53 protein-coding genes, 2 tRNA genes and 1 riboswitch (1 of these 56 cut by a window edge) are annotated in these 44,500 nt (G+C 71.6%); of the genes, 28 read left to right on the top strand and 27 right to left on the bottom strand.

Annotated features, from left to right (window positions below):
* Positions 1-119: 119 nt before the first annotated feature.
* From J5Y10_RS04765 to radC, 4 genes are all read right to left on the bottom strand, one after another.
* Complete coding sequence (locus J5Y10_RS04765) at positions 120-719, bottom strand: hypothetical protein (RefSeq protein WP_209371202.1); 600 nt, start codon at positions 717-719, stop codon at positions 120-122.
* Positions 720-1,017: 298 nt separating this feature from the next.
* Positions 1,018-2,025, bottom strand: a complete 1,008-nt coding sequence (locus tag J5Y10_RS04760) for a lipid A deacylase LpxR family protein (protein WP_209371200.1) — start codon at positions 2,023-2,025, stop codon at positions 1,018-1,020.
* Between the two features lie 734 nt (positions 2,026-2,759).
* Positions 2,760-2,834: transfer RNA gene (locus tag J5Y10_RS04755), tRNA-Gly, on the bottom strand.
* A gap of 70 nt (positions 2,835-2,904) precedes the next feature.
* Positions 2,905-3,819: a RadC family protein gene (gene radC, locus J5Y10_RS04750; RefSeq protein WP_342452844.1), complete on the bottom strand. Its 915-nt coding sequence runs from the start codon at positions 3,817-3,819 to the stop codon at positions 2,905-2,907.
* Positions 3,820-3,972: 153 nt separating this feature from the next.
* A riboswitch (SAM riboswitch) is annotated at positions 3,973-4,050 on the top strand.
* 45 nt (positions 4,051-4,095) lie between these two features.
* On the opposite strand from radC, the gene metZ reads away from it, so the two are divergent.
* The 4 genes from metZ (at position 4,096) to folE (ending at position 6,775) form a co-directional block, all read left to right on the top strand.
* Positions 4,096-5,346, top strand: coding sequence for an O-succinylhomoserine sulfhydrylase (metZ, locus tag J5Y10_RS04745; RefSeq protein WP_209371198.1), 1,251 nt, complete (start codon positions 4,096-4,098; stop codon positions 5,344-5,346).
* Between the two features lie 89 nt (positions 5,347-5,435).
* Positions 5,436-5,582 (top strand): hypothetical protein, encoded by a 147-nt coding sequence (locus J5Y10_RS04740; protein ID WP_209371196.1) that lies wholly within the window; start codon positions 5,436-5,438, stop codon positions 5,580-5,582.
* Positions 5,579-5,989, top strand: a complete 411-nt coding sequence (gene apaG / locus J5Y10_RS04735; protein WP_209371194.1) for a Co2+/Mg2+ efflux protein ApaG — start codon at positions 5,579-5,581, stop codon at positions 5,987-5,989. Before J5Y10_RS04740 ends, apaG begins: the two co-directional genes overlap by 4 nt.
* A gap of 168 nt (positions 5,990-6,157) precedes the next feature.
* Positions 6,158-6,775, top strand: a complete 618-nt coding sequence (gene folE / locus J5Y10_RS04730; RefSeq protein WP_209371287.1) for a GTP cyclohydrolase I FolE — start codon at positions 6,158-6,160, stop codon at positions 6,773-6,775.
* Positions 6,776-6,778: 3 nt separating this feature from the next.
* On the opposite strand, the gene J5Y10_RS04725 is transcribed toward folE, so the two are convergent.
* The 10 genes from J5Y10_RS04725 to J5Y10_RS04680 all read right to left on the bottom strand — a co-directional run bounded on the left by J5Y10_RS04725 (position 6,779) and on the right by J5Y10_RS04680 (position 15,075).
* The gene (locus tag J5Y10_RS04725) at positions 6,779-7,066 is read right to left on the bottom strand and encodes a hypothetical protein (RefSeq protein WP_209371188.1); all 288 of its coding nucleotides are present in this window, start codon (positions 7,064-7,066) and stop codon (positions 6,779-6,781) included.
* A 2-nt stretch (positions 7,067-7,068) separates the two neighbouring features.
* Entirely contained in the window at positions 7,069-8,010 is a 942-nt protein-coding gene (gene dapA / locus J5Y10_RS04720) for a 4-hydroxy-tetrahydrodipicolinate synthase (protein WP_209371187.1), read from the bottom strand.
* Between the two features lie 2 nt (positions 8,011-8,012).
* A complete protein-coding gene (locus tag J5Y10_RS04715) occupies positions 8,013-8,558 on the bottom strand; it encodes a hypothetical protein (protein ID WP_209371186.1) in 546 nt (181 codons plus the stop codon).
* A gap of 167 nt (positions 8,559-8,725) precedes the next feature.
* Entirely contained in the window at positions 8,726-9,070 is a 345-nt protein-coding gene (locus J5Y10_RS04710; protein ID WP_209371185.1) for a hypothetical protein, read from the bottom strand.
* A gap of 62 nt (positions 9,071-9,132) precedes the next feature.
* Positions 9,133-9,738: a hypothetical protein gene (locus J5Y10_RS04705; protein ID WP_209371182.1), complete on the bottom strand. Its 606-nt coding sequence runs from the start codon at positions 9,736-9,738 to the stop codon at positions 9,133-9,135.
* A gap of 68 nt (positions 9,739-9,806) precedes the next feature.
* Entirely contained in the window at positions 9,807-10,754 is a 948-nt protein-coding gene (gene hslO / locus J5Y10_RS04700; RefSeq protein WP_342452843.1) for an Hsp33 family molecular chaperone HslO, read from the bottom strand.
* A gap of 89 nt (positions 10,755-10,843) precedes the next feature.
* Positions 10,844-11,803 carry an ornithine carbamoyltransferase gene (gene argF, locus J5Y10_RS04695; protein WP_342452842.1) on the bottom strand — a complete coding sequence of 320 codons (960 nt, stop codon included), beginning with the start codon at positions 11,801-11,803 and terminating at the stop codon, positions 10,844-10,846.
* Positions 11,800-13,005: an aspartate aminotransferase family protein gene (locus J5Y10_RS04690; RefSeq protein WP_209371181.1), complete on the bottom strand. Its 1,206-nt coding sequence runs from the start codon at positions 13,003-13,005 to the stop codon at positions 11,800-11,802. The genes argF and J5Y10_RS04690 overlap by 4 nt, the downstream gene beginning before the upstream one ends.
* A gap of 255 nt (positions 13,006-13,260) precedes the next feature.
* Positions 13,261-13,833 (bottom strand): hypothetical protein, encoded by a 573-nt coding sequence (locus J5Y10_RS04685; protein ID WP_209371179.1) that lies wholly within the window; start codon positions 13,831-13,833, stop codon positions 13,261-13,263.
* A gap of 201 nt (positions 13,834-14,034) precedes the next feature.
* Positions 14,035-15,075, bottom strand: coding sequence for a PRC-barrel domain-containing protein (locus J5Y10_RS04680; protein ID WP_209371177.1), 1,041 nt, complete (start codon positions 15,073-15,075; stop codon positions 14,035-14,037).
* Between the two features lie 109 nt (positions 15,076-15,184).
* On the opposite strand from J5Y10_RS04680, the gene J5Y10_RS04675 reads away from it, so the two are divergent.
* From J5Y10_RS04675 to J5Y10_RS04665, 3 genes are read left to right on the top strand one after another with little or no spacing between them, the layout of a single operon-like run.
* The gene (locus tag J5Y10_RS04675) at positions 15,185-15,838 is read left to right on the top strand and encodes a RecX family transcriptional regulator (protein WP_209371176.1); all 654 of its coding nucleotides are present in this window, start codon (positions 15,185-15,187) and stop codon (positions 15,836-15,838) included.
* Between the two features lie 49 nt (positions 15,839-15,887).
* Positions 15,888-16,604, top strand: a complete 717-nt coding sequence (locus J5Y10_RS04670) for an AzlC family ABC transporter permease (RefSeq protein ID WP_209371175.1) — start codon at positions 15,888-15,890, stop codon at positions 16,602-16,604.
* Positions 16,601-16,906 (top strand): AzlD family protein, encoded by a 306-nt coding sequence (locus J5Y10_RS04665; protein WP_245214293.1) that lies wholly within the window; start codon positions 16,601-16,603, stop codon positions 16,904-16,906. Before J5Y10_RS04670 ends, J5Y10_RS04665 begins: the two co-directional genes overlap by 4 nt.
* 3 nt (positions 16,907-16,909) lie before the next feature.
* Here J5Y10_RS04665 and J5Y10_RS04660 read toward each other — a convergent pair whose 3' ends face one another.
* Positions 16,910-17,113 carry a hypothetical protein gene (locus J5Y10_RS04660; protein WP_209371174.1) on the bottom strand — a complete coding sequence of 68 codons (204 nt, stop codon included), beginning with the start codon at positions 17,111-17,113 and terminating at the stop codon, positions 16,910-16,912.
* Positions 17,114-17,258: 145 nt separating this feature from the next.
* Complete coding sequence (gene cysK, locus J5Y10_RS04655) at positions 17,259-18,227, bottom strand: cysteine synthase A (RefSeq protein WP_209371173.1); 969 nt, start codon at positions 18,225-18,227, stop codon at positions 17,259-17,261.
* 273 nt (positions 18,228-18,500) lie between these two features.
* On the opposite strand from cysK, the gene J5Y10_RS04650 reads away from it, so the two are divergent.
* From J5Y10_RS04650 to J5Y10_RS04640, 3 genes are all read left to right on the top strand, one after another.
* The gene (locus tag J5Y10_RS04650; protein ID WP_209371172.1) at positions 18,501-18,638 is read left to right on the top strand and encodes a hypothetical protein; all 138 of its coding nucleotides are present in this window, start codon (positions 18,501-18,503) and stop codon (positions 18,636-18,638) included.
* A gap of 2 nt (positions 18,639-18,640) precedes the next feature.
* Positions 18,641-18,838 carry a hypothetical protein gene (locus J5Y10_RS04645; RefSeq protein ID WP_209371171.1) on the top strand — a complete coding sequence of 66 codons (198 nt, stop codon included), beginning with the start codon at positions 18,641-18,643 and terminating at the stop codon, positions 18,836-18,838.
* Positions 18,839-19,060: 222 nt separating this feature from the next.
* A complete protein-coding gene (locus J5Y10_RS04640) occupies positions 19,061-19,360 on the top strand; it encodes a hypothetical protein (protein ID WP_209371169.1) in 300 nt (99 codons plus the stop codon).
* A gap of 79 nt (positions 19,361-19,439) precedes the next feature.
* Here the strand turns inward: J5Y10_RS04640 and J5Y10_RS04635 are convergent, their stop codons facing one another.
* The 3 genes from J5Y10_RS04635 to J5Y10_RS04625 form a co-directional block, all read right to left on the bottom strand.
* Complete coding sequence (locus tag J5Y10_RS04635) at positions 19,440-20,237, bottom strand: Bax inhibitor-1/YccA family protein (protein ID WP_209371167.1); 798 nt, start codon at positions 20,235-20,237, stop codon at positions 19,440-19,442.
* A gap of 161 nt (positions 20,238-20,398) precedes the next feature.
* Entirely contained in the window at positions 20,399-22,912 is a 2,514-nt protein-coding gene (locus tag J5Y10_RS04630) for an ABC transporter permease (protein ID WP_342452841.1), read from the bottom strand.
* Complete coding sequence (locus tag J5Y10_RS04625) at positions 22,909-23,643, bottom strand: ABC transporter ATP-binding protein (protein WP_209371165.1); 735 nt, start codon at positions 23,641-23,643, stop codon at positions 22,909-22,911. The genes J5Y10_RS04630 and J5Y10_RS04625 overlap by 4 nt, the downstream gene beginning before the upstream one ends.
* A 124-nt stretch (positions 23,644-23,767) precedes the next feature.
* Between J5Y10_RS04625 and J5Y10_RS04620 the strand changes: the two genes are divergently transcribed.
* The 6 genes from J5Y10_RS04620 to J5Y10_RS04595 all read left to right on the top strand — a co-directional run bounded on the left by J5Y10_RS04620 (position 23,768) and on the right by J5Y10_RS04595 (position 27,614).
* Positions 23,768-24,316, top strand: a complete 549-nt coding sequence (locus tag J5Y10_RS04620) for an arylesterase (RefSeq protein ID WP_245214292.1) — start codon at positions 23,768-23,770, stop codon at positions 24,314-24,316.
* 6 nt (positions 24,317-24,322) lie between these two features.
* The gene (gene thpR, locus J5Y10_RS04615) at positions 24,323-24,859 is read left to right on the top strand and encodes an RNA 2',3'-cyclic phosphodiesterase (protein WP_209371161.1); all 537 of its coding nucleotides are present in this window, start codon (positions 24,323-24,325) and stop codon (positions 24,857-24,859) included.
* On the top strand, positions 24,852-25,565 hold the full coding sequence (gene cobB / locus J5Y10_RS04610; protein ID WP_209371159.1) for a Sir2 family NAD+-dependent deacetylase: 714 nt from the start codon (positions 24,852-24,854) through the stop codon (positions 25,563-25,565). Before thpR ends, cobB begins: the two co-directional genes overlap by 8 nt.
* 78 nt (positions 25,566-25,643) lie before the next feature.
* Positions 25,644-26,216, top strand: a complete 573-nt coding sequence (locus tag J5Y10_RS04605; protein ID WP_209371157.1) for a uracil-DNA glycosylase family protein — start codon at positions 25,644-25,646, stop codon at positions 26,214-26,216.
* Positions 26,153-27,187 (top strand): hypothetical protein, encoded by a 1,035-nt coding sequence (locus J5Y10_RS04600; protein ID WP_209371154.1) that lies wholly within the window; start codon positions 26,153-26,155, stop codon positions 27,185-27,187. The genes J5Y10_RS04605 and J5Y10_RS04600 overlap by 64 nt, the downstream gene beginning before the upstream one ends.
* A 163-nt stretch (positions 27,188-27,350) precedes the next feature.
* A complete protein-coding gene (locus J5Y10_RS04595) occupies positions 27,351-27,614 on the top strand; it encodes a DUF6894 family protein (RefSeq protein WP_209371152.1) in 264 nt (87 codons plus the stop codon).
* Between the two features lie 50 nt (positions 27,615-27,664).
* On the opposite strand, the gene J5Y10_RS04590 is transcribed toward J5Y10_RS04595, so the two are convergent.
* Genes J5Y10_RS04590 through J5Y10_RS04580 form a run of 3 tightly spaced genes read right to left on the bottom strand, consistent with a single transcriptional unit; the run spans position 27,665 to position 29,781 of the window.
* A complete protein-coding gene (locus J5Y10_RS04590) occupies positions 27,665-28,540 on the bottom strand; it encodes an NAD(P)H-hydrate dehydratase (RefSeq protein ID WP_209371151.1) in 876 nt (291 codons plus the stop codon).
* On the bottom strand, positions 28,537-29,307 hold the full coding sequence (locus tag J5Y10_RS04585) for a histidine phosphatase family protein (RefSeq protein WP_209371150.1): 771 nt from the start codon (positions 29,305-29,307) through the stop codon (positions 28,537-28,539). The genes J5Y10_RS04590 and J5Y10_RS04585 overlap by 4 nt, the downstream gene beginning before the upstream one ends.
* A 54-nt stretch (positions 29,308-29,361) precedes the next feature.
* Positions 29,362-29,781, bottom strand: a complete 420-nt coding sequence (locus J5Y10_RS04580) for a metallopeptidase family protein (protein WP_245214291.1) — start codon at positions 29,779-29,781, stop codon at positions 29,362-29,364.
* A 46-nt stretch (positions 29,782-29,827) separates the two neighbouring features.
* On the opposite strand from J5Y10_RS04580, the gene J5Y10_RS04575 reads away from it, so the two are divergent.
* The 5 genes from J5Y10_RS04575 (at position 29,828) to J5Y10_RS04555 (ending at position 33,446) form a co-directional block, all read left to right on the top strand.
* Positions 29,828-30,124, top strand: coding sequence for a 4a-hydroxytetrahydrobiopterin dehydratase (locus J5Y10_RS04575; protein WP_342452840.1), 297 nt, complete (start codon positions 29,828-29,830; stop codon positions 30,122-30,124).
* Between the two features lie 69 nt (positions 30,125-30,193).
* Positions 30,194-30,619, top strand: a complete 426-nt coding sequence (locus J5Y10_RS04570) for a cupin domain-containing protein (protein WP_209371148.1) — start codon at positions 30,194-30,196, stop codon at positions 30,617-30,619.
* A gap of 92 nt (positions 30,620-30,711) precedes the next feature.
* Positions 30,712-31,710: a tripartite tricarboxylate transporter substrate-binding protein gene (locus J5Y10_RS04565; protein WP_209371147.1), complete on the top strand. Its 999-nt coding sequence runs from the start codon at positions 30,712-30,714 to the stop codon at positions 31,708-31,710.
* Between the two features lie 21 nt (positions 31,711-31,731).
* The gene (locus tag J5Y10_RS04560) at positions 31,732-32,526 is read left to right on the top strand and encodes an ABC transporter substrate-binding protein (protein WP_209371146.1); all 795 of its coding nucleotides are present in this window, start codon (positions 31,732-31,734) and stop codon (positions 32,524-32,526) included.
* Between the two features lie 35 nt (positions 32,527-32,561).
* Complete coding sequence (locus J5Y10_RS04555) at positions 32,562-33,446, top strand: PhzF family phenazine biosynthesis protein (RefSeq protein ID WP_209371145.1); 885 nt, start codon at positions 32,562-32,564, stop codon at positions 33,444-33,446.
* Between the two features lie 13 nt (positions 33,447-33,459).
* On the opposite strand, the gene J5Y10_RS04550 is transcribed toward J5Y10_RS04555, so the two are convergent.
* The 3 genes from J5Y10_RS04550 to gluQRS form a co-directional block, all read right to left on the bottom strand.
* Positions 33,460-33,852 carry a response regulator gene (locus tag J5Y10_RS04550; RefSeq protein WP_209371143.1) on the bottom strand — a complete coding sequence of 131 codons (393 nt, stop codon included), beginning with the start codon at positions 33,850-33,852 and terminating at the stop codon, positions 33,460-33,462.
* A 124-nt stretch (positions 33,853-33,976) separates the two neighbouring features.
* Positions 33,977-35,848, bottom strand: a complete 1,872-nt coding sequence (locus J5Y10_RS04545; RefSeq protein WP_209371141.1) for a PAS domain S-box protein — start codon at positions 35,846-35,848, stop codon at positions 33,977-33,979.
* A 169-nt stretch (positions 35,849-36,017) separates the two neighbouring features.
* Complete coding sequence (gene gluQRS / locus J5Y10_RS04540) at positions 36,018-36,863, bottom strand: tRNA glutamyl-Q(34) synthetase GluQRS (RefSeq protein ID WP_209371139.1); 846 nt, start codon at positions 36,861-36,863, stop codon at positions 36,018-36,020.
* Positions 36,864-36,907: 44 nt separating this feature from the next.
* On the opposite strand from gluQRS, the gene J5Y10_RS04535 reads away from it, so the two are divergent.
* From J5Y10_RS04535 to J5Y10_RS04520, 4 genes are all read left to right on the top strand, one after another.
* The gene (locus J5Y10_RS04535; protein ID WP_209371131.1) at positions 36,908-37,573 is read left to right on the top strand and encodes an alpha/beta hydrolase; all 666 of its coding nucleotides are present in this window, start codon (positions 36,908-36,910) and stop codon (positions 37,571-37,573) included.
* Positions 37,574-37,852: 279 nt separating this feature from the next.
* Complete coding sequence (locus J5Y10_RS04530; RefSeq protein WP_245214349.1) at positions 37,853-38,383, top strand: HNH endonuclease; 531 nt, start codon at positions 37,853-37,855, stop codon at positions 38,381-38,383.
* 9 nt (positions 38,384-38,392) lie between these two features.
* A complete protein-coding gene (locus J5Y10_RS04525; protein ID WP_209371127.1) occupies positions 38,393-38,575 on the top strand; it encodes a hypothetical protein in 183 nt (60 codons plus the stop codon).
* Between the two features lie 61 nt (positions 38,576-38,636).
* A complete protein-coding gene (locus J5Y10_RS04520; RefSeq protein WP_209371125.1) occupies positions 38,637-39,338 on the top strand; it encodes a hypothetical protein in 702 nt (233 codons plus the stop codon).
* 265 nt (positions 39,339-39,603) lie between these two features.
* Here the strand turns inward: J5Y10_RS04520 and J5Y10_RS04515 are convergent, their stop codons facing one another.
* Entirely contained in the window at positions 39,604-40,167 is a 564-nt protein-coding gene (locus J5Y10_RS04515) for a demethoxyubiquinone hydroxylase family protein (protein WP_209371123.1), read from the bottom strand.
* Complete coding sequence (locus J5Y10_RS04510; protein WP_209371121.1) at positions 40,164-40,655, bottom strand: disulfide bond formation protein B; 492 nt, start codon at positions 40,653-40,655, stop codon at positions 40,164-40,166. The genes J5Y10_RS04515 and J5Y10_RS04510 overlap by 4 nt, the downstream gene beginning before the upstream one ends.
* A gap of 95 nt (positions 40,656-40,750) precedes the next feature.
* Here J5Y10_RS04510 and J5Y10_RS04505 point away from each other — a divergent pair, with 95 nt between their 5' ends.
* From J5Y10_RS04505 to J5Y10_RS04495, 3 genes are all read left to right on the top strand, one after another.
* Complete coding sequence (locus tag J5Y10_RS04505) at positions 40,751-41,137, top strand: cupin domain-containing protein (RefSeq protein ID WP_209371119.1); 387 nt, start codon at positions 40,751-40,753, stop codon at positions 41,135-41,137.
* A gap of 55 nt (positions 41,138-41,192) precedes the next feature.
* A tRNA-Leu gene (locus tag J5Y10_RS04500) sits at positions 41,193-41,278 on the top strand.
* Between the two features lie 612 nt (positions 41,279-41,890).
* A protein-coding gene (locus J5Y10_RS04495) for a choice-of-anchor I family protein (RefSeq protein ID WP_209371117.1) crosses the window boundary here: on the top strand, positions 41,891-44,500 show its 5' portion. 1,698 nt of this gene lie beyond the right edge of the window; only the first 2,610 of its 4,308 coding nucleotides appear in the window; it begins with the start codon at positions 41,891-41,893; the stop codon falls past the right edge of the window.

Genomic DNA, 44,500 nt, shown 5'->3' with positions numbered 1-44,500 from the left:
GGCCGCCCAGGCCTCATCAGACAGCCAGAACAAACGCGCCATGTCCACCTCCTGATCAGCCAAACCCGATCAGGAGACAAAAACGCCAACGAACGTAGAGAGTTGTTTGGGTTCCCTACCTAGTGCCGGCCGCCGCGTCCCCCAAAGCCCCGCGAACCGCCGAAGCCGCCATGATGAAACCCACCGAAGCGGCCGGGGCCGCCGCGCCAGTAGCCGGGACCACGGCCGTACCCGTAATAGCCCGGGCCGCGCCATCCCGCCCGGTAGGCACCGCCCCAGCCCCAGCCGAGACCCAGCCCGAGGCCCCCGCCCCAGGCGTAGAAGGGCGCGCCGTAATACCCGTACCACAGGGGATCGCCCCACCAGCCCGGTCCGTATTCGGCATAGGCGGGGGGCGCGTAGTAGGCCGGATAGCGGGCCGGCGCCGCTGCAACGGTGTTCCCGCGCGCGGCCATGCACTCGAAGTAGGAGGCTTCCGGCGAGGCCGTCGCCGGTGCTGGGCTTGGCGTTGCTGCCGGGACCGTGGTGGCGGGCGCTGTCGTGGATGCGGGAGCCGGGGTGGCCGCCTGCTGGCGGCAGGCGGCGTCATCCTGCTGCATCGCCTCGGCGGTCTTGTTCGGGCCGGGATAGGCGACGAGCGGTTCCGGCACCACCGCGCAACCGGAGAGCGCGCCCGCGCAGAGCAGGGCGGAGAGGATGGGAAGCCTGGACCGACTCATGGGAGTTTGCCGTGCTGGATTGGGAGAACACGGCAAGAACGCCCGAGGCGTGTTCTTCGTCCATCGACGAAAGGTAACACCTCGAGGATCGGCGGAATCATGGCAGGCGATGGGGATCGTAACCATGAAATTCAGCTTGGGGCGCAGACGCCTGCGGACCTGCCGTCCTCAGTTGGAACCTGGCCATCGCAGCACCCTGGGATGCGCCAGTCCCCTTATGCCAATCCACACGCCTTGTTCCTGCTGCGATGATCCGGGCGCAGGGGGTATTATCCCCTGTCATCCCGTCGGTGCAGCCTCAGAAGGGCACGGTCAGGCTGATCGAGCCGAAGGCTTGTCCACCTCGCTGCCCGTCGAACTCGGAACTCTGCCAGACATGGGTGTAGGCGAGCCGCGTTCCCCGCCAGAGGATGGCGGCGCCCACCTGCGCCTCCCCCACGAACCATTTCCGGTCCACGCTGGCGCTCTCGCGATAGGTGCTGCCGTCGAGGAACAGGTTTCGCGCCACGGCCCGTCCGCCAGCGCCGCCGAAGATGTACCACCCGAAATCATGCTGCGGACGCTGGAGAGGGGAGCTGGAGATCGCCGGCCGGATCCGCGCCGGCCCCCAATCCGCCCCCAGCGCCGTGCCGATGCGCACCAGCCCGCCCGCCCCGGCGTAGGTATAGGCTGTGCCGAGGGCGAGGTTCGCCACCGGCAGCACCTCGGTGTCCAGGCCCGCGATCCGGCCCGTCGGCATCCGCCACTGCCGCTCCGCGACCACCCCGAAGGTGACCTCATCCCGCAGCTGATAATCCCAGCCCTCGGCGTGGTACTTGTTGATCACGTCGTGCCAGCGGTTCTGCGTGAACTCCCCGCCCGAGGCCGCGCCCACCACGCCGAGTTGGAAGGAGAGCGAGGTCCGCGTCGCCGCCGTCTCCCTTTCCAGGTTCAGCGACCCGAACAGGTGCCCGGCATAGGGCCGGTCCGTCGGGTCCGGCACATGCCGGCGGATCTCCTCCGGCGTGAAGATGGATTGCTCCAGGGAGAGCCCCCAGCGGAACTCGCCCGGTCCCAGAAGCCAGGAAAAGCTCCGATCCAGCCACGCAACCGGCCCGGCGGGCGTGGTGGCCGGGGAGGTCCAATGCAGCATGAGGCCGTTCGTGTAGTAGCGGTCCGTGCCGCCGAACATGTCGTTCTCGTCCCCCAGCGTCAGCGTACCCCCCGCATAGGGCGAAACACGCGACGCCTCTTGCGCCGAAGCAGCCTCCACCAGGAGCAGTGAGAGCAGAAGGGGGGAGGTGAGGCGCAAGGCAGTACGGAACATGCTGTCATCCCGGCAGTGAAGGCCGCTCGGTAAACCTCGGAGGTGGATAGAGAAAGGCCTGTTCGCCGCCATCCTGCTGAGGTGATCGCGCCTTCAAGCCCGACAGCTGTTCCGGCAGTGCTGGTGCACGGACGCTGTTGAAGTGATCAATGAACCGGAGCGGTGCCTCAGATCGATCCGCTCGTCTCGCCCGCCCCGCCCCGACCGGCAGGGCTTTCGCCTTCGGGCATTCTGCACCGTGCCAGCAGCTTTCCATGGGCCGGCCACTTCCTGCTGGCACTGTGCCTCACACGGCATCCGATTCCCGTCCAGCAGCGACAGACTGCAGCGGCTGAGATGGAACCGCGCTCGGCGCAGATCCTCCCCTCCGGCATCGATGCGGGGCCCGGCCGGCGAAGCCGGCGGGTTCGAGGGTAGCGCGAGAAGCGCCGGCTTCCCTCATGGCCAGTCTGGCCTGTCACGCATGGCGCAGTTCCTGCCGTCGCCCCCCGCCGGGCTTGTCCCCATCGCGTCGAGAGGGGTGGTCGCCAGGAGTCTGGCGGGACCGAGATGGCCGACGAGGACGGGCCGGCGCATGGGGTCTTTCCCCTGGGCGCATCACCCACGGGATCCGGGATGCGGGCCTGACCGAGGCGGGGTAACGGGAGCTGGAGCATCGGGCAAAGGCAAAGGCCAGAGCCAGCGGCAGAAAAGATGCAGCCGGTGCCCCCGGAAGACCCGCGATGTCAGGAAGTTGGAGCGGGCGATGGGAATCGAACCCACGACATTCAGCTTGGGAAGCTGACGTTCTACCTCTGAACTACGCCCGCGCTCCGAGGTGCCACAACACCTAGCGCAGCACCGCCCCCCGCGCAATCCGCTGCCCAGGGGCTGTGGGCCTCACAGCAGCCCTTCCCGCTTGAAGGACAGGTGGCGCCCGTTCCCGATGATGAGATGGTCATGCACCACGACGGAGAAGATTTCCCCCGCCCGCCGGATCTCCATCGTCATTTCCACGTCCGAACGGCTCGGCGTGGGGTCGCCGCTGGGGTGGTTGTGAACGAGGATCAGCGCCGTGGCGTGCAGGTCCAGCGCGCGCCGGATCACCTCCCGCGGGTAGACCGGGGTATGGTTCACCGTTCCCTTCGCCTGGGCCTCGTCCGCGATCAGGCGGTTCTTGCTGTCCAGGAACAGGATGCGGAACTGCTCCACCTTCTCGCGCGAGATGGCGGCGTTCAGATAGGCGAGCAGCCGGTCCCAGTTGTTCAGCAGCGGCATCTCCGCCGCCTCGGCCTTGGCCAGGCGCAGCGCGGCGGCCTGGACGAGCTTGAGGGCGGCGACGCTGTGCTCCCCCAACCCGCGGGTGGCCATCAGCTCCGCCTGCGGGGCGGCCAGCACGGCGGCGAAGCTGCCGAAGCGGTTGATGAGCGACTTCGCGAGGGGCTTGGTGTCGCCCTTTTTGAAGGCGAAGAAGAGGAGCATCTCCAGCAGCTCGTAGTCGGCCAGGGCGTCCGGCCCGCGTTCCAGCAGCTTCTCGCGCAACCGGCCTCGATGCCCCTGCGGGCCGGTGCTGGCGAAGGGGCGGTCCGGGATTCCTTCCGCCCCGCGCCCGCGCGGCGCGGCGCGCCAGTTGCCCCCGCTTCCACCACCGAAGCCGGGCCGGGTGGAGCGGGCCCCCTCCTCCACCAGATCGTGCACGCCGCCGAAGGCGCCGAGATCTTCGGCGAAGCCGGGTGGGCGTGCAGCAGGCCGGAGCGGCGCCGGCGACCGCCGGCGGAACAACTTCTCCAGCCACATGCCCCGTGGAGTCCCCATCCCGAGTCGCCGGCCGCCATCCTGGCCGCCCCGTGATCATGATTCCGTGAGCGACAGCCCGACTCAAGGTGGCGGCCGTCGTTTCGGTGCGGCCACGCGGGTCTTGTTGCCGGAGGCAGCGGGGACTAGCTTGCCTTCACCAGTCCCCTCCGGGTGGCCGGTGCTCGCGATTTGTCGGCCAGCTTGCGGCGAGCTTAAAGAAACGCGCTAAACGGCCGTGGCGGGGATCCTCTCCCTGCCCGACCGGGCCATCCGTGACTTGATGGAACGCCCGCGATGCCCAGGACCCTTCCGGACCAGCCCCTCCGCCCCGCCACCCTCCTCGTGCGCGGCGGCCAGAATCGCTCCTCCTTTGACGAGATGTCGGAGGCGCTGCACCTGACCTCGGGCTTCATGTACGAGAGCGCGCAGCAGGCCGAGGACACCTTTCTCGGCAACGTGCAGCACTACCAGTACTCCCGCTTCGGCAACCCGACGATCGAGGCTCTGCAGAACAAGCTGGCGGCGCTGGAAGGCGCGGAGGCCTGCCGCGTCACCGCCTCCGGCATGGCGGCCGTCCATTCGACGATGCTGTCGCATCTGAAGGCCGGGGACCGCGTGGTCGCCTCCCGAGCCCTTTTCGGCTCCTGCCACTGGATCGTGTCCTCCCTGCTGCCGCGCTACGGGATCGAGACGGTCTTCGTGGACGGCACGGACCTCGACCAATGGCGCGACGCCTTCAGGACGCCCGCCGCGCTGGTCCTGCTGGAGACGCCCTCCAACCCCATGCTGGAGCTGGTGGACCTGCCGGCGGTAGCCGAGATGGCGCATGCCGCCGGCGCCATCGTGGTGGTGGACAACGTCTTCGCCACGCCGCTGCTGCAGAAGCCGCTGGAGCTGGGTGCCGACGTGGTCGTCTATTCCGCCACGAAGCATTTCGACGGCCAGGGCCGCGTCCTCGGCGGCGCCGTGCTCGGCACGAAGAAGTGGGTGGACGAGGTGCTGCAGCCCTTCATCCGCAACACAGGCCCGTCCATCTCGCCCTTCAACGCCTGGGTGATCCTGAAGGGGCTGGAGACGCTGCACCTGCGGATCCCCGCCATGTGCGCGAATGCGGAGAAGCTGGCGGCCTTCCTCGCCTCCCGGCCGGAGGTGTCCCGCACCCTCTACCCCTTCATGGACAGCCATCCGCAGCAGGCGCTGGCGAAGAAGCAGATGTCCGCCGGCGGCAGCCTCGTCACCTTCGACATCGAGGGAGGCAAGGAGGCCTGCTTCCGCGTGTTGAACGGGCTGAAGCTGATCGACATCTCCAACAACCTCGGCGATGCGCGGAGCATGGTGACCCACCCCGCCACCACCACCCACATGAAGGTGGGCGCGGAGGAGCGAGGGCGGCTCGGCATCACGGACGGCACGGTGCGCTTCTCCGTCGGGCTGGAAGATCCGCAGGACCTGATCGACGACCTGTCCCAGGCGCTCGACGGGCTGCGGGCCACCAGCGGCGGCAGGGCGGGCGGCGTCGCCCGCGCGGCCTCGCCGGAGCGCTGACCCGCCATGCCGCCCGCGCCGCCGCGATGGACGCGGCGGCGCGGGCGATGGCAGGCTGCGCGGCCGGACAGGCGTGGAGGGAGATGCCGATGACCATCGAGACCTGGCTCGCCGTCGTCCCGGCCGCGGCGCTGGCGATCCACGCCCTTGGCTTTGCGCTGCGACCGGCGGCTCGGCGCGCACGCAAACCCGCGGGGGCGGGGCGGGCCACCGCGCTGCCGGAGCGGAGGGGATGAGCGAGCCCGGCGCCTTCACCGCCGTCACGCGCGGCCTGCGCGTGACGGTTCGCACCTTCTACCTCGCCGACAAATCGGAACCGGACGAGGGCCGCCATATCTGGGCCTACCGCGTCCGGATCACCAATGAGGGCCGCGAGGCGGTGCAGCTTCTCAAGCGCACCTGGCACATCACGGATGCCATGGGCCGCACCCAGCACGTGCACGGCGACGGCGTGGTGGGGGAGCAGCCCGTGCTCGAGCCCGGCGAGGCCTTCGAGTACACCTCCGGCACGCCGCTCGCGACGCCCTCCGGCTTCATGCGTGGCCAGTACCACATGGTGGTGCCCGCGACGGGCGAGGCCTTCGACGCCGAGATCCCGGCCTTCAGCCTGGACAGCCCGCACGGGCAGGTCACGCTGAACTGAGGGGTTGCGGCGGGCGCGGAACCGCCCCGCGCCCGGCCATCCTTCCGCTCGCCACCGACCCAACCCATGTTGATGGAAGGGTGCTGCCGCCGTGCCGAGTAGCCGCCTCCTGGGAGCCGAGCCTTGACCGAGCCGAAGACCGATCACGAAGCCCTTGCGGAGGCCCGGATCGCCACCCCCGCCGAAGCGGCCGGCCACGCCCGCCCGAGCCAGGCGGAGGCCGAGGCGGCGGTTCGCACCCTTCTCCTCTGGGCCGGAGACAACCCGGACCGCGAGGGCCTGCTGGATACGCCCAAGCGCGTCGCGAAATCCTACCTCGAACTGTTCGGCGGGTACGCCACCGACCCCGTGCAGCTCCTCCAGCGCTCCTTCGAGGAGGTGGCGGGCTACGACGAGATGGTGGTGCTGCGGGACATCCGGCTGGAGAGCCACTGCGAGCACCACATGGTCCCCATCATCGGGCGCGCCCATGTCGGCTACCTGCCGCGCGGCCGCGTGGTGGGCATCTCCAAGCTCGCCCGCGTGGTGGACGCCTTCTCCAAGCGCCTGCAGATCCAGGAGAAGCTGACGGCGCAGATCGCCAACGCCATCAATGACGTGCTGGACCCGATCGGTGTCGCGGTGGTCGTGGAGGCCGCGCACCAGTGCATGACCACGCGCGGCGTCCACAAGCACGGCGTGACGATGGTCACCAGCACCATGCTCGGCGCCTTCCGCGACGATCACGCGACGCGGCGGGAGTTCCTCTCCATCATCAACGGCCGTTCTGGCACCTTCGAGGGTTGATCCTCAGCCCGATGCCCTGACAAGGGCGTTCGCCAGCCCGGCGAGGCCGATGAAGGCGACCGTCTCGTCCCAGCGGTTCAGGCTTTCCGCCCCCGGCCGCTCCCGGTTGGCGGCGGCAAATCCGGCGGCCATGCCCGCCGCCGTCACCAGCATCGGCACGGGCGTCACCGGGCGCGCGGTGATCAGGTGGATCACCGCGCACCACAGCCCCGCGAAGCCAAGGAAAAGGAAGAACCGCGCGAGGGTCCGGACCGATGCCGGGTCCAGCCGGGCGGCGGGGTTCCCCTCCATCCCTAGGCCACCTGCCGGATGAGCGGCACCCGCTGCGCCGCCATCGCCTCCTCCCGCTCCATCACCCCGGCCAGGGCGCGGGCGAGGCGCGCGGCCGTGGCCGGCTCCGCCCGAGTCAGGGGCAGGCGCGGATGCGGCGCGCAGAGGCCGAGCAGCCTCAGCGCCGCCTTCACCGGCACCGGGTTGGTCTCCGCGAAGAGGGCGGCGTCCAGCGGCGCCAGCAGGTCCCGGATCTCCGCCGCCATGCCCATGTCCCGCGCCAGGAAAGCCGTCTGCAGCGCCGCGCAGAGGGCCGGCGCGACATTGGCCGTGACGGAGACGCAGCCCTGCCCGCCCATCGCCAGATGCGCCAGCGCCGTCGCGTCGTCGCCCGAGAGTTGCACCAGCCCCGGCCCGCAGAGCCGCGCTAGCCGCGGCGGGCGGGCCAGGTCGCCGGTGGCGTCCTTCAGCGCCGCGATCAGCCCGTCCTCGTAGAGTCGAGCGACGGTCTCATCCGCGAAGGCCACGCCCGCGCGGGAGGGGACGTCGTAGAGCAGGATCGGCAGCCCCGTCGCCGCTGCCACGGCCCGGACATGCGCGCGCAGCCCCTCCTGCCCCGGCTTCACGTAAGGCGGGGCGGAGACGAGCAGCGCGGAGGCGCCGACATGCTCCGCCGCGACGGCCAGCGCCACGGCTGTTTCCGTGCATGGCGCACCCGTTCCGGCCACCACCGGAAGCCCGTGCGCGGCCTGCACCACGCAGGCGATCACCTGGGCATGCTCCACGGCGGAGAGCGCGGGCGCCTCACCCGTGCTCCCGCAAGCCACCAGCGCGCCCGCCCCGCGCGCGGCGGCCCGGGCCGCGAGGCGCGAGAGGGCGGCGCGGTCGATCGTGCCGGCATCCCCGGCGAGGAAGGGGGTGACCAGGGCGGGAATGCTGCCCCGCAGGCCCGGAGGAGGGCGCATCCTCAGCCTCCCTTCCGGGCGGAGGCGAGGCGATAGACCATCAGCGCCCCTTCCGCCTGCCCGCGCAGCCGAACCCGCTCGAAGCCATAGGCGCGCAGGCGGGAGGCGATGGAACGACCTAGCGCCGCCGTGCCTTCGCCGATCAGTCGCAGCGCCAGGCGCCCGCCCGAGGGCAGCGCGCGCCGCGCACAGTCCGCCACAGCCCGCCCAGCCTCCTCCGACCGGATAGCGGGCGCGACGACGATTTCCACCGGATCGGGATGGGCCGGGGGCTCGCGAAAGGCGGAAGCACCGCGGCACCCCCGGTGCAGCGCGTCGCAGAGCGTCTCGGCGCCGGATTCACCGAGGCAGAGGACGCGGTCCTCCTGCCCCGCCCCCGCGGCTTCCAGCAGTTCGGCGCCGGCGCGGTGCGGCGTGGCACCCAGCGCCCGCAGGCTCGGCGGCCAGGGCAGCCCGGACCGGATCGGCCCCTTGGCCCTGGCCTTGGCAGCCTGGGACGGGGCCGGAATGCCTGGCAGTTCGAGCGGCGAGATGGCGAGATAGGCCATGTGATCCTCCACGCCACCAAGCTGCGGAGGAGACCGTAAAACCGCGATGTGGAAGAGGACCGGTCGGGATAAAGGCCGCGTAAAGGAGCGGCCGGAACGCGAAGGGCCGCCGGCCCTCTCGGATCGGCGGCCCCGGCTGGCTCAGACCCTTCCGGGCCCTGCAGTCCTCAGCGGCAGTCGCGCCGGTAGAAGTCCGCGGAGCGCTGCGCGCGCGCGGCGTCGGCATAGGTGCCAGTCATCGAGGCCTGCTGCTGCGTGCCCGCTGCATTGGCGAAGGCCTCACGGCAATAGGGATCGACCGCCGCTGCATAGGGAACGCCGGGGGCGGCGACAGGCGCCTGGCCGACATAGGCCGGCATCTGCGTGGCGTAGTCGTTCCGGTAGGTCGGCGGCACGGCGGCGACGCTCGGCGGCGGCACGGTGTAGTAGCCCTCCGCCGGGTAGGGGGCGCAGGCGGCCAGGCCGCCGGCCAGGGCCAGGGCGGGCAGGATCGCGAGGCGAAGGCTCTTCATCGACATGGCTCCTTCCAAACATGGGTTGGAAGGAGAAGCGCCAGTCACCGCGACAGGTTGCGCTAACCCCTGGGCAGGTCCTGGCGCTCGATCCCGCCCGGGCTGTCCACCGGGGCCAGAGGGGCGGTCGGCGTGGTCTCCAGCAGCCAGTCCCGCAGGTTGCGGCGGACCTGGAGCTCGAACTCCACGTTCAGGTCATCCATGGCGCCCACCATCACCGTCTCGGCGGCGCGGGAACGGGCGGCGGCGCTGCTGCCGAAGCCGCTGAGGCTGCGCCGCGACTCCGCCTGGGCGAAGGCTACGCGCCGCCCGGCATCCAGCACCTCCACCCCGGCGCGCAGCAGCACGGAGACGGAATCGCCGGAGCGCACGAGGCTCGCCGCCTCCACCACGAAGCGCGCCCTGTTGGTGGTGCCGGAGGGCACGATGCGGTCCCGCCCCATCCGCGCCACCTCGGCGGCCGGATTGATCGGCGCGGGGGGATCCACCCGCCCCTCCGGGGGCGTGTCCACCACCTCGAGATCCGCGACATTCAGCCGCAACGGCGTCAGCCAGGCATAGCCGGCCGGGCGGGCCGGCGGCGGCGGCAATTCCCGCCCGCCACAGGCCAGCAGCAGGAGCGGCGCGCCGAGCGCGAGGCGCCGCCCGATCACGGGTTGTCCGATCATCCTTCCGTCCAGTCCCCGAAACAGGCTACCGCGTTAGCCGATCGGCGCCGGTTCCAGAAGAGGCCCGCTCAGGCCCGACCCGCGGCGCCCTTCACCTCGGCCCGGTCGAAGCGGAAGGCGAGGTTGCAGAACTCGCAGGTCATGGTGATCTGCCCGTGCTCGGCCATCTCATCCAGATCGCTCTCCGGGAAGCCCTGCAGCACCCCGGCCAGCCGCGCGCGGGAGCAGCGGCAGCCATAGGAAAGGGCGCGCGGGCGGTCCACCAGCAGCCCTTCCAGGTGGAACAAGCGGTGCAGAAGCTGTTCCGGCGCCAGGGCGTCGTCCAGCATCTCCGCCTCCGTCACCGTGGCGGCGAGGGTGGTGGCGGTATGCCAGGCATCGTCCGCCTCCTCGTTCCCCAGCCCGTCGATGCCGCCCTCGGCCGCCACGCGCTCCAGGATCAGGGCCGTGGCGCGCCAGCCTTCCGGCGTGCGGCGGCAGGCCAGGCGCACGAAGGCCTGCAGCTGCTCGGAGGTGCGGAAATAGGCGTCCGTCATCTCCGCCAGCGTCTCGCCCTCGATCCCGACGATGCCCTGATAGCGGTCCATCTCCGGCCCCTGGTCGCAGGTGAAGGCAAGATAGCCCTTGCCCAGCAGCGCCCCGGCACTTCCCATCGGCGTGCCCTCGGACCGCGCGTAGCCGCGGATCTCCCCGGCATCCGTGCAATCCGTCAGCAGCATCGGCACCGGCCCGTCCCCCTTCGCCTGGAGCGAGAAGGAGCCGCGGAACTTCAGCGCTGCGGCAAGGCCGGCGGTCAGCGCGAGGGATTCGCCGAGCAGGCGGGAAACGTCCTCCGACAGCTCGTGGCGGGCGATGAGCGAATCGGCCAGCCCGCCCAGCCGAACGAGACGCCCGCGCACCGGCCGCCCCTCCAGGTGGAAGGGCAGGATGGCGCGCGGCACCACCATGTCCGGCACGGGCGGGCGGTCATGGTTCAGGAAATCGGGGGTGTCGGAGGGGCGGGTAACGTTCTGCACCCGCCCTAGATAGGGGCGTCCGGCCCCGCCTCACAGGGTGCGGAAGGCGCGGCGGGCGCATGGCCCGCCTGCGCCATCCAGGGCTGCCGTCAGTTCCCGCCCAGGGCCCAGAGCAGCACGCCCTTCTGCGCGTGCAGCCGGTTCTCCGCCTCGTCGAAGACCACGCTCTGCGGGCCGTCGATCACCTCGTCCGTGATCTCCTCGCCGCGATGCGCGGGCAGGCAGTGCATCACCACCGCATCCGGCGCGGCGTGGCGCAGCAGGGCGGTATTCAGCTGGTAGGGCGCCAGCATGTTGTGCCGGTTCCGCATCTCCCGCTTCTCGTCGCTCATGGAGATCCAGGTGTCCGTCACCACGCAGCGCGCGCCCTGAACTGCCTCGGCCGGGTCGTTGAACAGCTCCACTTTCGCGCCCTGGGCGCGCGCCCAGGCCAACAGCTCGGCCGGCGGGGCCAGCTGCGCGGGGGTGGCGAGGCGCAGGGTGAAGTTGAAGCGCGCCGCGGCCTGGATGAAGGACTGGGCGACGTTGTTGCCATCCCCCGTCCAGGCCACCGTCTGCCCGGCGATGGGCCCGCGATGCTCCTCGAAGGTCATCACGTCGGCCATCAGCTGGCAGGGATGGGAGACGTCGGTCAGCCCATTGATGACGGGGACGGTGGCGTATTCCGCCAGCTCCCGCATCTTCTGCACGTTGTCGGTCCGCAAAACGATCGCGTCCACGTAGCGGGACAGCACGCGCGCCGTGTCCGCAGGCGTCTCACCGCGCCCGAGCTGCGTGTCCTTGCTCGTCAGCGTGGTCACGAAGCCGCCGAGCTGGCGGATCCCCACCTCGAAGGAGACGCGGGTGCGCGTGCTCGGCTTCTCGAAGATCAGCGCGACGGTCTTGCCGGCCAGCGGCTTGTCCGCCACGTCGCCCCGCTTGGCGCGGTTGCCGAGGTCCAACATCCGGCGCAGCGTCGCCGTGTCGAAATCCATCAGCTCCAGGAAGTGGCGGGGGGCCGGGCGGCCCCCCTCCCCTTTCTCCGAGATCGTCTTCAGCGCGGCGCTCACTTCGCGGCGGTCCGCACGTTGCCCGGCGTCATGCGCAGGCAGGCACGGTCAAGAAGCCGCAGCGCCTCGTCCGCCTCCGCCTTGGTGATGATCAGCGGCGGCGCCACGCGCAGCACGTTCATCCCCGCCGCGACCGTCAGCAGGCCCTCCGCCACCGCGGCGCCCTGCATCTCGGTATTGGAAACGGATTCCTGCAGGCGCAGGCCCAGCAGCAGCCCCGCGCCCTGCACGCCCACCACCACCGACGGGTGGCGCGCGGCGAGGTCCTGCATGCCGCGCCAGAGATGGCGCGCCACGCGATCCACGCCGTCCAGGAAGCCGGGCGCCAGGATCACGTCCAGCACCGCATTCCCCGCCGCGCAGGCCAGCGGGTTGCCGCCATAGGTGCTGCCATGGGTGCCGGGCTTCAGGTACTGCGCCACCTTCTCACGCGCCAGCGTGGCGCCGAGCGGGAAGCCGCCGCCGATGCCCTTGGCGGAGGAGATGACGTCCGGCTCGATCCCCGACCACTGATAGGCCCAGAGCTTGCCGGAGCGGCCCATGCCGGTCTGCACCTCATCGAGCGCGAGCAGCAGCCCGAACTCGTCGCACACCGTGCGCAGTTCCTGCAGGAAGCGCAGGTCGGCCGGGCGCACGCCGCCCTCGCCCTGCACCGGCTCGATCATGATCGCCGCCGTTTCCTTCGTGATCGCCTGGCGCACGGCGTTCATGTTGCCGAAGGGCACGTGGTCGAACCCGTCCACCGGCGGGCCGAAGCCCTCCAGGTACTTCGCGTTGCCCGTGGCGGAGATCATGGCCAGCGTGCGGCCGTGGAAGGCGCCCTCGAAGCAGATCGTGCGGAAGCGCTCGGGATGGCCCTGGGAGGCATGGTACTTGCGCACCGCCTTCACCATCGCCTCGTTCGCCTCGGCGCCGGAGTTGGAGAAGTAGACGCTATCCGCGAAGGGCGTCGCCTCCACCAGCCGCTGGGCCAGCCGCTCGGCCTGCTTCACGCGGTAAAGGTTGGAGGTATGCATCACCCGCCCCGCCTGCTCCGCGATCGCCTGCACGAGGTGCGGGTGGCCATGGCCAAGGCTGGAGGTCGCGATGCCCGCGCCGAAATCCAGGAATCGTCGCCCCTGCTCATCCCACAGCCAAGCGCCCTCGCCCCGCTCGAAAACGAGGTCGGCGCGGTTGTAGTTCGGCATCAAGGCGGGGATCACGCGGCGTGGCCCTCCGATGGTCCCGCGGGCGAGGCGGGTGTCGCGGCGCCGGGCGGGAAGAAAGGGAAAATGGAGGAAAGGGGCCGCCGGGTCAAAGGATCCGGGGCCGGGAGCCCTGCGAGGCGGGCGGGGAAGCCCCCGAAAAACGTGAGGGCAGGTCGCCTTCGCGGAAAATGGAAGGGGCGACGCCTCTCGACGACGCCCCTCCGCAGAAGCCCAGGACCGGATGACCGTCCCTGGATCAGAGACCCTGGATCAGCGGCCCTGGGTGCTCAGCGTGTTGGACGGCGAGCCCGGGCTGGCCGGGTTCGTGTTCGGGGCCGTGCCGGCGGGGACCGACGGCGAGGTGGTGCCGGAGGACATGGCGCCAGAGGACGTCGTGCCGGAGGACATGCTGCCCGAGGTGCTGCTGCTGGCGCTCGCCGGGGTGGTGTGGCGCATCGCGCGGTGGTGACGGGTGCGACTGCTGCGACGGGCCATGGGGCGGCAGTCGCTCGGGTCCGTGGTGCCGAGCGTGCGGGACACGGCGGTGCCGGGCGGGTTGCCGGGCGTGCAGTCCGGGCGGCCATCGACGTTCAGCGGGTCGCCGACGCGCTCATTGGCGCGGGAGACCACGGTGCCCGGCGGGTTGCCGGGCGCGCCGTCCGGACGGCCGGCGGTGTTCAGCGGGTCGCCGGCGCGCATGTTGGCGCGGGACGCCTCGGTGCCCGGCGGGTTGCCAGGGGTGCCATCCGGGCGGCCGGCGGTGTTCAGCGGGTCGTTCGAGCAGGCGGCCAGGGCGCCAACTGTGAGGGCCAGCGCGGCGGCGCGAAGGGTGGTGGACAGCATCGTGCGCTCTCTCCATCGGGTTGTTCTGGCCCCGCAAATTGCGCGGCCTGCGGGGGCAACGCAGGATCTTTCCCTGGGTTCCCCGGCCCGATGGTCCGTCCGGATGAAATTACGGACGGGTTCGGAAAGCGTAACCTTGTTGCAGGTGCAAAAAGGGCCCGGGCGCATCGCGCCCAGGCCCCTTCGCGGAAGCGCGGCCGATCAGCCGCGGCGTGCGGAGTCGTAGGAGTAGGCGGGCAGCGAAGTCAGGCTCTCCTTCGTTGCGCCCGTGATGGTCCAGCGGTTGTCCGCTGCGGACCAGCGCAGGTCCGTCATCGGTACCGCCACCAGCTTCGCGCCGATCCCCAGAAACCCGCCGACCGAGACCACCGCCAGAGGCGAGGCATTGCCGGAGCCGAGGATCACGTCGTCCACGGAGCCGATGGACTCGTTGCGCTCGTTGTAGACGTTGGAACCAATGATCTTGCTCACCCGGTCCGTCTGGGCCATCGGCGCGGCCGTCGTGGAGCCGGCGGCCGGATTGCCCGCCGTGGCCGTGGCGGGGCGGTCAGCGTTGCCATAACCCGTGCTGTTCGCCGGCGCGCCGGAGGGGCCGGAAGGATTGGCCGGGGCGTTGCCCGCCGCCTGGTTCTGCAGCGGCGCGCTCATCGTCCCAGCGCGGGCCTGGCTGCCGTCCGGCATGGTGTTCACCGGGCCGGGCTGGCCGTTCTGCTGACGCGGAGTGCCGGCGTTGTTCCCCTGGGCCGTCATGCCACCCGTGGCATTGTTGTGCGTCGTGCCGTTATCGGTCGTGGCGCGGTCCACCGCGCGGCCCGCCGCCGTGCCGGGCGGGTTGTTCGGCGTGCCGTCGCTGTTCTGCGGGTAGGCGCCGGACATGTTGGTGCCCAGGGCGCGGTCCGCCGCGCGGCCCAGCGCGGTGCCGGGCGGGTTGCCGGGCGTACCGTCGGGCCGGTTCTGCGTGTTCGCCGGGTCGCCCGCGCGCTGGTTCGCGGAGGCGGCATTGTCGCCGGCGCGGTCGACGGCGCGGCCGAGCGCCGTGCCCGGCGGGTTGCCAGGGGTGCCGTCGGCCGGGGTGCGGTTCCCCGTCACGGAATCCGCCGCGCGCTGCGTGGCGGTGGAGGGCGGGTTGCCCGCCGTGCCGTCGCGCGGCGCGGGCTGGGTCTGGGCAAGGGCGGGCAGCGCGAGCAGCGCGGCGGCCGCCGTCATTCCCAGCAGGCTCGACTTGTTGGACCGGATCGTCATTCGGCGCCTCCTTGTGATGATGCTTGGCTTGGCGGAGCAACGCCGGCCGCCGGAGGGCGGTTGCGGCGCCCCCCTCCCCCTGCCCGCGCCTCGGTGCCACATTCCCCGCATGGCCGAGAGCACACCGCCCAGGACGGCTCCGCGGGGGCGCCCCCGGCGGGAGAGGCGCGCCCCCTCCGCCGGCCCCGCCCCGAACGAGGCGCGGCTGCACGAGGTAGCGCTGAACCACCTGGCCCGCTTTGCCGCCACCGAAGCCGGGCTGACCCGCGTGCTGCAGCGACGCGTGGCCCGCTGGGCCCAGCGCGCGGAGCGCGAGGGGATGTCGCCGGACGCCATCGCGCCGGTGGTGGCGGAGGGTCGTGCCGCCGCGGCCGCGGTCGCCAAACGCATGGTATCGGCCGGCGCCGTGGACGACGCCGCCTTTGCCGCGGCCCGCACGCGCCGGCTCGCGCGCGCCGGCCGGTCCCGCCGCGCCATCGCCGCGCACCTGGCCGCGAAGGGCGTGGGCGAGGAACTGGCTTCCGGCACGCTGGAGGAGGCCGGAACGGACGAGGTGACGGCCGCGCTCGCCCATCTGCGCCGCCGACGCCAGGGGCCTTTCGACCCCGCCCCGCCGGAGGAGCCGGAGGCGGCCCGGGCCGCCCGGCTGAAGGCCATGGGCTCCCTCGCCCGCGCCGGCTTCCCGCGGGAGGTGGCGGCCGCGGCGCTGGAACTGGGCCGGGACGAGGCGGAGACCCGGATCATCGACTCCAGGCGGGGCTGAGGGCGCGGCGCATGGCGCCCGCCCCCCTTCCCCCCTATACCCGCCCCCCATGCCGGTCATCTTCACCCGCGACGGGGTGCGGCGCGGGGTGCTGCGGGGCATCCCCCTGCTCCTGGGCATCGCCCCCTTCGGAATCGTGGTCGGCGTCATCGCCCTGCGCCACGGCCTGACCCTCGCCGAGACGCTGCTGATGAGCGCCCTGGTCTTCGCCGGCGCCTCCCAGCTCCTCGCGCTGGAGCTCTGGACGGACCCGCCGGACATCCTCGCCGTCGCGCTCGCTGCCTTCGTCGTGAATATCCGCATGGTGCCGATCGGCGCCGCCCTCTCCTTCTGGCTGGACCACCTCAAGGGATGGCGCCTCTGGGGCTCCCTCTTCGTCACGGTGGACCACTCCTTCGCCCTCTCGGTGGCGGAGCAGCGCGCCGGCGGGCGGGATGCGGGCTTCCTCTTCGGACTCGGCGTCTTCACCTGGGTCGGCTGGGTGGCTTCCACCGCGGTCGGCCACGTGCTCGGCGCGGCCGTGGCCTTCTCGGACGAGAACCCGATCTTCTTCGCGGCCCCGGCCAGCTTCGTGGCGATCCTCGCGGCCCTCTGGCGGAGCCCGCGGCAGGACGTGCCGCCCTGGCTCCTGGCCGCGGCCACCGCGCTCGGCACCCAGGCCCTGCGGCTGCCCGCGCCGGTGCCCCTGCTGGCCGGTGCCTTCGCCGGCGCCGCCCTCGGAGCCTGGCGCGAGTGGCGGGCGCAATCCGTGGCAGTGCGCCGATGACCATGCGCTGGGACGTGACCCTCGCCATCATTGCGATGGGGCTGGTGACCTATATCTGTCGCGCCGGGGGCTACGCCGTGCTGCGCGCGGTGCGCACGCCGCCCTTCGTGGACGCGCTGCTGCGGAACCTTCCCGCGCCGCTCTTCGCGGCCTATGTCGCGCTGTCACTGTCCCGCCAGGACCTGGCTGCGACGCTGGCGAGCATTCCCTGCGCCGCCGCGCACCTGCGCTGGGGAAATTTCGGCCTGTCCATCGTCGTCGGCGTGGCCGCCGTGGCGCTGCTGCGCTGGGCGGGCGTCTAGGCGTCAGTCGAGCAGGACGACGCCGGCCGAGGACACGGCCATCCCAATCAGGATCCGGAATGCCGCCCGCATCGGCTCGTCCCCGAACAGCGGGGAGGGCGGCGCCATGTTCGCCACGATGACGGGAAGTCCGCCAAGCAGGAGGCTGTAGCCGAACCACGAAACCATGCCCGCCCCCACGACAACGCTGTCCCGCCACCCGGTCACGGCAATCGCCGCCCAGGGGCTATCGCGTCCGGAGGGGACAGCCACGGCACCCGCAGCGCGCGCCCCTTCCCGAGACAAACCGATAACCCCTTAAACAACCCGAGGTTGTATCTTTCAAGAGATTTCTAGGACACCGCGCAGTGGCTTAAAGACCCGCGAAGAGGGCAGTGGAGAGGTAGCGCTCCGCGAAGCTGGCGGCGATGCCGACCACCAGGCGCCCCTCCATCCCCGGCTCCCGCGCCACCCGCAGCGCCGCGTGCAGAACGGCACCGGAGGAGATGCCGACCGGCAGCCCCTCCTCCCGGGCGCAGCGGCGGGCGGCCGCGATGGCCTCGCGCTCGGAGACGCGCATCACCGCGTTCATCCGATCCAACTCCAGCACCGTCGGGCGGAAGCCCGCCCCGATCCCCTGGATGTCGTGCGGCCCGGGTTCGTCGCCCGAGAGAACGGCGGATTCCTCCGGCTCCACCGCGATTACCCTCAGCCCCGGCCGGCGCGGCTTCAGCGCGCGGGCGATGCCTGTCAGCGTGCCGCCCGTCCCCACGCCGCCCACGATCGCGTCCACCTCGCCGCCCGTATCGGCCCAGATCTCCTCCGCCGTGGTGCGGGCGTGGATGTCGGGATTGGCGGGGTTGTCGAACTGGCGGGGCATCCAGGCGCCGGGCGTCGCGGCGACGATCTCCTCCGCGCGCCCGATCGCACCGCCCATGCCGCGCCCAGCAGGGGTCTGCACCAGTTCCGCCCCCAGCAAGGCCATCATCTTCCGCCGTTCCTCGCTGGCGCCGTCCGGCATCACAACGATCAGGCGGTAGCCCTTTGCGGCTGCCACGAAGGCCAGCGCGATGCCCGTGTTCCCTGAGGTGGGCTCGACCAGGGTGGACTCGCCGGGCCGGATCAGCCCCGCCCGCTCCGCCTCCTCCACCATGGCCAGCCCGATGCGGTCCTTCACGGAGGCCAGCGGATTGAAGAACTCCAGCTTCAGCGCCAGCCGGGCGGACAACCTCTCGGACGCCTCGATGCGCGGCAGGCGGACCAGGGGAGTCGCGCCCACCGCCTCCAGCACGCTGCCGTAGAGGCGCCCGCGGGAGGCCGGAAAGGGGGTTCCTGTGGACATCCCCGGCGGCTTATCGCGGGGGCGGGATGAGGTCCATCGCCCAACCGCGCCGCGGGGGAGGATCATCCCCCGGATTGCCCGAAATTCGATCGTTCCATTTCATCGACACGCGACCGTGCCGCGTTGAATCATAGGGTATCGGCAGCACAGCCGCGAGGAGGTCCCGCAGGTGCCCGCGATCCGGAACGGGGAAAGCTGTCGGCGCTGACCGCCGGCCCCTCCCACCCCTCCCATCCCCCCTTCCCGGCCGAAGCCCGGCCATGGAGACGGACCATGATCCGAATCGCCACGCCTTCCCGCGCCGCCACCGCCTTCCGCGTCCTGCTCGCGCGCATCTTTCCCCGCACCCCGGCGCCGCCGCGCCAGTCCGATATCGAGCGCGCCCTTCTGCGCGCGCTCGGGGGGCTGTGACGGTGCTCGCCTCCCGCCCCATCAGCGTGGAGGGCCGCTTCGTGGGCGTCGTCGTGGCGCGCGAGGCGGACTGGCTCTTCCTCGCCACCGACCCCGTGCTGGAGGAGCTGGAGGGCGCGGCCTTCCCGAGCGCGGCGGAGGCGGCCCGGGTGGCCCGGCTCGTCCTCCTGCGCGGGCAGGGCCGGCAGGTCGCGGCGTGAAGCCGCGCTGGCAGATCGCGGCGTGAAGCCGCGCCGGCATATCGCGGCATGACGCCGCGCTGGGCGGACCTGCCCCTGCGCGCCGCGCTCCTTCTCGGCAGCGCCCTGCTCCTGGCCTATCTGATCGCGGGCTGACCGGCCGGAACGAACGAGGGAACCCCGGGGAGCGATCCCCGGGGTTCTGCGTTTCCCAGGGGTTCCGGGACAAGGGAGCGGCGCTGAATGGCAGGCTTCATCGGCCGGGTGGCGATCATCCTGGCGGTCTGGCTGGCCTTCGGGATCCTCGGCGTGCTCGCCGCCGACTCCATCCCCTGGGCCCGACCGCCCACCAGCTTCGACACCGTCTTCAGCCGCTACGCCGAGGATATCTGGGCCATCGCCTCGGCCGGCTTCCTCCCCGGCACCATCCTGGCCTGCCGCTGGCGGTGGAGCCGCGATCCCGACGCCCTGCGCCGGGACCAGAGCATCGCGGCCGGGATCGTCCTTCTGCTGCTCTGGACCGCGCTGGTGGACCTGGCATGAGCCGGCCTGGCTCGACCTGGGCAAGAAAAAACCCCGGGGATCGCTCCCCGGGGTTCTGCCGATCGTGCCTGGGGCCGGATCAGTCGTTGGACTGGCGGACGCCCATGAACTGCAGCAGCAGCTGGAAGAGGTTCACGAAGTTCAGGTAGAGGCCCAGCGCGTCGAAGACAGAGCGCTTGGCCGCCTCATCGGAACCCTCGGCATAGGCGTACTCGACGTAGTCGTTCTTGATCCGCTGCGTGTCATAGGCGGTGAGGCCCGTGAAGATCACCACGCCCAGGACGGAGATCGCGAACTGCAGGGCCGTGCTGCCGACGAAGGCATTCACAAGGCCGGCGATGACGATGCCGATCAGGCCCATCATCAGGAAGCCGCCCATCCGCGTCAGGTCGGCGTTCGTGGTGTAGCCGTAAAGGCTGACGGCCGCGAACATGCCGGCGGTGACGAGGAAGGTGCTGGCGATCGAGGTGCCCACATACACGGCGAAGAGGTTCGCCATGCTGGCGCCCATCGCCACGCAGAAGGCCCAGAACAGCGCCTGCGTCGCGCCCTTCGACAGCCGGTTGATGCCGAAGCTCAGCACCATGACAAAGGCGAGCGGGGCGAAGATCGCCACGAAGCCAAGGATGGTCGGCTGCGTCGCCAGGCCGCGCGGGGTGCGCACGACCGTGAAGAACAGCTCCGCCAACTGGGTATTGGCGATGACGTAGGCGGTGATGGCGGTCAGCGCGAGGCCGGACGCCATCCAGTTGTACACGCGCAGCATGTAGGCGCGCAGGCCGGCGTCCAACGTCGCGGCGTCGGTGGCGGCGCGGCCCATCGGCTGCGTCCAGGCGGACTGGCCGCTCTGGAAACGGTTGTCGGGACCGAAGGCCATGTCTGTCAGAACTCCTTCCGGGGAGGGCACCAGCCATCCCCGCACCGCGATATATGGACTTCCTGTAATCCAATGCAAGCGGCAACCTGCCCGACAGCTTGCCGTAAGGTTCGGGGCATGTGGCGCGGCCCGGGTTCGGAACCTCGGGCCGCCACCTCCGCCTACTCGTTCCGCAGCAGCGGCGCCGCCTTCGCCCGCAGCGCCAGCGCGGTGCCGGCATAGCCCATGGCCAGCGTCAGCACGACGCAGAACAGGACCGTCGCGGCCAGCGTCCCCGGCAGGAAGACCCAGTCCGTGCGCATCACGAATCGCGTCACGCCCCAGCTCGCGGCCGTGCCCGCAGCGGCGGCCACCAGCCCCGCCACGGCGCCCAGCAGCCCGAACTCTACCAGCCAAGCCCGCCGGATCTGGGACCGCGTGGCGCCGAGCGTCTTCAGCACCACCGCATCGCGGATTCGCCGCCGCTGCCCCGCCGCCACCGCGCCCGCCAGCACCAGCAGGCCGGAGAGCAGGGTCAGCCCGGCGGTGGAGGTGAGGGCCGAGCCCAGTTTCGTCAGCAGTGCCGCCAGCGCGTCCAGCGCGTCCCGCACGCGGATCCCTGTCACGTTAGGGAAGGCGTCCGTCACCGCCCGCAGCAGCTGGGCGTCCCGCGCCGGCTCGCCCCGCACCGTGGCGATATGCGTGTGCGGCGCCGACTCCAGCAGCCCGGGGGAGGCGATCATCGTGAAGTTCAGCCCCAGCCCCCGCCACTGGATGTCGCGGGTGGAGGTGACGCGCAGCGGGATGTCCCGCCCGAGCACATTCACCGTGATGGTGGAGCCGAGTCCCACGCCCCAGCCCTGCGCCAGGTTCTCGTCCAGAGAGACCAGCGGCTCCCCCCGGTAGTCCGGCGCCCACCACTGGCCCTGCACGATCCGCGTCCCGTCCGGCGGCGCGGCGGAATAGGTCAGGCCGCGGTCGCCCCGAAGCGCCCAGCGCGTCTCCTCCGTGGCCTGCACTTGCTCGGCCGGAACGCCGTTCACGGAAACGATCCGGGCGCGGAGGGAGGGCACGCGCCGAACCTCCGTCACGCCCGGCACGCCCTTCGCGACCTCGTCGAACCGGGCAGCCTGATCGGACTGGATGTCGATGAAGTAGAAGGAGGGGGCGGCCTCCGGCAGGCTCTCCGTGATCTGGGCGCGCAGGTTGCCTTGGATCAGGGCGATGGCGGCCAGGGTGGTGAGCCCGATGCCCAGAGAGACGAGCATCAGGGCCGTCGGCGCCCCCGGCCGGTGCAGGTTCGCCAGTCCCAGCCGCAGGGAGGGCCGGCGATAGGCGGGGATGCGGCGCGCCACGGCCTGCAACCCCGCGGCGGCCGCCCGGAACAGCGCCAGGGTCCCCAGCGCCGCACCGCAGAAGGAAAGGGCGAAGAGCGGTCGGTCCGCCGTGAACACCACCAGCGCGACCAGCACCGCCACCGCCGCCGCGTTCGCCAGGATCAGCCCCGGCCGCGGCCGGGCGGCGCCGGGCTGCACGCTGTCCCGGAACAGGGCGGCGCCCGGGATGTCGCGCGCACGGCCGAGCGGCCACAGCGCGAAGGCCAGCGCCGTCAGCACGCCATAGGCGGCAGCCAGCAGCAGCGGCAAGGGATAGAAGCCCAGCCGCGGGGGCACGGGCAGCGCGTCCGCCAGCAGGGACGCACCGGCGAGGGTGAGCCCGTAGCCCGCCACCAGCCCGATCACGATCCCCAGCCCCGCCAGAGCCATCACCTGAATAAGGTAGGTGGCGAAGATCGCCCCCGCCGGCGCGCCGAGGCAGCGCAGCGTCGCGATGGTCCGTCCCCGCTGCTCCAGCCAGGACCGCACGCCCGTCGCCACCCCGATTCCCCCCACCAGCAGGGCCGTCAGCCCGGCCAGGGTGAAGAATGACGCCGCCTGGTCCAGGAAGCGGTTCACCCCCGGCTGCCCCTGGGAGGCATCCCGCACGCGCCAGCCACCATCGGCGAAGGGCGCGGACCGCAGCGCGTCCGCGGTGGCCCGGGCATCGGCCCCTGGTGGCAGGGCGGCACGCAATTCATAGGTCACGAGGCTGCCCGGCTGGATCAGTCCCGTCCCCTCCAGCGCGGAGAGCGGGATGATGGCGCGCGGCCCCAGCACCGCCGGCCCCGCGACCTTGTCCGGCTCCGAGACGATGGCGCCGCGATAGGCGAAGCGCTCCTCCCCGATCCGCACCTCGTCGCCGGGACGAAGGTTCAGCCGCTCCGCCACCAGCGGGTCCATCGCCACGGGCGCGCGGCCCCCGGCGCCGGCACCCAGCGGCCCTGGCGGGTCCAGCTGCAACTCGCCGAGGAGCGGGTAGACCGAGTCGGTCGCCTTCAGCTCCACTAGCGTCCGGTCGCCCCCTGGTGCCACGGCCATGGCGCGCATGGAGACCTGGTCGGCCACCCGCGCGCCGCGCGCCTCCAGCCAGGCCCGCGCTTCCGGCGGAAAGGGCCGCGAATTGGCCGCGGCCAGGTCCCCGCCCAGCAGCCGCGCCCCCTCGGAGGAGAGCCCGGCATCAATGGCCGCCCGCAGCGTGCCGACGGCGGAGATGGCGGCCACGCCCAGGGCCAGGCAGGCCAGCACGATCCGCAGCCCCCGCACGCCCCCGCGCAGCTCCCGCCGCGCGAGGCGCCAGCCCATGGACAGGTCGCTCACGCGGAAAGCCCGCTGTCGGAGACGATCCGCCCGTCCTCCACCCGCACCTGCCGCTCGCAGCGGGCGGCCAGGGCTGGGTCGTGGGTGATGAGGACGAGGGTGGTGGAGAAGCGCTCCCGCAGGCCGAAGAGGAGGTCCATCACCTTCTCCCCCGTCGCCCGGTCCAGGTTGCCCGTGGGCTCGTCCGCCAGCATCAGCGCGGGCTCGGCCACGAAGGCGCGGGCCAGGGCCACGCGTTGCTGCTCCCCGCCCGAGAGCTGCCCGGGATAGTGCGAGAGGCGGTGGCCCAGCCCAACGGAGCGCAGCGCCTCCGCCGCGCGGTCGAAGGCATCGTCGCGCCCGGCGAACTCCAGCGGAATCGCCACGTTCTCCAGGGCAGACATGGTGGGAATGAGGTGGAAGGCCTGGAAGACGATGCCGAGCCGGTCCCGCCGGAAACGGGCCAGCGCATCCTCGTCCATCGAGGCCAGCTCCTGACCCGCCACGAGCAGGGTGCCGCCCGTCGGCCTTTCCAGCCCCGCCAGCAGCATGAGGAGCGAGGTCTTGCCCGAACCCGAAGGCCCGACGATGCCCACCGCCTCCCCCGGCCGGACCGCGAGGTCCACCCCCCGGAGGATGTTGACCTCACCCCCGGCCCCCACCACCCTGAAGGCGAGTGAGCGTGCATCGATCAGCGGCAAGCTGGCCGTCGCGTCAGCGGCGGCCGGGGTCTGGGTCAGGGAATCCGGCATGAGGGCGAGATTGGGGCGCCGGGGTCTCCTGGGTAGGGGCGCGGGAGTTTCCGTTCTGTGTCTGGCGGGTTTTCCTGCCCTCCTTCGTTCGGCGCAGGCGCAGCCGCGCCCGCTGAAGCTCCTGATGCTCGGCGACAGCATCACCGCCGCCTATGGCCTGGCAAAGTCCGATGGCCTGCCCGCGAAGCTGGAAGCGGCGCTGAAGGCCAAGGGCGGGGCCGTGACGGTGATCGATGCCGGGGTGTCCGGCGACACGACCGCAGGCGGCCGGTCCCGCCTGGAATGGTCGCTGGCGGACAAGCCGGATGCCGTGATCGTGGCCCTCGGCGGCAATGACGGCCTCCGCGGGATCGACCCGCGCAACAGCGAGGCCAACCTGCGCGCCATCCTGGAGGCCCTGAAGGCCCGCAACATCCCGGCGATGATCGCGGGCATGCTGGCCCCGCCCAATCTCGGCGCCGATTACGGCCGGGAATTCGCGGCGGTGTTCCAGACCCTGCACCGCGATTTTCCGGATGCCGTCTTCTACCCCTTCCTGCTGGACGGCGTGGCCGGGGAAGCCACGCTGAACCAGCCCGACCGGATTCACCCCAACCCGCAGGGAGTCGAGGAGATGGTGCGTCGCATGACCCCCGCCGTCGAGGACCTGCTCAGCAAGGCGAGGCCCGCTTAAGCCCCCATGGTCCGGCTGTTCGTCGCACTCGCCCTGCCGGAGACGCTGCGGATGCAGCTCTCCATGCTGACCGGTGGCATCCAGGGCGCCCGCTGGGTGCCGCCCGAGAACTACCACCTGACGCTCCGCTTCATCGGGGAGGTGGAGGGCTGGCGCGCGGACGAGGTGGACGAAGCCCTCTCCGCGATCCGCTGCAAGCCCTTCGACCTCTCCCTTCGCGGAGTCGGCACCTTCGAAAAGGCGGGAAAGATTGAGACCCTCTGGGTCGGGGTGGAGAAGACCGAGGGTCTGACCCACCTGCAGTCGAAGATCGAGACCGCGCTGCAGCGCATGGGCCTGGACCCGGAGCGCCGCCGTTTCGCGCCCCACGTAACGCTGGCGCGGACGGGCAAGGCGCCCTCCCACAAGCTCGTGGAGTGGGTCCAGTCTCACAACCTGTTCCGCGCCCCGCCGGTGGCGATGGAGCACTTCACCCTCTTCTCCTCCCGGCTGGGAAAGGAAAGCCCGGTCTATATCCCCGAGGTGGAGTACGAGCTTGCCTGAGCCGCCCCGCATCGTCGTCCTGACGGGGGCCGGCATCTCCCGGGAATCTGGCCTGCACACCTTCCGCGACGCGGATGGCATCTGGGCTCGCCACCGTATCGAGGACGTGGCGACACCGGAGGCCTTTGCCCGCGATCCCACCCTGGTTCAGGGCTTCTACAACGCCCGCCGCACCCAGCTGCGCGACCCCGCCATCCAGCCCAACGCCGCCCATGCCGCGCTGGCGGAGCTGGACGCGCGCTGGCCGGGCGAGTTCCTCCTCGTCACCCAGAACGTGGACGACCTGCACGACCGCGCGGGGTCGCGCCGCCTGATCCATATGCACGGGGAGCTGATGAAGGCGCGCTGCCTGCGTTGCGGCGCCGTCACCCCCGTGCCCGGCGACCTCTCCGCCGAGACCCCCTGCCCGGCCTGCCACCGCGCGGGCGGGATGCGCCCGCATGTCGTCTGGTTCGGCGAGATGCCGCTGGAGATGGAGCGGATCGGCGAGGCGCTGAGGCGCTGCGACCTGTTCGTCTCCATCGGCACCTCCGGCGCCGTCTATCCGGCCGCGGGCTTCGTGCGGGAGGTGCGCGACCGCGCCGACACGCTGGAGCTGAACCTGGAGCCGAGCGAGGGCAGCCACCTCTTCGACGAGGCGCGCCACGGCCCCGCCACGGAACTCGTCCCCGCCTTCGTCGCGGGCCTCCTGGCGAAGTGGGCCTGAGCCACGGCAGCTTCCGGCATCACCCCCCTCCCCCATCCGGCGGGCGCCCGCGACCCCGGCATCCCGCCCGACGCCACCATGGCGGAGGCCGCGGCGGCCGCCCGCGCCTGCACGGTCTGTGCCCCGCATTTGCCACTGGGCCCGCGCCCCATCTACCAGCTGCACGCGCGCGCCCGCATCCTCGTCACCAGCCAGGCGCCGGGGACGAAGGCGCATCTTTCCGGCATCCCCTTCGAGGACGCCTCCGGCGAGCGGCTGCGCGACTGGCTCGGCCTGGGGCGGGACCTGTTCTACGACCCGGAGGTGCTGGCCATCCTGCCCATGGGCATGTGCTACCCCGGCCGCCTGCCGCGCGGCGGGGATGCGCCGCCACGGCCGGAATGCGCGCCCCTCTGGCATCCACGGGTCCTGCCGCGCTTCGAGAATCTCCGCCTGCGCCTCCTCGTCGGCGCCCACGCCATCCGCCACGTGCTCGGCCCGCGCATGCCGCTGGCCGAACGTGTGGCGCGTTACGCGGAGGCGCTGCCGGCGAACTTTCCCCTGCCCCATCCCTCCTGGCGCACCCTTGTCTGGGCAAAGAGGAACGCATGGTTCGACACCCAGGTCATTCCCGCCCTGCGCCGCGAAGTGGCGCGGGCGCTGTCGGACTGATCGCCGCCCTTCTGCTCTCCCTGGTGCGGCCCGCCCTGGCCGTGCCGCTGGACCGGGCGGAGGCCTTCGACTTCCTCGTGCAGTCCGCCTGCCTCGACCCGGCCGGCCAACCGGTTCCCGGCCGCCTGCCCTTCGACCCGGGCTGCGATCGACGCCGCCCCATCGGCACCGACGAGAACCTGCCCTGGCGCAAGACGGACTGGCCCGGCCTGGCCCACATCGCCCGCCAGCCGGAGGGCTACATGGCCTCCGACGCCCTGCTCGGGACCCTCCAGGGCCGGGAGGCGGCGATCCAGACCTTCGACTACGGCGGCGGCAACACCGCCTTCGGCCGCTTCGACCCCGCCTCCGACGGCGGGCAGGTGGCCGTCCTGATCGCCGGCCGGGCGGAGCTGGCCGTGACGCAGGACGGCGGCCGCCCCGGGCAGCTGCAATGGTTCCTCTCCCCGGATTGCCGCCCCGGCGCCCCGGCCGCCGCCGGCTGGCTCGTCTTCGGCACGGAGGTTCCGACGGGGTCCTGGGGCCAGGCCGTTGCCCGGCTCCGCATCGCCCCCGCCGCCGATGCCTGCCCGAACGGCTTCGACGAGGCCCTGACCCGCTGGCGGCGGGAGACGATACCCATGCCCGTCCGCTTTCACGACGATCCGCGCATGCGGGAGGTTCGGATGGACGTGATCGTCTCCGAGCATTTCGGTGGCCCGACGATCCCGGCGGGCGGCCATCTCGAGCGCTTCTGGTACGCGCGCGGCCTCGGAATGATCCGGTGGGAACGGTGGGAGGACCCGATGCGGAACCCCCGCGTGAAGGAGCGCGCGGACTGGTTCGCCGGCACCGGCCGCTGCGGCCCTGTTCCCTTCTCCGAACAGCCCGCGGCCGGTTGGGGGATGGTGGATTGCCGCAGCTGGACCAACTTCCGCCGCCCCCGGGCGGGCGAGGTGCTGCGGAGCACGGGCTGGCCAGCGCGGCGCTGAGTGTTGCCAGGCCACAACCCCCCGCAACCGTGACGATCGGCGCGGGCTAATTACGTTGCCGCCCGGACGACGCCGGACGTAGACGGTCCGTATCGCTGCCCTGCCCCTGGCTGCCGGCGACTGATCGCTTCAGTGCCCTCGCCAGTTTGTCGCGGTGCAGGCCATGCCAAGATATTTCTTCCACGTCCGCGACGGCCAGTCCCTGCCCGACAGGACCGGCAAGGAATTGCCGAACATCAGCGCCGCGAAGCAGCAGGCCGTCCACCTCGCGGGCGGGCTGCTGAAGGCCGACAATGGCGCCTTCTGGAGCGGCGAGGAGTGGCAGATGGAGGTCGTGGACGAGGCGGGCCTTGTCCTGTTCACCCTTGACTTCCTCGCCACCGAATCGCCGGCCGTCCGCGCCGGACGGAGCGCCGGCCAGGGATAGGCCGAGCAGGCCGGGGCGCCCGCCACGCCGGGTTGCCGGAACGTGGTCGGTCAGCCGGCCGAGAGGTCCGCCATGATCGCCGGGATCTCCGCCAGCAGTTCCCGCGCCAGGAAACCGAGCGTGCCCATCTTTCGCGCCAGCCGGTGCCCAGCCTCCGCGTGCAGCCACACCGCCCAGGCCGTTGCCTGCACCGGGTCCGCGCCGCGCGCCAGCAGCCCGGCCAGGATCCCGCCCAGCGTGTCGCCGGAACCGGAGGTGGCCAGCCCGACATGGCCGTGGGTGCAGAGCAGGGCCTCGCCCTCCGGCGCCACCACCCAGGTCCGCGAGCCCTTCATCGCCACCACCACGTCCAGCATCCCTGCAGCCTTGCGCGCCGCGGCGAGCGGATCGGCCGTGACCGCGTCCCGCTCCATGCCCAGCAGCCGCGCCATTTCCCCGGCATGGGGCGTGATCACGCAGCGCCCGTGATGGCGGCGCAGCAGCTCCGGGTAGGATGCGAGTTCCCCGAGGGCACCGGCATCGATCACCACGCCCGGCCCCGGTTCCATATGCCGCAGCAGCGCGCCCAGCAGCGCGGCCGCCCCGTCCTCCGGCATGCCCGGCCCGACGAGAAGGGCGGCGCAGCGGGAGAGGCGCGGCAGCAGGGCGTCGGCTGCACCTGGGGCGATCAGCCCATCCTCCGTCTCGTCCAGCGCGATCACCAGGGCTTCCGGCGCCGCGACGGCGAGGTGCGCCGCGACGGAGCGCACGCTGGCCAGGCGCAGCTTGCCCGCGCCGGCGCGCAGCGCCCCCTCGCCGGCCAGCAGCACGGCGCCGGGCACCTCGGCGCAGCCGCCCACCACCTGCACCGTGCCGCGCGCGGACTTGTCGTCGTCCTCCGCCGGGATCGGCAGGGGATGGGCGCGCAGCCAGGCCGGATCGATCAAGGTGCCACCGCCTTCGCGTCAGGCTCCGCCGTCACGGGCGTTCCCTCCCGCTCCAGCGGCACGACGAAGTTGTAGCGCGCCAGGGTCAACGCGCCGTTGGAACCGGCGGAAGGATCGAAGCGGTATTCCGTGATGCCGCAATTCGGCACGTCGCCCTCGCGGTCGATCGCCAGGATCCCCTCCTCCGTCATGTTCTCCAGCAGGTAGCGCAGGCACAGCACCACGACCTGGTGCCCGACAATCGCCACGCGCCGGCCGGCGTGGTGCAGGCTGATCGTGTCCAGCGCCGACCGCAGCCGCAGGATCACGTCGCACCAGGATTCGCCGCCGGGCGGCCGGTGGTAGAACTTGCCGAGGATGCGGCGGAACTCGGCCTGCTCCGGCATCTCCTGGCGGATGCCGTGGGTGGTCAGCCCGTCCAGCACGCCGAATTCCTTCTCGCGCAGCCGTTCGTCGATCACGAAGTCGTCCGGCGCCACGGGCAGCCCGCCCGCCTCGTGGATCAGGGCCGCGGTCTGCCGGGCGCGGCGATAGGGGGAGCAGAGCACCACCTCCGGCCGCTCACTCTCCGGCATGGAGGCGAACCAGCGGCCGAGCGAGAGGGACTGTTCCTGCCCGAGCGGACTCAGCGGTACGTCCACGTCGCGCCCTTCGAGGGCGATTCGCGCCGCGTTGCTACGGTGCGCCGCGTCGCGCGCGACGTTTCCCGCACTCTCGCCGTGGCGGATGATCCAGAGGGTATCGGGCCAGCGCTGGGCCTGGAGCATGGGGCGGGGTTCCTTCCCAGCCCCAACGCCGGGCCGGAGGGTGGGTTGAGTCCGCTACCCCTCGCCCTCCAGCCGCGCGATCCCCTCCTCGGAATAGCCGAAGTGGTGGGCGATCTCGTGGATCAGCACGTTCCGGACGAGCCGGAACAGATCCTCCCCGCTCTCCACCCACTCCACCAGGATGGGCTCGCGGTAGAGAAGGATGGTGTCGGGCAGCGCCGGCGCGTCGAGGGCGGATTTGTCGGTCAGCGGCACGCCCCGGTACAGGCCGGTCAGTTCCCAGGGATGCTCCAGCCCCATCTCGGCCAGGGTCTCGTCGTCGGGGATCTCCTCCACCAGAATGGCGGCGCCGCGCACCGCCTCCCGCAGGGGTTCGGGAATGGCCGCGAAGGCGGTTTCCGCCAGTTCGGCCAGGTCCTCGGCGGTCGGTGGGGTGCCCCAGCGCACGCCGCTCGGCATCTCGGTGTTCGGCATGCCGCAAGGGGGCCATAACGGGGCCCCAGGTCAAGGAAAAGCGCCAGTGTCGAAGGTCGATCCCCTCTCCCCGGCCCGCCGCGCCGAGCTGCCGGCGCTTCTGCCCCTCTGGTCCCCGGCGGAGGGGCGCGACGCCATCCGCCGGGAGTTCCGCTTCCGCGACTTCTCCGAGGCCTTCGGCTTCATGGCCCGCGTGGCGCTGCTGGCGGAGATGCAGGACCATCACCCCGAATGGTCCAACGTGTGGAACCGCGTGGAGATCGCGCTGACCACCCATGACGCCGGGGGGCTGAGCGAGCGCGACATCCGCCTGGCCGCCTCCATCGACGCGCTTCTCCCCTAGGCATCTCCGTTCCGATCCAGGAACTATGGGGCCGGCCCGTGAACCTCGGGCGGCCCGGCAGGAGCGCCCATGCCCGAAACCATCGACTTCGGTTCCCTCAGCCTCCGCTTCCTGCGGGACAAGCACGACACGGGCGGCAGCCTCGACCTCTTCGAGCTGACGCTCCAGCCGGAGGGGCGCATGCCCGTGCCCCACTACCACGAGGCCTGGGAGGAGACGGTCTACGGCCTCTCCGGCACCATCGCCTTCACTGTGGCGGGGGAGACCCACGAGCTGACGCCCGGCCATTCGCTCTTCATCCCGCGCGGCGTCGTCCACGGCTTCCAGAACCACAGCGGCGCGGTGGCGAAGTGCCTCAGCGTCCTCACCCCCGGGGTGCTCGGCCCCGAGTACTTCCGGGAACTGGCCGCACTTCTCCGCGCCGGCCCGCCGGATGCGGCGAAGGTCGGCGAGATCATGCGCCGCCACGGGCTGGTGCCCGCACCGCCGGGCTGACCGCGGCCTGACGCAAACGGGCGTTGCATGCGGCGCCCGCCTCGCGCAGCCTCTCCCCAAGGTCGCCGAAGCGGCCATGCCAGAGGAACGCCATGCCCATCACCCGCCGCGCGGCCCTGGCCGCACCCGCTCTCCTCGCCGCCCGGCCGCTGCTGGCCCAAGGGAGCAGTCCGGGGAGCAATCCGGGGAGCGGCTTCCCCAGCCGCGCCGTTCGCATGGTGGTGCCCTATACCCCCGGCGGCGTCTCCGACATCACCGCCCGCCTGATCGCCGAACCGCTCGCGGCCCAATGGGGCCAGCCCGTGCCGGTGGAGAACCGCGCGGGGGCGGACGGCATCATCGGCACCGAGGTCGTCGCCAAGTCCACGCCCGACGGCCACACGCTGGCCCTCGTCTCGGTCGGCCACCCCGTGAACGCCGCCTTCTACCGGCTGCCCTACGACACGATGCGGGACTTCTCCTTCGTCACGCTCACGACGAAGACGCCGCTCGTCCTCGTCGCCGGCAAGGGATTCCAGGCGAGCACGCCCGCGGAGCTGGTGGCGCGCGCGAAGGCGGGCGGCCCGGGCAGCGTGACCTTCGCCGGCACCTCCGGCGTGGTCCGGCTCGCCCCGCTCCTCTTCGCCCAGCGCGCGGAGATCGAGATGACCTACGTGCCCTATCGCGGCTCCACCCAGGCGCATCCGGACCTCATGGCCGGGCGCGTGGACGTGATGTTCGACACGGTCCCGGCCGCCCTCGCCCACATCCAGTCCGGCAGCTTCAAGGCGCTGGCCACCACCGGCGCCGCCCGCGCGCCGCAGCTGCCGGACGTGCCGACGCTCGGCGAGGCCTTCATGCCGGGCTTCGAGGCCTCCACCTGGGGCATGGTGATCGGCCCCGCCGGCATCCCGGACGCGGTGCTGGGCAAGCTCTCCGCCGATTGCGGCGCAGCGGTCATGCGGCCGGACGTGGTGGCCCGCCACGCGACGCTGGGCGCGGAGGTGATCCGCTCCACGCCCGAGGAGACCCGGCGCTTCGTGCAGGCGGAACTGGAGAAGTGGGGCGATGCCGCGCGCAAGGCCGGCATCCAGCCCCAGCAGGCCGGATAAGGCAGGATGAATGGAACACAGATGCCCCTCTCCCGACGCGCCGCGCTCGCCGCGGGGCTGTCCGTGACGGCCGCCACGGCTGAGGCCCAGCCGCAGGAAGCCGCCACGATCCTCGCCCCGGGCGGGGTGCTGCGGGTGGCCATCAACTTCGGCAACCCCGTCCTCGCCCAGCCCGATCCGGCGACCGGGGAGCCACGGGGCGTCTCCGCCGCCCTGGCGCGGGAACTGGCGCGGCGCCTGGGCGCGACCATCCGCTTCTCCACCTACGACGCCGCCGGCAAGGTCACGGACGCCGGCAAGCGCGGGGAATGGGACCTGTGCTTCCTGGCGATCGACCCCGTACGCGCGCAGGGCATCGCCTTCACCGCGCCCTATGTGGTGATCGAAGGCACCTACATGGTGCCGGACGCCTCGCCGCTGCGCGCGGTGGAGGAGGTGGACCGGCCGGGGATCCGCGTGGCCGTCGGCCGGGGCAGCGCCTACGACCTTTACCTGACTCGCGCGCTGAAATCGGCGGAGCTGGTGCGCGCGCCGAGCTCGCCGGAGGCCATCGACCTGTTCCTGCAGCAGAAGCTGGACGCGGCGGCCGGCGTCACCCAGCCGCTGGTGGCCTATGCCGCCGCGAATCCGGGAATGCGCGTGATTCCCGGCCGCTTCATGGTGATCGAGCAGGCGGTCGGCATTCCCGGCGGACGCGAGGCCGCGCTGCCCTATCTCCGCGCCTTCGTGGAGGAGATGAAGGCCAGCGGCTTCGTCGCGCGGGCGCTGGCCGAAAGCGGGCAGAAGGACGCCGCCGTGGCCCCGCCCGCCGCCTGATCGCGAAACAACGGAAGCTGCGCTAGCATCCGCCCATGCGCAGCTTCCGCTTCGTCACCCTCGACGTCTTCACGGACCGCCGCTTCGGCGGCAACCCGCTCGCCGTCTTCCCCGATGCTCGCGGCCTCTCGGACGCCGAGATGCAGGCCCTCGCCGCCGAGTTCAATCTCAGCGAGACCACCTTCGTCCTGCCGCCGGAAGATCCCGCGAACACCGCGCGCGTGCGGATCTTCACCCGCAAGTACGAGATGCCCTTCGCCGGCCACCCGAATGTCGGCACGGGCTTCGTGCTGGCGCAGGAATCCGTCGCCCGCCGCCTCGTCTTCGAGGAGATCGCGGGGCTGGTGGAGATCAGCCTGGACCGCTCCGAGGAGGGGGCGGTGACGAACGTGACGATCGCCGCCCCGCAGCCGCTCCTTCTCGGGGAAAGCTTCGATCCCGCCGCGATCGCCGCCTGCGCCGGCCTGGCGCCGGACGATGTGCTGACGAGCACCCATCCCCCGCTCCACGCCGGCACCGGCAACCCCTTCGTCATCGCGGAGGTGGCGCCGGACGCCCTCTCCCGCGCGCAGCCGGATTTCGGCGCCTTCCGTGCCCTCGCCACGGCCCATCCCGGGCTGCAGGGCCGCGTCGGCCTCTATCTCTACGCCCATGACGGGGGTGGCCGCGCCCGCGCGCGGATGTTCGCGCCCCTCGGCGGCACGGTGGAGGATCCGGCCACGGGCAGCGCCGCCACGCCGCTGGCCGCGCTGCTGCTCTCCCTCTCCGGCGCTCCGGAAGCGCGGCTGGACATCACCCAGGGCGTGGAGATGGGCCGCCCGAGCCTGCTGCGGACCACCGCCCGGCGCGCGGCGGACGGCATCCGGGCCACGGTGGGCGGACCCTGCGTCCCCGTGCTGCGCGGCGAGGCGATCCTCTAGGGGCTGGCGGTCCTCAGCCGCCCCGCGGCGGCACGAGGCTCTGCAGGGCCCGCACCAGGCCGCGCTGGGTGACCGGCTTCTCCAGCCGGGTCCGGCTCTGGTAGCTCGGCTCGTCCACCAGCCGCACGTCGCCCGTCGCGAAGAGGAAGGGCACGCCCAGCTCCTCCAGCCGGTCCGCGACGGGATAGGCCGTCTCGCCATCGCCGAGATTCGCGTCCAGCACCGCCACGTCGAGGGCGCCGGCCTCCCGCTCGATGAGGTCCAGCGCCCCGTCCACGTCGGGCACCGGCCCCAGCACCACCGCGCCGGCCTGGCGCAGCCAGCCATCCATCTCGTCCGCGATCACGTACTCGTCCTCGACCAGGAGGACACGACAGCCTGCGAGCGGGCCTGGAGCATCGGGCATCGAAGCGGTCATCCGGATGGTATGTTGCGGCGTGGCCGCAGCGCCTGCCTTAACCTGCGGCGCGGTGAAGGCCCAGCCCAGGCCGCCTACCGGCAAAATGATCGCGCCCGCGGCAGGCGCGCCGTCAGGCCAGCGGCAGCTCGATCCGGCAGCGCACGCCCTTCGCGTCCAGCCGGTAATCGGTGGTCGCGCGCAGGGCGTAGGACAGGGCCTTCTCGATCAGCTCGCGGCCGTAACCGCGCCGCCCCGCCTCGGGCGGCACCTCGTACCCCGTCTCCTCCCATTCCAGCACGAGGGATCGGCGCCCCCGGCCGGTCTGGCCGATGAACCAGCGGACGGAGAGCTGCCCCTCCTCCCCCTTCAGCGCCCCGTACTTCACCGCATTCGTCGTCAGCTCGTGCAGCGCCAGGGCGAAGTTCTGCACCTGGCGAGAGGTAAGCCTCACCTTCGGGCCGTTGATCGTCACCTTCGGAGGCTCCGCCTGCGCATAGGCCTCCAGCTCCGCGCCGATGAGCGCGCCCACCTCCACCGTGTCGCTGCCTGATTGGCTGAGAAGCCCCTGCGCGCGGCTGAGGGCCTGGAGCCGGCTGCGAAAGTGCTCGACCGGACCGACCTGGCCCAACGTCCTGCCCGCCACCGCGGAAACCACGCCCAGCAGGTTCCGGCCGCGGTGCTGCAACTCCGCCACCAGCACCTCCAGCCGGGCGGCGCTCGCCTTCTCCTCCGTCACGTCCTTCGCGATGCCGGCCAGGCGCCGCACGCGGCCCGACTGGTCCGGCAGGGGGAAATCGGTGTTGCGGATCCAGCGCAGCTCGCCGTCCGGGGGGCGGAGGATGCGGAACTCGAAGTTCGCGCGCGCACCGTCCCGCACGGAGAGCAGCCGCTGCACCACCATCTCACGGTCGTCGGCATGGACCAGCGCGGCCCAGGACTCCAACGTGTTGTCGGCCAGCTGCTCCTCCCGGCTCCGGCCGTAGATGGGCTCGAAGGCGGGGCTGAGATACTCGAAGCCCAGGGTCGCGGCGTCCCGCATCCAGATGAGGTCGGAGGAGGCCTCGCCGAACTGCCGGAACCGCTCCTCGCTCTCGCGCAGCCGCTCCTCCGCCGCCCGGCGATCCGTGGCGTCCCGGCCGATCTTGAGGAAGCCGCGCAGCTCGCCGGCCTCGTCGTGCAGGGCGCGGAGCGAGCCCTCGATGAAGACGCGGCTGCCATCCTTGCGGAGATGCCAGCGGATGTTCGGGGCCCACCCATGCTCCATGGCGGTGAGGACTTCCTTCCTCGGCTCGCCCTTCGCGCGGTCCTCGGGGGTGAAGAGGACGGCGCCGGGCCGGCCCGCCACCTCCTCCGCGGTCCAGCCGAAGACGGCGGCCGCGCCCGGCAGCCAGTCGGTGATCTGGTCGTCGCGGTCGGTCACGAAGATCGCGTAGTCCAGCGCCGTCTCGACGGTCAGGCGGAAGCGCTCCTCCGCCAGGCGCAGCTGGCCGAGCTTCAGCAGCCGGTCGATCACCGGCCCGAGGATGATGGTGTAGGTACGGAGGAACTCCGCATCCTCCTGCCCGAACTCTCGCGGCCGCGTGTCATCCGCCTGGAGCAGGCCGAAGGCCTTGCCGCCCGGCAGCAGGATGGGCGCGTTGACGGAGGCGACCACCCCGGCCGCCCGCATGAACTCCGGGACCGAGAACCGGTCTTCCGCCCGGATGTCCCGCATGATCACGGGCCTTCCGGCCGTGATGGAGTAACTCTCGGACGACTGCTCGCCCATAGGCAGGCGCAACTCCCCGACAATGCCGGGATCCCATCCGATGCCGGCCCGGACAAGGAAGGACTGCCCGCCCTCCTGGATCTCGAGGATCTTGGCCCGGGCGGTCCCCAGCGCCTCCGCCACCAGCCGGCACGCTTCGTGGAGGATTTCGTCCAGGTTCTCGGACCGTAGAGCGAACTCGCCGAAATCGGCCAGGAGCCGCTGTCGCCTCACCATCGCGTTGTCGTCAGCCATCGGGGCCACGCACCCTTCTTCACGATCGGGGCTTCGTCCGCCGGCACCATCCCCGCGCAAGGCGCCGGCCGTCCGGCTCCTGCCGCGGACGCCGCAGGGCTGAACGCGCCCGGCACCGTTCCGATGCCTGGGGCAGCGGCTAGCAAGCATCAACCCTGCCAGGGCGTCCCTATGCGCCGGCCATGGCCCGCACCGCCGCCGCATCCATCCCGGCCGCGCGCATCTCCCGCAGGCTTCGCGCCCCGTCCCGCTTGGCCAGGCGGCGGCCATCCGGCCCCAGCAGCAACGCGTGATGACGATAGGCCGGCTCCGGCCAGCCCATCAGCACCTGGAGCAGCCGGTGCAGGTCCGTGGCGGGGCGCAGGTCGTCCCCCCGCGTTACCAGCGTCACCCCCTGCAGGGCGTCGTCATGCGTCACGCAGAGGTGGTAGGAGGCGGGCGTGTCCTTCCGCGCCAGCACCGCGTCCCCGAAGCGGGCGGGGTCGCAGCGCAACCGCCCTTGCCCGAGTTCCTCGTAGGAGAGCGGCCCGCCGGCGGCGGCCAGCGCCGCCGCCATGTCCAGCCGCAGCGCATAGGGCTGGCCGGAGGCGATGCGCGCCGCCCGCTCCGCCGGGAGGAGGCGCCGGCAGGTTCCGGGATAGAGCGGCCCGTCCGGCCCGTGCGGCGCCGCCCCGATCGCCGCCACCTCCCGCGCGATCTCCGCCCGCGTGCAGAAGCAGGGATAGAGCAGCCCTCGGGAGGCGAGCGAATCCAGCGCCGCACGGTATTCCCGGAAATGCGCGGATTGGACCCGCACCGGGCCATCCCAGTCCAGCCCCAGCCAGGCCAGGTCCTTGGTGATGGCGTCCGTGAATTCCGGGCGGCAGCGCGTGCGGTCGATGTCCTCGATCCGCAGCAGGAATCGTCCGCCCCCCTCCCGCGCCGCGTGCCAGGCCAGCAGCGCCGAATGGGCGTGGCCGAGATGCAGGTAACCGGTCGGGCTGGGCGCGAAGCGCGTGGTCGGTCTTGCTGCCATCGCGCCCCCCGGGTTAGCGGGGGTCATCAAGGAAGGGAAGCAGGATGGCCGAACTGGACGGACCGCGCTGGGGACCCGCGAGCAAGGGCAAGCCGAAGCAACTCGTCCTGCTGCTGCACGGCGTAGGCGCCGACGGCAACGACCTGGTCGACCTCGCCCCGCAATGGGGCCGCGCGGTGCCGGACGCCCTCTTCATCGCGCCGCACGCTCCCTTTCCCTATGCCGGCGCCCCCTATGGCCGGCAGTGGTTCGACCTGAGCGACCGGATCCCCGCGCGGATGGAGGCCGGGGTGCGCGCCGCGGCCCCGCTGCTGGACGCCCTGATCGCCAGGGAATGTGCCGCCGCCGGCCTGCCGGAGAGCCATGTCATGCTCATGGGCTTCTCCCAGGGCGCGATGACCGCCCTGTTCTGCGGCCTGCGCCGCACCGCCCCGCCAGCCGCGATCCTCGCCTTTTCCGGCCTTCTTCTGGCCCCCGAGTCGCTCGGCGCGGAGCTGCGTGGCCGCCCGCCCGTGCTGTTGGTCCATGGCGAGGCCGACGAGGTGGTGCCCGCAGCGGGCAGCCGCGCGGCGGAGCGCGCGCTGCGCGACGGCGGCGTGCCCGTGGAGTCCGTCTTCTCCCCACGACTCGCCCACGGAATCGACGATGCGGGCCTCTCGGCGGGTGCCCTGTTCCTTCAGCGCGCCGCAGCGGGACTTCCCGAGGCCTGATCCGCCGCGTGAACCCTCCGTGAATCCGGGCGCCCGGCCCTGCCAGCACCCGGGCGCGTGAGTTGCGCCCCCGGCGGCCCGCTGTCATCTTCGCATGCGTTACGGGCGGCGCCACTTGATCTGGGGCCCGACCGCCCGGCCGAGCCCCAGCGCTTGTGACGCCGCGTCTCCGGCAGGGAGCAGCGCGTGCCAGACGGTTCACACGGCGGCCCAGGTTTCGGTGGTGGCTTCGACGACCTTCCGGTCTTCGGCGGGCCGGGTACGCGCAACTTCCCGGCCCTGGTGCTGAACGCGGATTTCCGGCCCCTGTCCTACTTCCCCCTCTCCATCTGGTCCTGGCAGGACGCGGTGAAGGCGGTGTTCCTGGACCGGGTGAGCGTGCTGAACGAGTACGAGACCGAGGTCCACTCCACCAGCCTGACGATGCGCCTGCCGAGCGTGATCGCGCTGAAGGAGTATATCCCCGCCGCCCGGCGCCCGGCCTTCACCCGCTTCAACGTCTTCCTGCGGGACCGCTTCTCCTGCCAGTACTGCGGCCGCGACCACGCGGCCCCGGACCTGACCTTCGATCACGTCATCCCCCGCAGCCGCGGCGGCCGAACCACCTGGGAGAACGTCGTCGCGGCCTGCGGTCCCTGCAATCTCCGTAAGGGATCGAAGCTGCCGCGGGAGATCGGAATGCTGCCCCGCCAGGTCCCCCGCCAGCCTACCAGCTGGGAATTGCAGGAGAACGGCCGGGCCTTCCCGCCCAACCACCTGCACGAGAGCTGGCGCGACTACCTCTACTGGGACAGCGAACTGGAGAGCTGAGGCCCCGCCTTGGACCGTCTCCTGTTCTCCATGTGGCGGATCTGGCGGAACCCGCCGTCCCGCATGAAGCTGATCGTGATGCTGGCGGCGCTGGCCCTGGCCATCGGCCTCGTCCTGGTGGAGCGCAGGGTCGGCTGGCCCGACTGGATGCGGGTCGAACGGACGCCCCGCCCCCGCCTGCCGCATCTCTGACCCGAGGCCCCGAGGCCACCCTCGGCCTACCCCCCGGGGCGGCGGCAGGTTAGAAGGCGCCATGCTCCGTCGGGTTGCCCCGCTTCTCGTTGCACTCCTCCCGCTCCTGGCCGCTTGCGCGGGCCGCGTCGCGCCCGATCGCGGGGTCGAGGAAGCCTTCGCCCGCCTGCCGGAGGAGATCGGCGGCTTCCGCAAGCAGCGCCCGGATGGCGATGCCGGCCGCACCACCATCGCCCGCTACGACAGCCCAACCCACGCCACCGCTTCCATCCACGCGCTGGAGCCCACGCGCCGCGCCGATGCCCGCGACGGAGAGGAGGGGCCGGAAGTGGGCCAGGCCGTGGAGGTCTTCGCCCGCGCCGCCGCCGTGGATGCCGCCTCCCGCCGGGAGAACGCCACGCTGCGCCACTTCGGCGCCCGCGTGGCGGAGGCCGGGCCCGCCGCGCGCTGCCTGGATATCCAGCTGCGCGGCGCCGTCCCCCGCCGCCAGATCGGCTGCGCCACCATGCTCCAGCGCCGGGTCTTCCTCGTGATGATGATGGCCCCGGAGGCCGCCGACCCCCGCCGTGGGGCGCGCGACCCGCTGCTCGCCGTGACGCTCCGCCTGATCGGCGCCCTCTCCGGCCTTCCGCCGGAGCCCATGCCGGCCGCGGAGCCGCCGGAAGCCCCTGCCCCCGTCGTCGCGCCACCGCCGGCTCCCCCGCCTGCGCCCCGACGGCCGAGGCCGAGGCCGGCGCCGGCCGGACCGATGTGGCGGGCCTGATCAGGGGTCGAAGACGGCCCCAAGGGGCTCCGCCCCCTGGACCCCCGCCAGGAGCCTGAGGCTCCTGGACCAGCATCGGGCTGCCCCGGAACTGACTTGAGCTGTCAGCTGACGACGATCAGCCTTTGCCTGCCCTTGCAGTCGCCTCGGCTCCACGAGCCGAGGCGCACCGTCAGCGCAGTATTCCCGAAGTCTGGAAAAGATGATGGCGAGTGGTCCGGGGAGAGGGAGAATCCCTTCTTCCTTTTTCCGGGACAGACCGCCCTCAGACGCGCTCGCTCACCTTGATCGCCACCTTGCACCCGGCCTTGATGGCCGCAGCCAGGAGCTTGTAGGCCGGGGCCAGTTCCGCCTCGTTCTCCAGCCCGATGTCGCGGTGTTCCAACTCCTCCTGCCGGAAGCGATCGATCTGGTCGCGCAGCGGCTGCTCGTCCTCCCCAAGCGTGGCGTGCTGGGCGGCGTAGTGCTCGTCGATCGCCTCCTCCACCGCCACGGTGCAGGCCATGGCGCCGCGGTGCCCGATCAGGGCGGTGGCGGCGCCGAGTGCGAAGCCGGCCACGTGCCACAGGGGCAGCAGCGCCGTGGGCCTTACCCGGCGCTGGGCGATAAGGCGGGTGAAGGTGTCGAGGTGGACCTGCTCCTGCTCCTTCATGTGTTCCAGCAGGGGGCCGTACTTCGTGCGGCCGAGCACGGCGAGCTGGCCCTCGTAGATGCGCTTGGCCCCGTATTCCCCGGCATGGTCCACGCGGATAGTGCGGGCCACGTATTCGCGTGGGGTAGGGTCTCCGGGCAGGCGGTCCTGCAGGGTGGTGCGGCGGTCCTGGCTCATGCGCGGGCTCCCTGACGTGATCCCCTGCCAGCCCAGGTAAGGGCCAGCGCGCCCAGCGCAAGCGCATAGGCCAGGTTCATCGCCGCCAGGGAGATGGGAAGGCCGGGGATGGGGTAGGCCGCGGCGTCGCAGGGCTTGTCCGGCTTCGCGGCCAGGCTGCGGAGAAGGTCGTCCACGCTTGCGGCCACGCCCACATCCGGCGCGGCGCAGGAGGCGAGCGGGCTGGGCCACCACCCCTGCTCCACCCCCACATGCAGCCCCGCGATGGCGCCGGAGACGAGCACGGCGCCCCCCGCCAGCGCCAGCAGCGCGCGGGAGCGGAGGCCGGCGGCCAGCACGGCGATCGCTGCCGCCGCCCAGTAGGGCCAGCGCTGCCACAGGCACAGCGCGCAGGGCGCCATGCCCAGGAAGCGCTCGGATGCCAAGGCCGCGATCGGGGCGGCGGCGGAGAGAAGGGCGACGAGCGCCGCGTGTTGCCGGGTGGTCATGCCGGGCGCAGGCTGGTCCCGGGCCCCGCGCCCGGCAAGCCCTGCCCGTGCATGGCGGCGATCCGCCGGGTCAATGATGGGCAACAGGAGGAAACATGCGGACCACCGTCAGCAAGGCGCATGGCGCCACCTACGACGCCGGGCTGCGCGGCTTTTTCGCCTATCGCGACCTGGGCGCGAAGGAGGCCACGGGCGGCACCCACGCCGCTCACATCATCCGCGCCGTCCCCGGGGAGGGCCCGAAGCCCCAGTGGCACACGCACGCGCTGGGGTTCCAGCTCGTCCTCGTCCTGCAGGGCTGGGTGCGGTTCGAGTACGAGGACATCGGCGAGGTGTTGCTGGAGCGGGGCGACAGCGTGCTGCAACCCCCGGGCGTGCGCCACCGGGAGGTGGAGCACTCCGACGACCTGGAGATGCTGGAGGTCACCTCCCCCGCCGCCTTCAGCACCGCGGAGGCCGAGGCCCCTTCCCGGGCCGCCTGAAGGATCCCGCCCCGGCTGGACGGAGCGCCCCTGGCCGTGGCATCTGGTTCTTCGCGCGGGTGTGGCGGAACGGTAGACGCGGCGGACTCAAAATCCGCTTCTGGCAACAGAGTGCCGGTTCGAAACCGGCCACCCGCACCAGAGACACGGCGGTCAGGCCGTCGGGTTCCCCCAAAGATGCGGTGTCAGCCCAGAAAATGGCAGCGGCTCACCGTTCCGACCAAGATATGGTCGTTGCGGCCCTGCGACTGAAAGGCTGCCCAGAACACGAACACCCAACAATCCTGATGCCCTAACCCGCAGTCTCAAAAGCTATATTTCTGTCTAATTATTAAACATTTTCTTTGTACTCGGTTGTGCCTTGATGCCCAGATGCTCGTCATTTAGACTCGAAGTGCCGCTTTTGGGAAAAGACTCAGAGTGAACCTAGGGCTGGATGTCAGAAGTAGCGCCGACGAGCAGATGGCCTCCGACAACAGCTTCCCGTTCATCTTTGCTGTCGGATTGGCTTTCCTGCTTTGGGCAGGGCTTCTGGGAGCCGCCACGATGGTCTTGGGCTAGGTCCGGATCAGATTACCTGTTCCTGATACCCTGCCGCACTGCCGCTTCCGGCCGGCCTGCGGAGCAGCTTTCCTCGCCCCCACGAGAGCAATCGTTTCGAACCCGGACTGTCATCAAACCGGGCATGAAGCGACTCTTAACGCCAAGTAATCCCTCCCCCTGAACCGCACCGCCTGCGGGGGGAGAGATCACATGGCCACCATCGCGTCCCAACTCCTCTGGACGAACGACAGCTCCGGCACCGCGGCCGGCGGGGCAGAGGTCATCGCCTACGACGCGGCCACCCAGCTCGTCCTCGTGCTCGGCGCCAGCGGCGTCGAGGCGCTGGATGCCGCCACCGGCACGCCGCGCTTCGCCCTCCCCTCCTCCGTACTGGGCGCCCTCGGAACCGGCAACAGCGTGGCCGTCTCCGGCGACGTGATGGCCGTGGCCTATGACAACGCGACCGATGGCGGCAACGGCACGGTCGCCATGTACCGCATCGCGGCCGGCGGCACGGGCGCCACCCTGATCCGCACGGTCGAGGTCGGCGCGGTGCCGGACATGGTCACCTTCACCCCCGACGGCACACGCCTTCTCGTCGCGATCGAGGGCGAGCCGAACGACAACTACGGGGTGGACGCCTCCGGCGACCCCGTGGGTGGCGTGGCCGTGATCGACGTGGCCACCGGCACGAGCAGCTTCCTCGGCTTCGGCGGCTTCGACACCGAGGCGCTGCGCGCCGCCGGCGTCCGCATCACCGGCGTCGAGGGCGTCACCGCCGCCACCGACCTCGAGCCCGAGTACATCGCGGTCTCCCCCGATGGCAGCAAGGCCTACGTCACGCTGCAGGAGAACAACGCGATCGCGGTCCTCGACCTCGACACGATGGAGTACCAGGGCGTCTACGCCCTCGGCACGAAGGACCACTCCCTCGCCGGCAACGGCCTCGACACCTCCGACCGCGACAACGGCATCAACATCCACACTGCCCCCCTCCACGGCATGTACATGCCGGACGGCATCGCAACCTTCGAGCAGGGCGGCCGCACCTACCTCGTCACCGCGAACGAGGGAGACGCCTCCGAGTGGGGCGACTACAACGACGTGGTCCGCCTGAAGAACGCCAACCTCGACCTCAATACCTTCGGCGGCCAGGCGGCGGTGGATGCCCTGAAGGCCGACGCCGAGCTGGGCCGGCTGAACATCTCCGCCGTGGACGGCGACACGGACGGCGACGGCGATATCGACGTCCTTCACACCCTCGGCGCCCGTAGCTTCTCCATCTGGGAAGTCACGGACACCGGCCTGACCCTGACCTTCGACTCCGGCGACATGATCGAGAGAATGCTGCTCGCCAACGCGCCGGCGCTGCTGGACGACGGCCGCTCCGACGACAAGGGGCCCGAGCCGGAGAGCATCACCCTCGGAACCGTCGACGGCCAACTCTACGCCTTCGTCGCGCTGGAGCGCTCGGACGCGGTGATGTCCTTCGCCATCACCTCCCCCACCTCCGCCGAGTATGCTGGCATCATTGGGGTCGAGGACGCGCCGGAGGCGATCCACTTCGTCTCCGCCGAGGACGCCCCCGCGGGTACCGGCCCCCTGCTGCTCTCCCCCAGCGAGGGCAACGGGAAGACCACCGCTCATGAGCTGGCGGCGGTGGACGGCAACTTCACCCTGCAGATCCTGCACGCCTCCGACTTCGAGGCGGGGCTGGCCGCCACCACCCGCGCCGCCCAGTTCGCCGCCATCATCGACAAGCTCGAGGACGGGGCGGCCAACAGCATTACCCTCTCCTCCGGCGACAACTATATCCCCAGCCCCTTCAACGCGGCCGAGACGGACCCGACCGTCAAGGACGAGCTGATCGACCTCTACGCTTGGCTGCTGGGCGTTCCCGCCGCCAGCCTCTCCGGCCTGGCGCTGAACCCGGCGGCCGTGGACATCGCCATCATGAACGCCCTCGGTGTCCAGGCGAGCGTCTTCGGCAACCATGAGTGGGACTTCGGCTCCACCGCCGTGGCCAATGCCATCGATTTCGCCAAGGGCACCGGCACCACCTCCGCCGCCGTGACCTCGATCGGCGCGATGTTCCCCTACCTCTCGGCGAACCTCGACTTCACCAACGACGCCGCGATGCGCAACCTGTTCACTGCCGCGCTGCGCGACGCCTCGACCTACGCGACCACCGCGGGCGACCTGGCCACCCCGGAGGCGCTGAACGCCGAGGCGGCGGACCAGCAGGTCGCCCCCTGGACGGTCATCACGGAGAACGGCGAGAAGATCGGCGTGCTCGGCGTCACCACCCAGCTCCTCGCCTCCATCTCCTCCGTCGGCGGCGTCACGGTGAAGGATCCGGCCGGTGACGGCGGCGTGGACAACATGGACGAGCTCGCGTCCATCCTGCAGCCGCTGATCGACCAGATGACGGCCCAGGGCCTGAACAAGATCATCCTGCTCAGCCACCTCCAGCAGTACCAGAACGAGCTGGAACTCGCCGGCAAGCTCAGCGACGTGGACGTGATCATCGCGGGCGGCAGCCACGCCGTCTTCGCGAACGAGGGCGACGCGCTGCAGCCGGGCGACACGGCGAGCGAGACCTACCCCGTGATCGTCGAGGACGCGGACGGCAAGTCCACCGCCATCGTGAACACGGGCAACGAGTACTCCTACATCGGCAAGCTGACCGTCACCTTCGACGCGAACGGCGACATCATCCCCGACAGCATCACGGACGCGAATTCCGGCGCCATCGCCGTGAACGATGCGGCCGTGAAGTCCCTCTGGGGCAACGAGGACGCCTATGCGGACGGCACCCGC

The sequence above is a fragment of the Roseomonas indoligenes genome (assembly GCF_017813365.1).
GTDB lineage: Bacteria > Pseudomonadota > Alphaproteobacteria > Acetobacterales > Acetobacteraceae > Roseomonas > Roseomonas indoligenes.
The sequence above is the reverse complement of the archived record's forward strand: the minus strand, read 5'-3'. Positions and strand labels throughout refer to the sequence as shown.

What these genes read in the sequence shown, in the direction of transcription:
- J5Y10_RS04765 (WP_209371202.1), bottom strand. Translation starts at nt 719, where the DNA reads ATGAGTCGGTCCAGGCTTCCCATCCTCTCCGCCCTGCTCTGCGCGGGC.
- J5Y10_RS04760 (WP_209371200.1), bottom strand. Translation starts at nt 2,025, where the DNA reads ATGTTCCGTACTGCCTTGCGCCTCACCTCCCCCCTTCTGCTCTCACTG.
- radC (WP_342452844.1), bottom strand. Translation starts at nt 3,819, where the DNA reads ATGGGGACTCCACGGGGCATGTGGCTGGAGAAGTTGTTCCGCCGGCGG.
- metZ (WP_209371198.1), top strand. Translation starts at nt 4,096, where the DNA reads ATGCCCAGGACCCTTCCGGACCAGCCCCTCCGCCCCGCCACCCTCCTC.
- J5Y10_RS04740 (WP_209371196.1), top strand. Translation starts at nt 5,436, where the DNA reads ATGACCATCGAGACCTGGCTCGCCGTCGTCCCGGCCGCGGCGCTGGCG.
- apaG (WP_209371194.1), top strand. Translation starts at nt 5,579, where the DNA reads ATGAGCGAGCCCGGCGCCTTCACCGCCGTCACGCGCGGCCTGCGCGTG.
- J5Y10_RS04725 (WP_209371188.1), bottom strand. Translation starts at nt 7,066, where the DNA reads ATGGAGGGGAACCCCGCCGCCCGGCTGGACCCGGCATCGGTCCGGACC.
- dapA (WP_209371187.1), bottom strand. Translation starts at nt 8,010, where the DNA reads ATGCGCCCTCCTCCGGGCCTGCGGGGCAGCATTCCCGCCCTGGTCACC.
- J5Y10_RS04715 (WP_209371186.1), bottom strand. Translation starts at nt 8,558, where the DNA reads ATGGCCTATCTCGCCATCTCGCCGCTCGAACTGCCAGGCATTCCGGCC.
- J5Y10_RS04710 (WP_209371185.1), bottom strand. Translation starts at nt 9,070, where the DNA reads ATGAAGAGCCTTCGCCTCGCGATCCTGCCCGCCCTGGCCCTGGCCGGC.
- J5Y10_RS04705 (WP_209371182.1), bottom strand. Translation starts at nt 9,738, where the DNA reads ATGATCGGACAACCCGTGATCGGGCGGCGCCTCGCGCTCGGCGCGCCG.
- J5Y10_RS04685 (WP_209371179.1), bottom strand. Translation starts at nt 13,833, where the DNA reads ATGCTGTCCACCACCCTTCGCGCCGCCGCGCTGGCCCTCACAGTTGGC.
- J5Y10_RS04680 (WP_209371177.1), bottom strand. Translation starts at nt 15,075, where the DNA reads ATGACGATCCGGTCCAACAAGTCGAGCCTGCTGGGAATGACGGCGGCC.
- J5Y10_RS04675 (WP_209371176.1), top strand. Translation starts at nt 15,185, where the DNA reads ATGGCCGAGAGCACACCGCCCAGGACGGCTCCGCGGGGGCGCCCCCGG.
- J5Y10_RS04670 (WP_209371175.1), top strand. Translation starts at nt 15,888, where the DNA reads ATGCCGGTCATCTTCACCCGCGACGGGGTGCGGCGCGGGGTGCTGCGG.
- J5Y10_RS04665 (WP_245214293.1), top strand. Translation starts at nt 16,601, where the DNA reads ATGACCATGCGCTGGGACGTGACCCTCGCCATCATTGCGATGGGGCTG.
- cysK (WP_209371173.1), bottom strand. Translation starts at nt 18,227, where the DNA reads ATGTCCACAGGAACCCCCTTTCCGGCCTCCCGCGGGCGCCTCTACGGC.
- J5Y10_RS04650 (WP_209371172.1), top strand. Translation starts at nt 18,501, where the DNA reads ATGATCCGAATCGCCACGCCTTCCCGCGCCGCCACCGCCTTCCGCGTC.
- J5Y10_RS04640 (WP_209371169.1), top strand. Translation starts at nt 19,061, where the DNA reads ATGGCAGGCTTCATCGGCCGGGTGGCGATCATCCTGGCGGTCTGGCTG.
- J5Y10_RS04635 (WP_209371167.1), bottom strand. Translation starts at nt 20,237, where the DNA reads ATGGCCTTCGGTCCCGACAACCGTTTCCAGAGCGGCCAGTCCGCCTGG.
- J5Y10_RS04625 (WP_209371165.1), bottom strand. Translation starts at nt 23,643, where the DNA reads ATGCCGGATTCCCTGACCCAGACCCCGGCCGCCGCTGACGCGACGGCC.
- J5Y10_RS04620 (WP_245214292.1), top strand. Translation starts at nt 23,768, where the DNA reads ATGCTCGGCGACAGCATCACCGCCGCCTATGGCCTGGCAAAGTCCGAT.
- thpR (WP_209371161.1), top strand. Translation starts at nt 24,323, where the DNA reads ATGGTCCGGCTGTTCGTCGCACTCGCCCTGCCGGAGACGCTGCGGATG.
- J5Y10_RS04605 (WP_209371157.1), top strand. Translation starts at nt 25,644, where the DNA reads ATGGCGGAGGCCGCGGCGGCCGCCCGCGCCTGCACGGTCTGTGCCCCG.
- J5Y10_RS04600 (WP_209371154.1), top strand. Translation starts at nt 26,153, where the DNA reads ATGGTTCGACACCCAGGTCATTCCCGCCCTGCGCCGCGAAGTGGCGCG.
- J5Y10_RS04595 (WP_209371152.1), top strand. Translation starts at nt 27,351, where the DNA reads ATGCCAAGATATTTCTTCCACGTCCGCGACGGCCAGTCCCTGCCCGAC.
- J5Y10_RS04585 (WP_209371150.1), bottom strand. Translation starts at nt 29,307, where the DNA reads ATGCTCCAGGCCCAGCGCTGGCCCGATACCCTCTGGATCATCCGCCAC.
- J5Y10_RS04580 (WP_245214291.1), bottom strand. Translation starts at nt 29,781, where the DNA reads ATGCCGAACACCGAGATGCCGAGCGGCGTGCGCTGGGGCACCCCACCG.
- J5Y10_RS04570 (WP_209371148.1), top strand. Translation starts at nt 30,194, where the DNA reads ATGCCCGAAACCATCGACTTCGGTTCCCTCAGCCTCCGCTTCCTGCGG.
- J5Y10_RS04565 (WP_209371147.1), top strand. Translation starts at nt 30,712, where the DNA reads ATGCCCATCACCCGCCGCGCGGCCCTGGCCGCACCCGCTCTCCTCGCC.
- J5Y10_RS04560 (WP_209371146.1), top strand. Translation starts at nt 31,732, where the DNA reads ATGCCCCTCTCCCGACGCGCCGCGCTCGCCGCGGGGCTGTCCGTGACG.
- J5Y10_RS04555 (WP_209371145.1), top strand. Translation starts at nt 32,562, where the DNA reads ATGCGCAGCTTCCGCTTCGTCACCCTCGACGTCTTCACGGACCGCCGC.
- J5Y10_RS04550 (WP_209371143.1), bottom strand. Translation starts at nt 33,852, where the DNA reads ATGCCCGATGCTCCAGGCCCGCTCGCAGGCTGTCGTGTCCTCCTGGTC.
- J5Y10_RS04545 (WP_209371141.1), bottom strand. Translation starts at nt 35,848, where the DNA reads ATGGCTGACGACAACGCGATGGTGAGGCGACAGCGGCTCCTGGCCGAT.
- gluQRS (WP_209371139.1), bottom strand. Translation starts at nt 36,863, where the DNA reads ATGGCAGCAAGACCGACCACGCGCTTCGCGCCCAGCCCGACCGGTTAC.
- J5Y10_RS04535 (WP_209371131.1), top strand. Translation starts at nt 36,908, where the DNA reads ATGGCCGAACTGGACGGACCGCGCTGGGGACCCGCGAGCAAGGGCAAG.
- J5Y10_RS04520 (WP_209371125.1), top strand. Translation starts at nt 38,637, where the DNA reads ATGCTCCGTCGGGTTGCCCCGCTTCTCGTTGCACTCCTCCCGCTCCTG.
- J5Y10_RS04515 (WP_209371123.1), bottom strand. Translation starts at nt 40,167, where the DNA reads ATGAGCCAGGACCGCCGCACCACCCTGCAGGACCGCCTGCCCGGAGAC.
- J5Y10_RS04510 (WP_209371121.1), bottom strand. Translation starts at nt 40,655, where the DNA reads ATGACCACCCGGCAACACGCGGCGCTCGTCGCCCTTCTCTCCGCCGCC.
- J5Y10_RS04505 (WP_209371119.1), top strand. Translation starts at nt 40,751, where the DNA reads ATGCGGACCACCGTCAGCAAGGCGCATGGCGCCACCTACGACGCCGGG.